Annotated in this window: 50 protein-coding genes and 6 tRNA genes (1 of these 56 running past the window's edge); 41 read left to right on the forward strand and 15 right to left on the reverse strand. The window is 61.7% G+C overall.

Going from position 1 to position 55,697, the window contains the following annotated elements; translation table 11 throughout:
- The first annotated feature begins 121 nt into the window (after positions 1–121).
- The 3 genes from AB5Y48_RS13445 to AB5Y48_RS13455 all read left to right on the forward strand — a co-directional run bounded on the left by AB5Y48_RS13445 (position 122) and on the right by AB5Y48_RS13455 (position 733).
- Positions 122–198: transfer RNA gene (locus AB5Y48_RS13445), tRNA-Arg, on the forward strand.
- Positions 199–241: 43 nt separating this feature from the next.
- Positions 242–334: transfer RNA gene (locus tag AB5Y48_RS13450), tRNA-Ser, on the forward strand.
- Positions 335–385: 51 nt separating this feature from the next.
- Positions 386–733 (forward strand): YcgJ family protein, encoded by a 348-nt coding sequence (locus AB5Y48_RS13455; protein WP_050664784.1) that lies wholly within the window; start codon positions 386–388, stop codon positions 731–733.
- A 47-nt stretch (positions 734–780) separates the two neighbouring features.
- On the opposite strand, the gene AB5Y48_RS13460 is transcribed toward AB5Y48_RS13455, so the two are convergent.
- A complete protein-coding gene (locus tag AB5Y48_RS13460) occupies positions 781–1,704 on the reverse strand; it encodes a L,D-transpeptidase family protein (protein WP_058628321.1) in 924 nt (307 codons plus the stop codon).
- 342 nt (positions 1,705–2,046) lie between these two features.
- Here AB5Y48_RS13460 and AB5Y48_RS13465 point away from each other — a divergent pair, with 342 nt between their 5' ends.
- The gene (locus AB5Y48_RS13465) at positions 2,047–2,967 is read left to right on the forward strand and encodes a L,D-transpeptidase family protein (protein WP_058628320.1); all 921 of its coding nucleotides are present in this window, start codon (positions 2,047–2,049) and stop codon (positions 2,965–2,967) included.
- 53 nt (positions 2,968–3,020) lie between these two features.
- On the opposite strand, the gene AB5Y48_RS13470 is transcribed toward AB5Y48_RS13465, so the two are convergent.
- The 4 genes from AB5Y48_RS13470 to fldB all read right to left on the reverse strand — a co-directional run bounded on the left by AB5Y48_RS13470 (position 3,021) and on the right by fldB (position 6,920).
- The gene (locus tag AB5Y48_RS13470; RefSeq protein WP_136612805.1) at positions 3,021–3,395 is read right to left on the reverse strand and encodes a VOC family protein; all 375 of its coding nucleotides are present in this window, start codon (positions 3,393–3,395) and stop codon (positions 3,021–3,023) included.
- 115 nt (positions 3,396–3,510) lie between these two features.
- The gene (locus AB5Y48_RS13475; RefSeq protein ID WP_368164805.1) at positions 3,511–4,845 is read right to left on the reverse strand and encodes a TldD/PmbA family protein; all 1,335 of its coding nucleotides are present in this window, start codon (positions 4,843–4,845) and stop codon (positions 3,511–3,513) included.
- The gene (locus AB5Y48_RS13480; protein ID WP_368164806.1) at positions 4,845–6,245 is read right to left on the reverse strand and encodes a TldD/PmbA family protein; all 1,401 of its coding nucleotides are present in this window, start codon (positions 6,243–6,245) and stop codon (positions 4,845–4,847) included. The genes AB5Y48_RS13475 and AB5Y48_RS13480 overlap by 1 nt, the downstream gene beginning before the upstream one ends.
- 156 nt (positions 6,246–6,401) lie before the next feature.
- Positions 6,402–6,920 carry a flavodoxin FldB gene (gene fldB, locus AB5Y48_RS13485; protein ID WP_136612808.1) on the reverse strand — a complete coding sequence of 173 codons (519 nt, stop codon included), beginning with the start codon at positions 6,918–6,920 and terminating at the stop codon, positions 6,402–6,404.
- Positions 6,921–7,014: 94 nt separating this feature from the next.
- Between fldB and xerD the strand changes: the two genes are divergently transcribed.
- Positions 7,015–7,902, forward strand: a complete 888-nt coding sequence (xerD, locus tag AB5Y48_RS13490; RefSeq protein WP_050667288.1) for a site-specific tyrosine recombinase XerD — start codon at positions 7,015–7,017, stop codon at positions 7,900–7,902.
- Positions 7,903–7,906: 4 nt separating this feature from the next.
- Here xerD and AB5Y48_RS13495 read toward each other — a convergent pair whose 3' ends face one another.
- On the reverse strand, positions 7,907–9,439 hold the full coding sequence (locus AB5Y48_RS13495; protein WP_224160333.1) for a diguanylate cyclase: 1,533 nt from the start codon (positions 9,437–9,439) through the stop codon (positions 7,907–7,909).
- A gap of 146 nt (positions 9,440–9,585) precedes the next feature.
- Positions 9,586–9,996 (reverse strand): large-conductance mechanosensitive channel protein MscL, encoded by a 411-nt coding sequence (gene mscL / locus AB5Y48_RS13500; RefSeq protein WP_368164809.1) that lies wholly within the window; start codon positions 9,994–9,996, stop codon positions 9,586–9,588.
- Positions 9,997–10,180: 184 nt separating this feature from the next.
- Here mscL and AB5Y48_RS13505 point away from each other — a divergent pair, with 184 nt between their 5' ends.
- Positions 10,181–10,855, forward strand: a complete 675-nt coding sequence (locus tag AB5Y48_RS13505) for a DsbC family protein (protein ID WP_082634751.1) — start codon at positions 10,181–10,183, stop codon at positions 10,853–10,855.
- A 7-nt stretch (positions 10,856–10,862) separates the two neighbouring features.
- Positions 10,863–12,587, forward strand: coding sequence for a single-stranded-DNA-specific exonuclease RecJ (recJ, locus tag AB5Y48_RS13510; protein ID WP_368164810.1), 1,725 nt, complete (start codon positions 10,863–10,865; stop codon positions 12,585–12,587).
- 271 nt (positions 12,588–12,858) lie between these two features.
- Here the strand turns inward: recJ and AB5Y48_RS13515 are convergent, their stop codons facing one another.
- Positions 12,859–14,730, reverse strand: a complete 1,872-nt coding sequence (locus AB5Y48_RS13515; protein ID WP_060583975.1) for a methyl-accepting chemotaxis protein — start codon at positions 14,728–14,730, stop codon at positions 12,859–12,861.
- Between the two features lie 259 nt (positions 14,731–14,989).
- Between AB5Y48_RS13515 and prfB the strand changes: the two genes are divergently transcribed.
- The 3 genes from prfB (at position 14,990) to oxyR (ending at position 18,669) form a co-directional block, all read left to right on the forward strand.
- Positions 14,990–16,088 (forward strand): peptide chain release factor 2 gene (gene prfB / locus AB5Y48_RS13520; protein WP_224162339.1). Its coding sequence is split into 2 segments (ribosomal slippage): positions 14,990–15,064 and positions 15,066–16,088, totalling 1,098 coding nucleotides; the frame shifts between segments, so codons are not numbered across the junction.
- A gap of 22 nt (positions 16,089–16,110) precedes the next feature.
- Positions 16,111–17,646 carry a lysine--tRNA ligase gene (lysS, locus tag AB5Y48_RS13525; RefSeq protein WP_050667296.1) on the forward strand — a complete coding sequence of 512 codons (1,536 nt, stop codon included), beginning with the start codon at positions 16,111–16,113 and terminating at the stop codon, positions 17,644–17,646.
- 126 nt (positions 17,647–17,772) lie between these two features.
- Entirely contained in the window at positions 17,773–18,669 is an 897-nt protein-coding gene (gene oxyR, locus AB5Y48_RS13530) for a DNA-binding transcriptional regulator OxyR (protein ID WP_060583980.1), read from the forward strand.
- Positions 18,670–18,692: 23 nt separating this feature from the next.
- On the opposite strand, the gene AB5Y48_RS13535 is transcribed toward oxyR, so the two are convergent.
- Entirely contained in the window at positions 18,693–21,152 is a 2,460-nt protein-coding gene (locus tag AB5Y48_RS13535) for a penicillin-binding protein 1A (protein WP_050667298.1), read from the reverse strand.
- Positions 21,153–21,379: 227 nt separating this feature from the next.
- Between AB5Y48_RS13535 and pilM the strand changes: the two genes are divergently transcribed.
- The 19 genes from pilM to AB5Y48_RS13630 all read left to right on the forward strand — a co-directional run bounded on the left by pilM (position 21,380) and on the right by AB5Y48_RS13630 (position 39,323).
- Complete coding sequence (gene pilM / locus AB5Y48_RS13540; protein WP_060583983.1) at positions 21,380–22,441, forward strand: type IV pilus assembly protein PilM; 1,062 nt, start codon at positions 21,380–21,382, stop codon at positions 22,439–22,441.
- Positions 22,429–22,995 (forward strand): PilN domain-containing protein, encoded by a 567-nt coding sequence (locus tag AB5Y48_RS13545; RefSeq protein ID WP_050667300.1) that lies wholly within the window; start codon positions 22,429–22,431, stop codon positions 22,993–22,995. The genes pilM and AB5Y48_RS13545 overlap by 13 nt, the downstream gene beginning before the upstream one ends.
- Positions 22,992–23,588, forward strand: a complete 597-nt coding sequence (gene tapO, locus AB5Y48_RS13550) for a PilO family type IV pilus biogenesis protein TapO (protein ID WP_050667301.1) — start codon at positions 22,992–22,994, stop codon at positions 23,586–23,588. The genes AB5Y48_RS13545 and tapO overlap by 4 nt, the downstream gene beginning before the upstream one ends.
- Positions 23,585–24,109 carry a pilus assembly protein PilP gene (locus AB5Y48_RS13555; protein WP_050667302.1) on the forward strand — a complete coding sequence of 175 codons (525 nt, stop codon included), beginning with the start codon at positions 23,585–23,587 and terminating at the stop codon, positions 24,107–24,109. The genes tapO and AB5Y48_RS13555 overlap by 4 nt, the downstream gene beginning before the upstream one ends.
- A 20-nt stretch (positions 24,110–24,129) precedes the next feature.
- Entirely contained in the window at positions 24,130–26,256 is a 2,127-nt protein-coding gene (locus tag AB5Y48_RS13560) for a type IV pilus secretin PilQ (protein WP_060583988.1), read from the forward strand.
- Between the two features lie 191 nt (positions 26,257–26,447).
- A complete protein-coding gene (aroK, locus tag AB5Y48_RS13565; RefSeq protein ID WP_050667304.1) occupies positions 26,448–26,966 on the forward strand; it encodes a shikimate kinase AroK in 519 nt (172 codons plus the stop codon).
- 13 nt (positions 26,967–26,979) lie between these two features.
- Positions 26,980–28,059, forward strand: coding sequence for a 3-dehydroquinate synthase (gene aroB, locus AB5Y48_RS13570; protein ID WP_050667305.1), 1,080 nt, complete (start codon positions 26,980–26,982; stop codon positions 28,057–28,059).
- Positions 28,060–28,105: 46 nt separating this feature from the next.
- Positions 28,106–29,551 (forward strand): SPOR domain-containing protein, encoded by a 1,446-nt coding sequence (locus AB5Y48_RS13575; protein WP_224162381.1) that lies wholly within the window; start codon positions 28,106–28,108, stop codon positions 29,549–29,551.
- 59 nt (positions 29,552–29,610) lie between these two features.
- Entirely contained in the window at positions 29,611–30,489 is an 879-nt protein-coding gene (locus tag AB5Y48_RS13580) for a Dam family site-specific DNA-(adenine-N6)-methyltransferase (protein WP_136612817.1), read from the forward strand.
- 75 nt (positions 30,490–30,564) lie between these two features.
- Positions 30,565–31,239: a ribulose-phosphate 3-epimerase gene (gene rpe / locus AB5Y48_RS13585; protein WP_050667308.1), complete on the forward strand. Its 675-nt coding sequence runs from the start codon at positions 30,565–30,567 to the stop codon at positions 31,237–31,239.
- Positions 31,226–31,897 (forward strand): phosphoglycolate phosphatase, encoded by a 672-nt coding sequence (locus AB5Y48_RS13590; protein WP_050667309.1) that lies wholly within the window; start codon positions 31,226–31,228, stop codon positions 31,895–31,897. The genes rpe and AB5Y48_RS13590 overlap by 14 nt, the downstream gene beginning before the upstream one ends.
- Positions 31,898–31,915: 18 nt before the next feature.
- Positions 31,916–32,920, forward strand: coding sequence for a tryptophan--tRNA ligase (gene trpS / locus AB5Y48_RS13595; protein WP_050667310.1), 1,005 nt, complete (start codon positions 31,916–31,918; stop codon positions 32,918–32,920).
- A gap of 130 nt (positions 32,921–33,050) precedes the next feature.
- Positions 33,051–33,266, forward strand: coding sequence for a hypothetical protein (locus AB5Y48_RS13600; protein WP_050667311.1), 216 nt, complete (start codon positions 33,051–33,053; stop codon positions 33,264–33,266).
- A 154-nt stretch (positions 33,267–33,420) separates the two neighbouring features.
- On the forward strand, positions 33,421–34,005 hold the full coding sequence (locus AB5Y48_RS13605; RefSeq protein WP_136612820.1) for an aminodeoxychorismate/anthranilate synthase component II: 585 nt from the start codon (positions 33,421–33,423) through the stop codon (positions 34,003–34,005).
- 276 nt (positions 34,006–34,281) lie between these two features.
- Positions 34,282–35,493 (forward strand): aspartate aminotransferase family protein, encoded by a 1,212-nt coding sequence (locus tag AB5Y48_RS13610; RefSeq protein WP_050667313.1) that lies wholly within the window; start codon positions 34,282–34,284, stop codon positions 35,491–35,493.
- A 77-nt stretch (positions 35,494–35,570) separates the two neighbouring features.
- Positions 35,571–36,590 carry an arginine N-succinyltransferase gene (gene astA / locus AB5Y48_RS13615; RefSeq protein WP_050667314.1) on the forward strand — a complete coding sequence of 340 codons (1,020 nt, stop codon included), beginning with the start codon at positions 35,571–35,573 and terminating at the stop codon, positions 36,588–36,590.
- Between the two features lie 55 nt (positions 36,591–36,645).
- Positions 36,646–38,109 (forward strand): succinylglutamate-semialdehyde dehydrogenase, encoded by a 1,464-nt coding sequence (gene astD, locus AB5Y48_RS13620; protein ID WP_050667315.1) that lies wholly within the window; start codon positions 36,646–36,648, stop codon positions 38,107–38,109.
- Between the two features lie 60 nt (positions 38,110–38,169).
- Positions 38,170–38,967 (forward strand): DUF1338 domain-containing protein, encoded by a 798-nt coding sequence (locus AB5Y48_RS13625; protein ID WP_368164814.1) that lies wholly within the window; start codon positions 38,170–38,172, stop codon positions 38,965–38,967.
- Positions 38,968–39,068: 101 nt separating this feature from the next.
- Complete coding sequence (locus AB5Y48_RS13630; RefSeq protein WP_050667317.1) at positions 39,069–39,323, forward strand: hypothetical protein; 255 nt, start codon at positions 39,069–39,071, stop codon at positions 39,321–39,323.
- On the opposite strand, the gene AB5Y48_RS13635 is transcribed toward AB5Y48_RS13630, so the two are convergent.
- Entirely contained in the window at positions 39,310–39,903 is a 594-nt protein-coding gene (locus AB5Y48_RS13635) for an HAD family hydrolase (protein ID WP_368164816.1), read from the reverse strand. The two genes, AB5Y48_RS13630 and AB5Y48_RS13635, sit on opposite strands and share 14 nt — an antisense overlap.
- Positions 39,904–40,079: 176 nt before the next feature.
- Here AB5Y48_RS13635 and AB5Y48_RS13640 point away from each other — a divergent pair, with 176 nt between their 5' ends.
- The 4 genes from AB5Y48_RS13640 to AB5Y48_RS13655 all read left to right on the forward strand — a co-directional run bounded on the left by AB5Y48_RS13640 (position 40,080) and on the right by AB5Y48_RS13655 (position 45,981).
- Positions 40,080–41,843, forward strand: coding sequence for an assimilatory sulfite reductase (NADPH) flavoprotein subunit (locus AB5Y48_RS13640; RefSeq protein WP_368164818.1), 1,764 nt, complete (start codon positions 40,080–40,082; stop codon positions 41,841–41,843).
- Positions 41,843–43,555, forward strand: a complete 1,713-nt coding sequence (gene cysI, locus AB5Y48_RS13645) for an assimilatory sulfite reductase (NADPH) hemoprotein subunit (RefSeq protein ID WP_368164819.1) — start codon at positions 41,843–41,845, stop codon at positions 43,553–43,555. The genes AB5Y48_RS13640 and cysI overlap by 1 nt, the downstream gene beginning before the upstream one ends.
- A 10-nt stretch (positions 43,556–43,565) precedes the next feature.
- On the forward strand, positions 43,566–44,324 hold the full coding sequence (locus AB5Y48_RS13650; RefSeq protein ID WP_197273680.1) for a phosphoadenylyl-sulfate reductase: 759 nt from the start codon (positions 43,566–43,568) through the stop codon (positions 44,322–44,324).
- A gap of 163 nt (positions 44,325–44,487) precedes the next feature.
- Positions 44,488–45,981 carry a diguanylate cyclase gene (locus AB5Y48_RS13655; protein ID WP_368164821.1) on the forward strand — a complete coding sequence of 498 codons (1,494 nt, stop codon included), beginning with the start codon at positions 44,488–44,490 and terminating at the stop codon, positions 45,979–45,981.
- Positions 45,982–46,003: 22 nt separating this feature from the next.
- Here the strand turns inward: AB5Y48_RS13655 and AB5Y48_RS13660 are convergent, their stop codons facing one another.
- Together AB5Y48_RS13660 and AB5Y48_RS13665 are read right to left on the reverse strand one after the other, a co-directional pair.
- Entirely contained in the window at positions 46,004–46,987 is a 984-nt protein-coding gene (locus AB5Y48_RS13660) for an LLM class flavin-dependent oxidoreductase (RefSeq protein ID WP_368164823.1), read from the reverse strand.
- Positions 46,988–47,247: 260 nt separating this feature from the next.
- Positions 47,248–47,586 (reverse strand): DUF1622 domain-containing protein, encoded by a 339-nt coding sequence (locus AB5Y48_RS13665; RefSeq protein ID WP_368164829.1) that lies wholly within the window; start codon positions 47,584–47,586, stop codon positions 47,248–47,250.
- Between the two features lie 232 nt (positions 47,587–47,818).
- On the opposite strand from AB5Y48_RS13665, the gene AB5Y48_RS13670 reads away from it, so the two are divergent.
- The 3 genes from AB5Y48_RS13670 to mdtD are packed head-to-tail and all read left to right on the forward strand — an operon-like array spanning position 47,819 to position 51,722.
- Positions 47,819–49,222 (forward strand): D-arabinono-1,4-lactone oxidase, encoded by a 1,404-nt coding sequence (locus AB5Y48_RS13670; protein ID WP_050667326.1) that lies wholly within the window; start codon positions 47,819–47,821, stop codon positions 49,220–49,222.
- Positions 49,219–50,346, forward strand: coding sequence for a GTP-binding protein (locus tag AB5Y48_RS13675; RefSeq protein WP_368164830.1), 1,128 nt, complete (start codon positions 49,219–49,221; stop codon positions 50,344–50,346). Before AB5Y48_RS13670 ends, AB5Y48_RS13675 begins: the two co-directional genes overlap by 4 nt.
- A gap of 14 nt (positions 50,347–50,360) precedes the next feature.
- Positions 50,361–51,722, forward strand: coding sequence for a multidrug transporter subunit MdtD (mdtD, locus tag AB5Y48_RS13680; RefSeq protein WP_224162349.1), 1,362 nt, complete (start codon positions 50,361–50,363; stop codon positions 51,720–51,722).
- Here mdtD and AB5Y48_RS13685 read toward each other — a convergent pair.
- From AB5Y48_RS13685 to folB, 3 genes are all read right to left on the reverse strand, one after another.
- Positions 51,707–53,542: a methyl-accepting chemotaxis protein gene (locus AB5Y48_RS13685; RefSeq protein ID WP_368164825.1), complete on the reverse strand. Its 1,836-nt coding sequence runs from the start codon at positions 53,540–53,542 to the stop codon at positions 51,707–51,709. The two genes, mdtD and AB5Y48_RS13685, sit on opposite strands and share 16 nt — an antisense overlap.
- Positions 53,543–53,615: 73 nt before the next feature.
- Positions 53,616–54,143, reverse strand: coding sequence for a 2-amino-4-hydroxy-6-hydroxymethyldihydropteridine diphosphokinase (gene folK / locus AB5Y48_RS13690; RefSeq protein ID WP_368164826.1), 528 nt, complete (start codon positions 54,141–54,143; stop codon positions 53,616–53,618).
- The gene (gene folB, locus AB5Y48_RS13695; protein ID WP_050667330.1) at positions 54,143–54,514 is read right to left on the reverse strand and encodes a dihydroneopterin aldolase; all 372 of its coding nucleotides are present in this window, start codon (positions 54,512–54,514) and stop codon (positions 54,143–54,145) included. Before folB ends, folK begins: the two co-directional genes overlap by 1 nt.
- 151 nt (positions 54,515–54,665) lie before the next feature.
- Between folB and plsY the strand changes: the two genes are divergently transcribed.
- From plsY to AB5Y48_RS13720, 5 genes are all read left to right on the forward strand, one after another.
- The gene (plsY, locus tag AB5Y48_RS13700) at positions 54,666–55,280 is read left to right on the forward strand and encodes a glycerol-3-phosphate 1-O-acyltransferase PlsY (RefSeq protein WP_136614582.1); all 615 of its coding nucleotides are present in this window, start codon (positions 54,666–54,668) and stop codon (positions 55,278–55,280) included.
- A gap of 93 nt (positions 55,281–55,373) precedes the next feature.
- Positions 55,374–55,449 (forward strand) — tRNA-Phe (locus tag AB5Y48_RS13705).
- 51 nt (positions 55,450–55,500) lie between these two features.
- A tRNA-Thr gene (locus AB5Y48_RS13710) sits at positions 55,501–55,576 on the forward strand.
- 3 nt (positions 55,577–55,579) lie between these two features.
- Positions 55,580–55,655 (forward strand) — tRNA-Phe (locus AB5Y48_RS13715).
- Positions 55,656–55,685: 30 nt separating this feature from the next.
- A tRNA-Asn gene (locus tag AB5Y48_RS13720) sits at positions 55,686–55,697 on the forward strand; it runs 64 nt beyond the window's last position.

The following is a 55,697-nucleotide window of genomic DNA, read 5'->3' on the forward strand; positions in this document are numbered from 1 at the left end:
AGCTGGATAGAGTACCTGGCTACGAACCAGGCGGTCAGAGGTTCGAATCCTCTCGAGCGCGCCATTATTACCAGGGTTTGCGAACCTCGTTCGTGAGCCGACAATGTGAAAAGTTTTCTGCGCGCTCGTAGCTCAGCTGGATAGAGTACCTGGCTACGAACCAGGCGGTCAGAGGTTCGAATCCTCTCGAGCGCGCCATTCTTCAAGAGGCCCTGCATCAGCGGGGCCTTCTGTTGTCTGCGGTGAGGTGGCCGAGAGGCTGAAGGCGCTCCCCTGCTAAGGGAGTATGCGGCTTATACCCGCATCGAGGGTTCGAATCCCTCCTTCACCGCCATTCTTCTTCTCTCTGATATACTCCTGGCGAACCCAAGGCCGGAGCCATGTCATGAAACCGAATCTTCTGCTCGTCCCCCTGCTCTCCTTCTGCGCCCTCTCAGCCATTGCCTCACCGGCCCAGTTACGCTCCCCCGAGCCGGGTGTATTGTGCGACCGCTATGTGTGTGCCGATGCCAAGGGGCTCTCCGAGGCCCTGACTCGCCGCCATATGGGGGACAAGGCCGCCGACAAGATTTTCAGTCAGGGGGAGTTCGACCTGACCGAGTTCACCTTCTCCAACGGCATCTTCTGCGATGTAAAGGAGCGTCTCTGCCGCGAGGATCGTTACTTCGGGGAGGATGGCAAACGCAGTGGCGCCGTCTCGGAGCGTTATACCGAGCAGCTGTTTGGCAAGTAGGGTGTGGCTGTGATGAAGAGGGGCGCGATGCGCCCCTCGTTCGTTTATCAGGCAGGATTGATCTGCAGGGGCATGCCAGAGCGCTGCTCCAGAGCCTGTTTGACCAGCCGGGAGTCGGTCTCTTTGTGGGCGATGAAACGGGTGACGGCCGGGGTCATGGGCAGGGGGGCCGGAATGTCGGAGTTGAATTCGGCCTCCGAGCGGGAGAGGGGCTGGTGCACCTCCATGTAGCGCAGACCTCCCGGCTCTACCGTGGTCTTGACCGGCTGGTTCACAAACTGAACGCGGGTTCCTACCGGCACCTTCTTGAAGAGATACTCGATATCCTCGTTGCGCAGGCGAACGCAGCCGTGGCTGACCCGCAGGCCGATACCAAACTTGGCATTGGTGCCGTGGATGGCATACATGCGGCCGACGTAGAGGGCGTAGAGCCCCATGGGGTTGTCCGGACCGGCCGGCCAGACGGCGGGCAGGCTCTCGCCACGGGCGGCGTATTCGGCGTGCATCTTGGCGGTCGGGGTCCAGGTCGGGCCAGCCTTCTTGCGCTCAATCTTGGTCACCCAGTTCTCCGGCGTGTCGGTGCCGAGTTGGCCGATACCGATGGGGAGTACCTCCACCACCTTCTTGCCTTTCGGGTAGTAGTAGAGGCGCATCTCGGCCACGTTGATGACGATGCCTTCGTGGGGGGCATCGGGCAGGATCAGCTGTTGGGGAATGATCAGGGTGGAGCCCGCCTTGGGCAAGTAGGGATCGACCCCGGGGTTGGCTTCCATCAGGTTGGTGAGACCGAGTTGGAAGCGGGCGGCTACCGCCTCCAGAGGGCTGCCATCACTGGGCATGACATATTCCTGATTCTGACCGACCAGTCGGCTCCCGGCAGCAGGAAGAGGGTATTCGATGGCGTGCGCGCAGAGCGTGATGAACGCAAGGCTGCCCAGCAGGGTGCGAGCAGCGAGGCGAAGGATTTGCATAGGTTAACCTGTTGGCTGGTTGAAAATAGATGGATTCGGTCCAGGCCCACTGCCGAAGAGGGGTGATGAGGTCATGACCGGGTGCGGCATTCTTTATCGGCTCGGGTAAAAATTCAACGGTCATTGCAGAACATTCCGTCATATCTACCCCTGTAGGGGGGAGAATGGCTGTTCTTGCCCCTCTCTGTTCATGAAATGTGCAGTCGTTACGAGAAAAAATGGCGTGCCTTATGCTTTAGGCCGTTGAATTTCCGCTCGACTCACGGAAGAATGCGCAACTCGAACACCTATTCGACCCGTGCTGGATATGGGCCGACCCCCTAGAGTAATGGAGTAAACGTGATGAACCCCCTTCGTGCCATCGCCGCGACCCTGTTGTGTGGTCTCGCATTCAGCAGCCTGCCTGCGCTGGCAGTGGAATACGCCTTGCCGCCGGCCGGTAGCCGCCTCATTGGTGAGAATCTGGAGTATGTGGTCCCCAACGACGGTCGGGCGCTGGAGGCGATTGCCGCCGAATTCCAGCTGGGCCTCACCAACCTGATGGAAGCCAACCCCGGAGTGGATCCCTTCCTGCCGAAGGCGGGCTCCAAACTGGTTATTCCGCACCAACTGCTGCTGCCGGATACGGTACGCGAAGGCATCGTCATCAACGTGGCCGAGATGCGCCTCTATTACTTCCCCAAGGGGAAGAAGGTCGTGCACGTGTTGCCCATCGGTATCGGTCAGCTCGGGGCGGATACCCCGGAAAACTGGGTCACCTCGGTACAGCGCAAGCGTGCCAACCCGACCTGGACGCCGACCGAGAATATCCGTCGTCGCTACGCCGCCCAGGGCAAGACACTGCCCGCCGTCTGGCCGGCCGGTCCGGACAACCCCATGGGCCTGTTCGCCCTCTATATCGGCAAGCTCTACGCGATTCACGGCACCAATGCCACCTTCGGCATCGGTCTGCGAGTGAGCAGCGGTTGCGTGCGCCTGCGCAACGAAGATATCGAGTACCTGTTTAACACAGTGCCGGTGGGTACCCGGGTCGAGTTCGTCAATCGCCCGGTCAAGTTCAGTGTCGAACCCGATGGCAGCCGCTATCTCGAGGTACACCAGCCCCTGTCGCGTACCGAAGCCGAGTTCAACTCAGATGTGGTGGTGCCGCTGCCCATGACTCAGGCTCTGACCCGCTTCATCGCGAACGGTGAGAACGACTCCAAGCTGGTCAAACAAACCCTGGAGCAGCGTTCCGGCATGCCGACCCAGCTCAATCCCTGATGATTGGGCGGTAAGTGGTGAAGAAACGGCGACCCTGGGGTCGCCGTTTTGCATCATGCCGCGGGGGGCGCGTAGAGGGCGAGCCGGTTGCCCTCGGTATCTTCGATGATGACCCGGGATCCGTGGATGCCCATGGTGTGCAGAGGCTCGAGCACCTTGCCACCCAGGGTCGGTACCCGTGCCTCGGCCTCCTTGAGTCGATCGTTGAGTCCCAGATAGATGAGGGGCCCGCCACCTCCCGGCTGGTGATACTGATCCATGGGGCCGAGGCAGGCGGCCGCATTGCTGCCGTCGTGGCGCAGCATGGCAAAATCCATCCCCTCTTCGTGCTGGGCGTGAACGGGTACGTCCAGCAGGCCGGCATAGAAGGCCATGGCTCGCTCGAGATCCCGTACCGGAATGTCGGCCCAGACCAGAGTATTGTCCATCACCGTATTATCCTGTATGACCGGCCGATGCGACCGGCGGCCTTTTCAGGGTAGGAAGGGGTGGGGGAGGGCGCCATCGGCCCCAAAAGGGGCGGCGCCTGAAGGCGCCGCTAAGTCATTTGCCGGCGACGGCGAGGCCACCAAAGCGGATGAGGGGCGCGTAGAGTCCCTTTCCATCGTCGTGATGCAGCCGGTTACCCACCGCTTCCACCTCCTTGAGCAGGCGATAGAAGTTGCCGGCTACCGTGATGCCGCGCACCGGCTGGATGCGCTCGCCGTCCTGACACAGGAAGCCCGAGGCGCCGAACGAGAAGTCGCCGCTTACCGCATCGGCACCGGAGTGCAGGCCGTCGAGCTTGACCAGTTCCAGATAGCGGCCGCTGGCGACCTGCGGCTCGTCGTGGGGACCGAGGCCGAAGACCAGGTGGTGCGGGGCCACGTCCAGGCTAGAGCGAGGACCACGGGCGGCGCAGCCGTTAGGGGTCACGCCGAAGTGGCGGGCGGTGGTGCTGTTGTGCAGCAGGGTCTTGAGCTCTCCCTCGCCGATCAGCAGCAGATCGGAGGTGGCGGCCCCCTCGCCGTCGAAGGCGCGGATCTTCATGCCCCCCGCCATATGGGCGCGGCTCTCCAGGGTGAGCAGGGGGCTGGCGACCGACTGGCCCAGCTTGTCGCGCCAGGGGTTGATCCCCTGCATGGCCCACTTGCCGGAGAGGGCGGCGCCAAAGCAGCCCAGCAGTTCGCTGAAGGCGTTGGTGCTAAACACCACGCTATAGTGACCGGTCGGCACCGCCTCACCCTCGAGCAGGCCAAGGGCGGTGCCGTAGATGGTCTCGATCAGGCCGTCGACGGCCAGATCCGCGAAACGGCGCTCGCTTTGTCCCCGGTAGTACATGGACTGACGCCCACCCAGCTCGATCAGGGCCGTGGTGTAGCAGCCGACGCTCGCCTCCCTGTGATGGCACAGGGTGCCGAGGCTATTGGCCAGCCACAGCTCGCTGCTTCCCTCGTAATAGGCGTTGTAGGGGGCACCCTTGACCCCTTCCCGGCGCAGCATCTCCCCCTCGAGGCGCAGGGCCAGGGCAATCTTGTCATCGACCGGAGTCTCGTCCGGCTGCAAGATGGTCGGATCCCGGGTTTCCAGCCGGCTGCCGGCGACCGTGATGCGCTGATCCGGGTCCGCCTTGGCGAAGCGGCTGGCATCCAGTGCATCCTGCACCATGGCGTCCAGCGCCGGCTCGTCGAGGGCCTCCGAGTAGGCGATGCCGACCCGGCCATCCTTGATGAGACGGATGCCAATCTGCTGGCTGCCGGTCACCTTGTACTCCGACAGCTCCCCCTTGTCGGCCTTGAGGGAGAAGCTGCGATCCTGGCTGGCGATAAGGTCCGCCTCTGCCCCCAGATCCGCCACCTTGCCGAGCAGGCGCTCGAGCCGTTGCTTCATCTCGCTCATCAGCCGTTCCCCCCTACCAGAATGTTATCGACCTTGAGGGCCGGCTGGCCCACCGTGGTCGGGACCGAGCCCGACACCGAGCCGCACATGCCGGCGGCCAGGGCCAGGTTGTTGCCGACCATGGAGATCTCCTTGAGCACTTGCGGGCCTGTCCCGATCAGGGTGGCCGACTTGAGGGGCCGGGTCACCTTGCCTTTCTCGATGAGGTAGGCCTCCTGCACGTTGAAGTTGAACTCGCCGGTGCCCGGTTGTACCGAGCCGCCACCCATCTTCCTGGCGTAGATGCCGTAGTCGACCGTGGCCAGCATGTCCTCCAGGCTGTGGGGACCGGCCTGGATGTAGGTGTTGCGCATGCGCGAGGTGGGGGCGAACTTGTAGGACTCACGCCGACCCGAGCCGGTGCGGGCATAGCCGGTCTTGAGGGCCCCCATGCGATCGACCAGGAATCCGGTCAGCACACCGTCCCGGATGAGCTGGGTGTTCTGGGTCGCCATCCCCTCGTCGTCGATGTTGATAGAGCCCCAGGCGTTGGGGCTGAGTCCCTCGTCGATGGCGTTGACCGCGGGGTTGGCGATGAGCTCACCCATCTTGTCGTGAAACACCGAGGCCTTCTTGGCCACCGAGGTGGTCTCGAGCAGGTGGCCGCACGCCTCGTGGAAGATCACGCCGCCAAAGCCGTTGTCCATGATGACCGGCAGGGTGCCGGAGGGGCAGGGTGCTGCACCTAGCTTGATCAGGGCCTGGCGGGCCGCGGTCTGGGCCAGCTCGAGCGGATCGATGAGGGCGCTGTGCTCCCATCCCATCAGGGCGCCTGGCGCCTCGTAGCCGACGCTCTGCTCACCGTCCTTCATGGCGATGGCGCGAGCCATCAGGCGGTTGTAGTGGCGGCGGTCACTCACCTCCAGCCCCTCGGAGTTGAACAGGGTCACCTCCTGCTCCCAGCCCAGGGCGTCGCCGCTGAACTGGCTGATGAGGGGGCTCTCGGCGCGGGCGACCCGATCCAGGGTCTGCAGGTAGGCGATCTTGGCCTCCAGCATGCGGTCGCGCGCCAGGGGCTCGCGCACCGGGTGACGGTCGGTCAGGGCGGTGAAGTCGAAGGCGGTGCGGGTGACTCGGGGATCGCGGCGATCCTTGGCCGCCAGCAGGGTGACGATGCGCAGCAGCTCCTCGCGATCGCTGCTGTTGGTGTAGCCGTAGAGCACCTTGTGGCCGTAGCACAGGCGCACGCCGATGCCGAAGTCGAGGCCGCCGCTGATGCTCTCGATCTGGCTCGAGAGCAGGCTGACCTGGCTGCGCCGGCGCCGCTCCACGAACAGTTCGGCAAAGTCGGCACCGAGGGCCAGGGCGTGATCGAGCACGGTCCCGGCCACCTCACTGCCAAGCAGTATGGGGTGGGTCATGAAAAACTCCTTTTTCTGAAATCTCGTCCGTTTGCTTCCGGCCCCTTGTCACCCGGGGCCTACGCAAAGAGTGACAGAGTTATGGAAACCTGTCACGGACGAGCATCATCTGATGATGCCAATGGGGTCTCATGGCGCCAGATTTTGCGACCAGGGTCAGAGCAGGCTTTCGATCTCGCCGAGAATTTGTTCAACCCATTGACCGATGCGTTGATCGGTCCTGTCATACTGGTTTGCCTCATCCAGGGCCAGCCCCACGAAGTGGCGACCGTCGTCGATGAGGGCCCTGGAGGCGTCGAACTCGTAGCCCTCATTAGGCCAGTAGCCGACCAGGGTGACCGGCTTGGTGATGAGGGCGTCGTGCAGCATGCCGAGGGCATCCTGAAACCATTCGCCGTAACCGAGCTGATCGCCGAGGCCAAACAGGGCGATGATCTGGCCGTCGAGGGGCAGGGTATGGATCTCGTCCCAGTGGGACTCCCAGTCCTCCTGCAGCTCACCGAAGTCCCAGGTGGAGATGCCGAGGATCAGCACCTCGTAGTCGCGCATCCGGGTCAGCGGCACGTCCTTGATGTTGTGGATATCGACCAGCTCGGGGCCGATCAGATCACGGATCTTCTCGGCGACCATCTCGGTGTAGCAAGTGGTGGAGCCGTAAAACAGACCTATCTTCATCTTGGTGTCAGGCTTGGTGGAGGTGGCTTCATCTTAACAAAAGCGACCGTCCCCTGCAGGCTCGGTTACAATGGCCCAAAAGAGTGGAGTCATCATGAGCCAGCCCCTGATCCAGCAATTCCTCGACGCGCTCTGGCTGGAGCGCGGCCTCTCCGATAACACCATCGCCTCCTATCGCACCGACCTCGAGAAGTTTTCCCTCTGGCTCGATGGTCAGGGCAGCTCGGTGTTGCTGGTCGATCTCGATACCCTGCAGCACTACCTCGCCTGGCGCATCGATCAGGGTTTCGCCGCCACCTCAACCGCCCGGTTCCTGAGCGCCCTGCGCCGCTTCTATCAATATCTCAACCGGGAGAAGCTGCGTGCCGACGATCCGACCGTGCTGCTGGAGGGACCCAGGTTGCCCAAACATCTGCCGGGTGATCTCTCGGAGGCCGAGGTGGAGGCTCTGTTGGCCGCCCCGCGACACGATGATCCGGTAGAACTGCGTGACAAGGCGATGCTGGAGCTGCTCTACGCCACCGGCCTGCGGGTCTCAGAGCTGGTTGGCTTGTGCGCCGAGCACCTGAGCCTGCGTCAGGGAGTGGTGAGAGTCGTGGGCAAGGGGAGCAAGGAGCGGCTGGTACCCATGGGGGAGGAGGCGATGCACTGGCTCGAACGTTACTACCGGGAGGCGCGGGGGCTGCTCATTCCCGAGGGGAGCAGCGACGTGGTGTTTCCCTCGAAGCGCGGGCGCATGATGACCCGTCAGACCTTCTGGCATCGCATCAAGGTGTACGCGATCCGGGCCGGTATCCCGGGGGAGCTCTCTCCCCACACCCTGCGCCACGCGTTTGCCACCCACCTGCTCAACCACGGAGCAGACTTGCGGGTGGTGCAGATGCTGCTTGGTCACTCGGATCTCTCTACCACCCAGATCTACACCCATGTGGCGGGAGAGCGGCTCAAGGCGCTCCACGGGGAGCATCATCCCAGAGCCTGACGGGTCAACCTCGCAAGATGCGGTTCTTGCCCGCCTGCTTGGCCCGGTAGAGGGCCTCATCGGCCCGCTCCAGCAGTTGGGCCGGGGCCGCCCCCTGTGCCTCGGCGATGCCGCCGCTGAAGGTGACACTCAGCCCGGGCTCACGCCACTCCAGCCTGGAGAGGGCGAGGCGCCAGCGCTCCATCGCCTGCTCCGCCTTGGCAAACTCACTCTGCTCGAAGATGGCGACCATCTCTTCGCCGCCGAAGCGGCACAGGGTGGCCATCCCCGCCAACAGCTCCTCGCCCAGGGTGGCGGTGCGCCTGAGCACGGCATCCCCCGCGGGGTGGCCATGGGTATCATTGATCTGCTTGAAATTATCGATATCGATGATGGCCAGCACATAGGGGGTATTGTCCTGATGCAGGCGGATCATCAGCTCATCCAGATAGCGGCGATTGTAAAGGCCGGTGAGGCCATCGCGCTGTGCCTTCTCCGTCTCGGCCTGCATCTGATCGGAGATCATGGTGATCTCCTCTCCCAGCTCCTCTATGCCTGGAATGTGGGGAATGACGATCTGCTCACCCGGCGGGGTGACCCGCAGTAGTCTCACCACCTGGACCAGGGCCGTGATGGTGTGCTCCAGGCGTTGACGGAAGATGGTGGCCACCAGAATGAAGATGGCCAGGGACATGCCGAGCCAGATCAGGGTTGTGGGAAGCAGTTGTTGATAGAGGTAGCTCTGCCGGAGGGGGTAGTAGCTGACCACGGCCCAGTCGCTGTTGTTACTCAGAATATGAAAGGCCACCAGATCACCACTCGCCTGATCGATAAACTCCCCTTCCTGTGAGGGGCCCAGTCGAGAAAGCCAGCCGGGGGAGAAAGAGGTGCCGTTTTCGATCTCCTTGGCGCTGATCACTATGCCGGGATGACTCAGGTCGATGATCTGGTGCACGGCGCCGCTGGCGCGCTCCAGCACCTTGCCGATGCGCATGGACCAGGCCGGCAGATCGAGGTCGACACCGATGACTCCGAGCAGGGATCCATCATCGTTGAGCACGGCCTGGGAGAGGGTTACCGTGGTGTCGTGGGTGACCAGGTCCTCATAGGGTTCACCCCATACCTGCTTGCCCGGCAGGGCGAGCGCATCCCGATACCACTGCCGCTCGCTGGCGGTGAAGGGGGTGGCGATGGGGTCGGGGGGATAGACCCTGAATTGACCGTCTACCGAGGCGAAGAAGAGTGAGCGTACCGGCCCTATCTTGGCCAGTTGAGGCCAGCGCTTGAGGTAATGGGCATGTTGCTCGGCGTCAAACACGCCCTTGCTGGCGCGTATTTCGTCCCCAAAGAGCGTCAACTCCTGGCGTGAGAGTCGCAGGGTGTTATCCCACTGCAGGGCCAGGGTGCTGTTGAGCAGGCTCAGGGTGCGCAACTGGGCATTTTGCTGGTTGATGACGAACAGATAGAAGAGTCCGAAGCTGATGATAAGCAGAGGCGCTGCCAGCAACACCAGATAACGGAGGATAAAGGCATGGGAGCGGGGTTTGCTGCTGGTCACTGCGCGGGTCCCGGGTTGAACGTTGCTGAAATATGAGACAAAGCTAAACACACGCTCCCGGTTTGTCGACCCGAATTGGTGGGGGTTAGTTTTTTATTATGTGAAGGGCGTTGCGGCAGGGAGGCGNGCCTCCCCGCCGCAGTGACTTACTGACCGCGCTCTTTCTTGAGCAGGTCGCGGATCTCGGTGAGCAGCGCCTGATCCAGAGTCGGTGCCGGGGGGGTCGCCGGCGCCTCTTCCTCGGCACGCTTGAGGGTATTGATTGCCTTGAGCCCCATGAAGATGGCGAAGGCGATGATAAGGAAGTCGATCACAGTCTGAATAAACTTGCCATAGGCGATCACCACGGCCGGAGCACTCCCTTCGGCGGCTTTCAGGGTGACGGCCAGATCGCTGAAGTCGACCCCGCCCAGAATGAGGCCAATGGGGGGCATGATGACGTCACCCACGAAGGAGGAGACGATCTTGCCGAAGGCGGCGCCAATGATGATACCCACGGCCATATCGATGACGTTGCCACGGGCGGCGAAGGCCTTGAACTCTTGTAACAGGCTCATGTTGGAATCCTTTCGTTGTGATGGTTATAGAGCCTGCCCAGTCTCACACGAAAGGGGCGAAATGCCCAGTACCCCACCCCTTGGATGATAACCTGTCACTATTGACAGTTTTCAAGATATCGCGTTGTCGTCGTGGCTGATATTGGTTAGATTGTTGCAAAATCTCATTCATTATCAGAATTAAATGATAAAGCACCTCTTTCTGATAGGGATGTTGTTATGCGTCAGCATGATGGCCAGGGCGGCTGAACAGCAACTGGGCGAGCGGATCCATCAACGGCTCGGGATTCGGGTACTCGCCGTTTCCGAGAGCCCCATCCCCGGGCTTTACCGTCTGGAGACGCCGGACGGAATCGTCTACAGCGACCGGGCCGGCGACTTCGTCCTGCAGGGGGCTCTGCTCGATATTCGCTCCGGCGTCGTCAATCTGACCCTGCGCGATCAGCAGCGACTGCGCCAACAGCGCCTGGCAAAAGAGCAGCAATCGGGTCCGCTTCTTCAGGCCACTCCCGAACGCTATCGTCTTCAGCTCTTTACCGATCTGGATTGCGATGAGTGCCTCTCCATGGGGCAAGAGCTCAGTGCGCTCCGGCAGGCCGGGGTCAGTGTCAGCCTGTTACCCATAGCGCACCCTCGTCAGGGGTGGTCCCAGTTTCGGCAGCAGTGGTGCAGCAAGATCCCCGCTCTGGCCCCATTCGATTTGCCAGAAGAGGGCTGTGATGCGATCCTCGAGCGACAGACTAGCCTTGCCAGTCAGTTGGGTATTCGCCGTTCGCCGACCTGGGTGCTTCCCAGCGGTGAGCGGGTGAGCGGCTATCGCAGCCCCAGCCAACTGCTGCAACTCCTGGAAAACAGCTGACAGATCCATGACCCTCTTGATTCGCCGCCGTCCCCGGGTAGATGACACTCATCTGCCCGCTACCCTCCATCCCTTGTTGCGCCAGATCCTTGCCAGCCGGGGAGTCGATGATCCCCGCCTGCTGGAACGCAGTGCCACCTCCCTGCTTTCTCCCCATGGTCTGATGGGGATGGCGGGGGCGGTCGATCTGCTGGTGGAGGTGCTTCATGGCCAGCAACGGATCCTCATCGTCGGGGACTTTGACTGCGACGGGGCGACCAGCTCGGCTCTCTGCGTGTTGGCCCTGCGAGCCATGGGGGCACCGCAGGTGGACTTCCTGGTGCCGAATCGCTTCGAATACGGTTATGGCTTGACCCCCGAGATCGTCGAGCTGGCGGTGGCGCGCGGCGCCGAGCTGCTGATCACGGTCGATAACGGCATCTCGAGCATCGCCGGGGTGGCCGCGGCCAAGGCGGCGGGAATGCGGGTGCTGGTCACCGACCATCACCTGCCGGGCCATGAGTTGCCCCAGGCCGACGCCATCGTCAATCCCAACCAGCACGGCTGTGACTTCGACTCCAAGTCCCTGGCCGGGGTAGGGGTGGCCTTCTATCTGATGGCGGCACTCAATACCCGCCTAAAGCAGACGGGCTGGTTTGAGGCGCGTGGACTCACGGCCCCCAATGTGGCCGATTATCTGGATCTGGTGGCGCTCGGCACTGTGGCCGACGTGGTGGCTCTCGACGGCAACAATCGCATCCTGGTGCATCAGGGATTGCAGCGTATTCGTGCCGGTCGCTGCCGGCCCGGGATCCAGGCGCTGATCGAGGTGTCGCGTCGGGAGGGGCGCCGCCTCACCGCCTCCGACCTCGGCTTCGCCCTCGGTCCTCGCCTCAATGCGGTGGGCCGCCTCGATGACATGTCCCTCGGGGTGGCTTGTCTCCTGTGTGAGGACATTCATCTGGCACGTCAACTGGCGACCGAGATGGACTCGCTCAATCAGGAGCGCAAGGAGATAGAGCAAGGGATGCAGCAGGAGGCTCTGGCCACACTTGAGCAGGTCCGTTTTCGCGATGGTGAGGTGCCCTGCGGCATAGTGCTGCACCGCAACGACTGGCATCAGGGGGTGGTCGGTCTGGTCGCCTCCAAGGTCAAGGAGAAGTACTACCGCCCGGTGATCGCCTTCGCCGAGAGCAGCGAAACGGAGCTCAAGGGATCCGGCCGCTCTATCCCGGGGGTGCACCTGCGCGATGCACTCGAACTGCTCGACACCCGCCACCCCGGCATCATCAGCAAGTTCGGTGGCCACGCCATGGCCGCCGGCTTGTCATTGCCCAAGGATCGCATCGAGGCGTTTCGCAGTGCCTTCGAGGCGGTCATCGCCGAGCTGGTGACCCCGGAGATCCTGACCGGGGAACTGCTCACCGACGGGGCTCTGCTGGATGAAGAGCTGAGTCTGGAGATGGCCGAGCTGATCCGCGCCGCCGGCCCCTGGGGTCAGGCCTTCCCGGAACCCCTGTTCGATGGAGAGTTCGTGCTGGTGCAGCAACGTCTGGTGGGGGAGAAACACCTCAAGATGATGCTCACCACAGAGAGCGGACTCGCCATCGATGCCATCGCCTTCGGGGTGGATGTGCGCCGCTGGCCCGATGCCTCGGTGCGCCGGGTGCGCCTTGTCTATCGCCTCGATATCAATGAGTGGCGCGGCAACCGCAGCCTGCAACTGCTGGTGGAGCACCTTGAGGCGCTATGAGTGACGAATAGACAAAGCCCGGCATTTGCCGCAATGCCATTCAGATACGCATTTTTTTGTCTAAATATTCATGGTGCTGCTTGAGTTGGGAGAGAAGGGCTGTTTTAAGTCCATCTTCCTCCAGCCCTTGTACCGCGTGGCTGGCAAAGCAAGAGGGAGGCATCATGCCTCCCTCGTTTTTTAGCCCAGATACGACGTGGGCTGGCACTCAACGTCTCTTAAGTGATCAAATAGCGGCATCTGCCGGCCTCTCTGTTAGCTGACCCTGAGGTCACAAGATAAAGGTGGCGACCTGACGGTTCAGGTCGTTGGCCCGTCCCTTGAGGCCGTGGGCCTGATCCAGATCGCGCATGGCGGCGGCGGTGATCTCGTCGGTCACATCCTTGATGGCGGTGGTGTTCTGGGTGATCTCGCCGGTAACCTGGGTCTGCTCCTCGGCGGCGGTCGCTATCTGGCCCGCCATGTCGGAGATGAGGGCGATGGCCTGGGTGATCTCCTCCAGGGCGCGAGCCGCCGCATCTGCATCCTGCACGCTGTTGTCGGCCAACGATTGGCTGGTCTGCATCAGGCTGACCGCCCGGTTGGTGGTCTGCTGCAGGGTCTCGATGGTGGCGTGGATCTCCTGGGTCGAATCCTGGGTGCGCTTGGAGAGCACCCGAACCTCGTCGGCCACGACGGCGAAGCCGCGTCCCTGCTCGCCGGCGCGGGCGGCCTCGATGGCGGCGTTGAGCGCCAGCAGGTTGGTCTGCTCGGCGATCCCCTGAATGGTGGAGAGGATGCCCGAGATGGCCTGGGCGTGGCGGCTCAGCTCGCCGATCACTTCGGTGGCTTGCCCGACCTCCTCGGCCAGGTTGTTGATGGAGGCACGGGTCTGGTTCACCAGTTGCTTGCCCTGCTCGCTGCTCTGGGCCGACTGTTGGGCGGCGGCGGCGGTGCTCTCGGCGTTGTTGGCGATCTCCTGGGTGGCGCTCGCCATCTCGGTCACTGCGGTGGCGACCATGGTCACCTCCTGCTGCTGGCGTTGCAGCTCATTCACGGCCTCCTGGTTGGTGATGAGACTGCGCTCGGCATCTCCGTCCAGTTCGCTCGCCAGGGTACGAATGTGGCCGATTAGCTGGTGTTGACTGCCTACGAAGCGGTTGAAGCTCTCGGCCAGTTGGCCCACCTCGTCACGGGTATCGATCTTGATACGCTGGGTCAGATCGCCATTGCCGTCGGCGATGCGGGCCAGGGCCTGGGAGACCTTGGCCAGCGGGCCGAGCAGCATGCCGATGAGCCAGGAGATGGCGGCGATGCTGGCGACCAGGACCAGCAGAGCGAGTCCGAGTTGGGTCATCAACAGGGCAGAGAGGGGGGCTTCCAGGGTCTCTTTGTCCAGTACCAGTACCAGCTCCCAGTCGGTGCCCGGCACGTCGGTGGCCCACATCAGCTTGTCGCGCCCTTCACTGTCGAAGAAGACGGGGGTCAGGGTCTGACTGCGTTTGCTCTGCTCGATGATGGTGTTGGTCAGATCGTTATCGATCTCGGTAGCCGGCTTCATCGCCTTGGCCGGATCCTTGTAGGCGATAATGGTGCCGTCCTTGTGCATCAGGATGGCGTAACCGTCGGCCGGCAGGGTCATCTTGTTGACGTCTTCCACCAGGGAGGCGATGGAGAGATCCCCCCCCACGACTCCGCCGGGCACGGGTTGGGCCAGGGTGACGACCAGGGTGTTGTAGGCCACATCCAGATAGGGCTGGGTAACGACCAGCATTCCCTTGTTCATCGCCTCCTGATACCAGCCGCGAGAGCGCGGATCGTAACCGGTACGGTCGATGGAAGGATCCGAGTCGTGCATCTTGCCGTTGGCCTCACCGAAATAGGTGAGCTGGAAGCGACCGGAGATCTGGGCCTGCTGCAGGGCGTTGAGGGGCTCGCTACTGGCCTTGCCGGCCAGGGCTTTGACCACGTCCTGACGGGCGGAGAGCCAGTCGGCGATACGTTCTGCCTGTTGGGTGCCGAGGCGGCTCGCCTGCTCCTGGCCATCTTGTAACAGCATCTCTTTCTGGCCACTGTAACTGCGCCAGGAGAGCAGGGTGATGACCAGGGTCAGGGCCAGCACCACGGACAACAGTATCTTCTGCTTGAGTGATAGGTTGTTCATTTTGTGTTCTTCTTATGTTCCGTCAGAGAGGAGTGTGAAATTCCGCTTTTCTCGCGGCAGCGCATCACTAATAGCGGCCATTCCCGGAAAAACTGAATACTCAGTAGTCGATGGCGCTCAATTATCTGCCGCTTGTCGTGGCAAGCACAGAAAAATGTAAATTTGCATCCCCCCGACAGGGTGCTTGCCCTGTTTATTCCTTCCGCAATTGGCTAGAATGTTCCGCTTTACATGCACATCGATCCCGAGAGTTTTCACGATGTTTGAAGTCAATCCCGTATTGAACAAGCTTAAGGAGCTGTCTGAGCGGACAGAGCTCCTTAGGGGGTACCTTTGACTATGACGCCAAGAAAGAGCGTCTAGAAGAGGTTAACGCCGAGCTGGAACAGCCGGACGTATGGAATGAGCCCGAGCGCGCACAGGCGCTGGGCAAGGAGCGCGTCAACCTGGAGGCCGTGGTCGGTACCATCGATGCCCTGACCCAGGGGGGAGACGACGTGGCCATGCTGGTTGAACTCGCCGTCGAGGGCGAGGACGAAGAGACCTTCAACGAAGCCGTGGCCGAGGCCGAACAGCTTGAGACCAAGCTGGCCGAGCTGGAGTTCCGTCGCATGTTCTCCGGTCCCCACGATGCTGCCGACTGCTATCTGGACATCCAGTCCGGCTCAGGTGGTACCGAGGCCCAGGATTGGGCCAACATGGTGCTGCGCATGTACCTGCGCTGGGGTGAGGCCCACGGCTTCAAGCCCGAGCTGATCGAATGCTCCGAAGGGGAAGTGGCCGGCATCAAGTCTGCCACCATCAAGTTCACCGGCGAGTATGGTTATGGCTGGCTGCGCACCGAGACCGGCGTGCACCGTCTGGTGCGAAAGTCACCGTTTGACTCTGGTGGTCGCCGTCACACCTCCTTCTGCTCTGTGTTTGTCTATCCCGAAATCGATGATGACATCGAGATCGAGATCAACCCGGCCGATCTGCGTATCGACGTCTACCGCGCCTCTGGTGCCGGTGGTCAGCACGTCAACCGGACCGAGTCTGCGGTGCGGATCACCCACATCCCTACCAACATAGTGGTACAGTGTCAGAACGACCGCTCCCAGCACAAGAACAAGGATCAGTGCATGAAGCAGCTGAAGGCCAAACTCTACGAGTTTGAGCTGCAGAAGCAGAATGCCGAGAAGCAAGCCCTGGAGGACTCCAAGTCCGACATCGGTTGGGGTAGCCAGATCCGCTCTTATGTGCTCGACGATGCCCGTATCAAGGATCTGCGTACCGGCGTCGAAACCCGCAACACTCAATCGGTGCTCGACGGGGATCTGGACAAGTTTATCGAAGCCAGCCTGAAATCAGGCCTGTAAAACGAAGTAAGCAGGAATCACCATGTCTGAACAAACCATGACTCCGGAAGTAGAACTCGGCCAGGAACTCAACAATGAGATGGCAGAGCGTCGCTCCAAGCTGGCCGCCCTGCGCGCGCAAGGCAATCCCTTCCCCAACGACTTCCGTCGTGACAGCCTCTCCGGCGAACTGCACGCCGAGTTCGGCGATAAATCGGAGGAGGAGCTGGCTGCCCTGGGTAAACGGGTGAGCATCGCCGGTCGTATCATGACCCGTCGCATCATGGGCAAGGCGGCATTTGCCACCCTGCAAGACATGGCTGGCAAGATCCAGGTCTATGTGACCCGTGACGACCTGCCGGAAGGTTTCTACAACGAGCAGTTCAAAAAGTGGGATCTGGGCGACATCGTCGGTGTCGAGGGGACCGTCTTCAAGACCAAGACCGGTGAGCTCTCCGTTCACGTCTCCACCATCCGCCTGCTGACCAAGGCACTGCGTCCGCTGCCCGAGAAGCACAAGGGTCTGACCGACCAGGAGGCTCGCTGCCGTCAGCGTTACCTGGATCTGATCGCCAACGAAGAGTCCCGCAAGACCTTCGTGACCCGCACCAAGGTAGTACAGGGGATCCGCAGCTTCCTCAACAGCAAGCAGTTCATGGAAGTGGAAACCCCCATGATGCAGGTGATCCCGGGTGGTGCCTCTGCACGTCCCTTCGTGACTCACCACAATGCGCTGGACATCGACATGTACCTGCGTATCGCCCCCGAGCTCTATCTGAAGCGTCTGGTGGTCGGTGGTTTTGAGCGTGTCTACGAGATCAACCGTAACTTCCGTAACGAGGGTATCTCTGTTCGCCATAACCCCGAGTTCACCATGCTCGAGTTCTATATGGCCTACGCCGACTACATCGACCTGATGGATCTGACCGAAGAGATGCTGCGCACCCTGGCGCAGGACATCCTGGGCGATACCAAGATCCGCTACGCCAAAGAGGGCGAAGAGGGTCTGGAGATCGATTTCGGTCAGCCGTTCCAGCGTCTCTCCATGGTTGACTCCATCCTGAAGTACAACCCGGAGGTGACCCGCGATGACCTCTCCACCCTGGAGAAGGCCACCGCCGTCGCCAAGCGCCTGAAGATCGAGCTGATGAAGAGCTGGGAGCTGGGCCACGTGATCACCGCCATCTTCGAAGAGACGGTCGAGCACATGCTGCTGCAGCCCACCTTTATCACCGAGTACCCGGCAGCCGTCTCCCCGCTGGCTCGTCGTAATGACGTGAACCCGGACGTGACCGACCGCTTCGAGTTCTTCATCGGTGGCCGCGAGCTGGCCAACGGCTTCTCCGAGCTGAACGATGCCGAGGACCAGGCCGAGCGTTTCCGCGCCCAGGTGGCTCAGAAGGAGGCCGGCGATGATGAGGCCATGTTCTACGATGCCGACTTCGTGACCGCGCTGGAGCACGGCCTGCCGCCGACCGCCGGCCAGGGGATCGGTATCGATCGCCTGGTGATGCTGTTCACCAACAGCCACACCATTCGCGATGTGATCCTCTTCCCGGCACTGCGTCCGCAGAAGTAAGTGACCTGCTCACGATGAATTCCAAGCCCCGGTTTCTCCGGGGCTTTTTTGTTTCTGGTGCGCCTTGAGGGCCAGACCGGATTGGGGCATGCTGTCCCCTTCTCATGGCAGAAGGAGCCATCACCCATGAACCTGCGCGATCTCGAATATCTGGTGGCCCTGGAAGAGGAGCGGCACTTTCGCAAGGCGGCCGAGCGCTGCTTTGTCAGCCAGCCGACCCTGAGTGGCCAGATCCAGAAGCTGGAGAACGAGCTGGGAGTGATCCTCATCGAGCGCACCTCGCGCAAGGTGCTCTTCACTCCGGCCGGTGAGGCGATTACACGCCAGGCACGCCAGGCCCTCAGGGAGATAGGGGAGATGAAGGCGTTGGCACAAGGCTTTGCCGAGCCCATGTCCGGCGAAATCCATATCGGCCTCATTCCGACGGTAGGACCCTATCTGCTGCCCCATGTGATCCAGGATCTGCGCGAACAGTTTCCCAGACTGGAGTTCTTCCTCTACGAAGATCAGACTCAGGTGCTGCTTAAGCGCCTCGAGGCCGGTGAGCTGGATTGCTTGATCCTGGCCGAGCTGGAGGGGATGGAGGGATTTGGCACTATCCCCCTCTATCAGGAGTCCATGTGGCTGGCGCTCCCGGCCGGCCACCCGGATGCCGGGCAGGAGCGGGTGCCGTTTCAGGTGCTCAAGGGGAAGAAGCTGCTGATGCTGGCCGATGGCCACTGCCTGCGGGAGCAGGCGCTCGGCTTCTGTTTCGCCGCCGGAGTGGGGGAGGATCCGCGTTTCAAGGGAACCAGTCTCGAGACCCTGCGCAACATGGTGGCGGCCGGCAGTGGCATGACGCTGGTGCCTGAGCTGGCGGTACCGGGCAGGGATGAGGGGGGAGTCAGCTATCGCCCCGTAGTGGATCCGGTACCGGGGCGGACCATCTCACTCCTCTACCGTCACTATTCGGTACGCCGCCCCTGTTTTAATGAGTTGGCAGCGCGTATCGCTCAGCTGATGGCAAACAAAATGGCGGGATGACCCGCCATTTTGTTTCTTCCTTATCAGAAGATGTCATCCGTGGAGATACTCTCTCCACCGTCGAAGGGATCGCTGCCCCCCGCCGGCTCGGCATAGCGGGTGGGCTCTGTGCCCTGTTTGAAGTACTCGTTATGGCTACCGGCGCCACCGTGGCCGAGCAGTCCAGTCTCGTTGTCTATCGAGAGAGAGACGATATCGGCCGGCTTGATGTACTCCTGCTCCGGCATGCCCTTCAGCGCGACCTTCATAAAGTCGATCCAGATGGGTTGGGCCGTGTTGCCACCGAAGGCTCCGGCACCCAGCGAGCGCTGGTGGTTGTCAAAGCCGATCCAGGCCGTGGCCACCATGCCGGGGGTAAAGCCGGAGAACCAGAGGTCGCGCGCCTCGTTGGTGGTGCCGGTCTTGCCTGCAATGTCGTGGCGCTTGAGCTCGACGGCGGCACGCCAGCCGGTGCCACGCCAGCCGTTGCCACCCCAGATGGCAGTCTTGAGGGTATCGGCAATGAGGAAGGCGCTCTGTGGGCTGATGGCCTGGGGAGCACAGGGCTGATCGCCCTGGACGCATTGGGCCGGTTGACCCACAACCTGGGGTGCCTGGTCGCCTTCAACGGGGACGGGGCTGCTCGCGGCCATGGGGCAGTCGGCACAGGCGACGGTGGGCTTGGCCTCGAACAGAGAGTTGCCATTGTTGTCGACCACCTTCTGGATGAAGTAGGGGGTCACCAGATGACCGCCATTGGCAAAGGCGGCGTAACCCCGAACCACTTCCAGCGGCGTGAATTCGGCTGCGCCCAGTGCCAGCGGCTCATAGGGGGCGAGCTGATCCCGCGGGAAACCGAAACGGGAGAGGCCATCGACGAAGGTGTTGATGCCGATGGCGCGCAGCAGACGTACCGACATGACGTTCTTCGACTTGGCCAGGCCCATGCGCAGCGGCAGCGGTCCCTCATAGACGGGCGGCGAGTTTTTCGGCTGCCATGCCTTGCCGGAAGAGGGATCCCACTGGTTGATGGGGGCATCGTTGATGAGTGAGGCCAGGGTATAACCCTGCTCCAGCGCCGTCGCGTAGAGGAAGGGCTTGATGTTGGAGCCAATCTGGCGACGAGCCTGCTCAACCCGGTTGAACTTGGAGAGCTCGAAGCTGAAGCCGCCAACCAGTCCTTCGACCGCCCCGTCGTGGGGATTCAGTGCCACCAGGGCGGCGTTGGCGTCGGGGATCTGGCCGAGAATGAGGCGTTCGCCCTGCTCTCTGACCCAAATCTGGGCACCGACCTTGAGAATATCGCGGGCTGTGCGCGGAGCAGGCCCCATGCGCGAGTCGTTGATGAAGGGGCGGGCCCACTTCATGGCGTTCCAGTCCAGTTCGCCCTGCTTGCCAAACTTGAGGATCACCTGAACATTGCGCTCGCCGACCTCGGTCACCACGGCCGGAATAAGCGGGGTATAGCTGGGCTGTTTGGCCAGGTAGTCGGTGATCTGCTGATATTCCCAAGCGGTCTCACCATGTTGCCAGAGCTGCTTCTCGGCACCCCGATAACCGTGGCGCATGTCATAGTCAAACAGACCGGTGAGCAGGGCATCCCTGGCCGCTTGCTGACGCTTGGCGTCGACCGTGGTGTAGATATGCAGGCCCATGGTGTAGGCGTCTTCACCAAATTGCTCCACCATCTTCTGGCGTACCATCTCCCCCAGATAGGGGGCGTAGAGGGTCAGCTCTGCCCCGTGATAGCGGGCTACCACGGGTTTCTGGGAGTACTCGTCAAACTGGGCCTGGGTGATCTTGCCGGTATCGAGCATACGACCAAGCACCACGTTGCGGCGGTCGAAGGCGCGCTGGGGCGAGCGGATCGGGTTGAGCAGGGAGGGAGCCTTGGGCAGGCCCGCTATGATGGCGATCTGGTCCAGGCTTAATTCGGAGACCTGCTTGCCAAAATAGACCTGGGCGGCCGCACCGACCCCGAAGGCGCGATAACCGAGAGGAATCTTGTTGAGGTAGAGCTCGAGGATCTCATCTTTGGTGAGGCTCTGCTCGATGCGCCAGGCCAGGAAGATCTCCTTGACCTTGCGAATGATGGTCTTCTCATTGGAGAGGAAGAAGTTACGGGCCACCTGCTGGGTGATGGTACTGGCCCCCTGGCTGGCATGGCCTGAGGCAGCGACAGCCAAGGCCGCCCGCAGTATCCCGATGGGGTCGATCCCAGGGTGCTCATAGAAGCGGGCATCCTCGGTTGCCAGCACGGCATCGATCATCGGTTGGGGGATCTCGCTCAGTTTGAGCGGGATACGGCGCACTTCACCATACTGGGAGATAAGCTCGCCATCGCGGCTATAGACCCGCATCGGGGTGGCCAGCTGGACATCCTTGAGCGAGCTGACATCGGGCAGCTGGGGTTTGATGTAGAAGTAGATGCCGAGCAAGGAGGCTGCCCCGAGAGCAGCGCATAACATTCCGGCAAAGAGCAGGCGCACAAGCCATTTCAACATGGAGTTACTACCGATCGTCTTAAATTTGGCCAACGGGCGCAGAGTATAGCCGTTTTGGGGGGGCGAAATCGACGTTTTTCCCCTGTGGCGGCAGTGGTGTTTGATGGTTTCGCCTGTGCTTTTGTGAGGCTCATTGGGGTTTGATACGGCTTAATCTTGTTCAGTCTGTCCAATCCGGGAATCATGGAATAGACTGAAAAATCAATAGACATGGATGTGGCAGCCTTATGATTGCACTCTTCAGGGAAGGATCCTTGGTGCCCATGCTGGGGGTCGATTTCGGAACACACACCGTCAAAGGGGTCATGCTGACGGGGCGTTCCGGCAAGTTCGTCATAGAGGGAGCGGCCGATGGCGCCATGCCCAAAGGCGTGCTGGTCGACTATCAGTTGCAGGATATCGAGAAGGTCGGGCATGTCCTCAAGGGGCTGAGAAGGAGCCTGCCTACGGCGGGACAGTTTGCCGCCACTGCGGTTACCGGCTCCAATGTGATCAGCAAGGTGCTGCTGCTCGATGCAGGCCTGAGCGATGCAGAGTTTAACGCCCAGGTAATGCAGGAGGCCGAACAACTCATCCCCTTCCCCCTCGATGAAATCAGCCTCGACTACGAGGTGCTCGGGTTGAGCAGCAATGATCCCGAGCGCCAGGAGGTCTTGCTCAGTGCCGCCCGCACCGAGAGTATCAGCGGCCGGGTCAGCGCCCTGGCCGAGGCCGGTTTTGTTACCAAGGTAATGGATGTGGGGGCCCATGCCCTGGGGCGCGCCGTGGTCGCCTGTTATCCCCAACTGATCGAGAGCAACAAGGCGACAGCAATTGTCGACATAGGGGCCAGCGCACTCACGTTCGCGACCATGGTGAGAGGAGAGGTCATCTATTCACGTCTGCAAAACTTCGGCGGTGACCAATATACCCAGGCCCTCTCCTCCTTCTATGGGATGACCCTCGAGGAAGCGGAGCAGGCAAAACTGACCCGTAATCTGCCGGCTGGCCATGATCAGGATGTGACAGAACCCCATCTGGCGACCCTGTTGCAACATATCAAGCGTAACACCCAGCTCTTTTGCAGCTCCTCCGGATTTCGCGATATTTCGGATCTGGTCCTCACCGGTGGGGCCAGTCTGGTCGCCGGGCTACCTGCCTATCTTGCCCGAGAACTAGAAATTGAGGTCCTTCACCCCGATCCCTTTGCCGAGTTTGGCAGCCAGCAGATCAAGGAACTCGGTCATGGGGCTCGTTACATGACCGCATTCGGCCTGGCTCTGCGGAGTTTTACCCCATGTCAAATATAAACCTGTTGCCCTGGCGAGAGGCTCTCAGCCAGCGAAAGAAGAAACAATTTGGCCTGGTTCTGGCGATTTGCCTGGGGGTGACCGCATCACTGGGGTTGCTGGCCAATTGGCTGGTGATGAAGCAAGTCGAGATTCAACAGGCCCGCAACCAACGGATCCAGACCGAGATCGGGCTACTCGACATCCAGCTGGCCGAGATCGCCAAACTCAAGGAGGAGCGTCAGGCCTTGATTGCTCGTATGAAGCTGATTGAGGGGCTACAGGAGCGACGCAATCTGCCGGTACGGGTGTTTGACCAGTTGCCAGAAATGGTGCCAAATGGAGTCTATCTTGCCTCTCTGCAACTTCAGGGGGCCAAGATTGATGTCACCGGCAAGACCGAGGCCTATGGACGGGTGGCCAACATGATGCGGCGCATCGATGGCTCTGGATGGCTTGGGCAGTCACAGATGAACTCCATTTTTGCCACCGATAGTGGTCCGGTGGCCCTCAGCCAGTTCTCCCTGCTGTTTATGGTGCAGGGCGGGCAGGCGATGACGGGAGCGCCACAATGAATCTGCAGCAGCTCAATGAACTCGACTTTAACGATATCGGTAACTGGCCCCGGTTGGCCAAAGGGGTCTTGATCCTCTTCTTCTGTGGCCTGCTGGGGGGGGCGCTCTACTACTACGTCATCTCGCTCTCGATAGACTCACTCAAACAGGTGCAGGCTCAGGAGGTGGATCTCAAGAGCCAGTTTGAAGGCAAGGCTCAGTTGGCCGCCAGCCTGCCCGCCTACAAGCAGCAAATGGCCGAGCTGGTGAAGATGATCGATACCCAACTCAAGCAATTGCCCAACACCAATGAGGTCGCCGGTCTGCTCGATGACATCAGTTTTATTGCGACCGACAACGGGTTGAAGCTTAATCGCATCAACTGGGAACCCGAGGTGGTGAGAGAGTTCTCCACGGAATTGCCCATGCGCATCGAGGTGGAGGGTGACTACCATCAACTGGGTCGCTTTACGGCGGGATTGGCTGCGCTGCCCCGCATCGTCATTCTCGACACCTTCACCCTGACCGGCAGCAAGGAGGGGGATGGTATTGCCATGAGCATGTTGGCCAAGACATATCGCTATAACGGCAAGGTAGAGGAGAAGAAACCATGAACAGTGGCCGGGGGGTCAGTTTGTTTCTTCTTGGTGCTCTCCTGACGGGGTGTGACGGGGTCAGCGATGTCGAGGGTTATATCGCCGAGGTTCGAGCCAGGCCACCTGCACCTATTGAACCTCTTCCTGAGGTCAAGCCGTTTGTTCCCATGACCTATCAGGCGGGTGATGAACGAAGCCCCTTTATCCAGCCCCAGCCGGAGCAGGGGAGTGCTGTGGCTGAAGTCAAACCCGAGTGTCGCCGTGAGGAGCAGGAGAGAGCCAAGGAGATGCTCGAACAGTATGGTTTGGAGAACCTTGCCATGACAGGGTCCGTAGGCCTCAAGGGTCAGTTGTGGGCCCTGATTACCACGCCGGATGGACAGGTGGTCAGGGTCGGGCTGGATCAGCATATGGGATTGAACAATGGGCGCGTGATACGGATCAGCCGGCGCGCAGTGGATCTGATTGAAACGGTACCGGATGGCAAGGGGTGCTGGGTGACGAGGGATACCCGGCTGGCAATGGCAGGCACCAATTAGAATCATAAGCAGGGACAGTTATGAAAGGGACAGTGAGGTTTGTCAGGACAGGTGTGGCGCTGTTGGCTCTGGTATGCCAAGGGGCATGGGCGGTGGCCACCCTGCAGGAGGTAAGGGTTAATCCCCTGATGTCTGGACGGCTGGTGCTCGAACTCAAGTTCAGTGAACCCGTCTCCGGTTTCACCGATCGCTTGGCCTATCAACCCGATCAGCTCTGGATGCACATTCCAGGCGCGGTCGGAGCCCTGCAGACCAACCCCTTGCCCATTCGTCAGCAGGGGGTGGGTGAGGTAAAAGTCGAGTCCAAGGGGTCCGGGCTCGATGTGCGGGTCGGCCTCGATGAGCTGATGCCCTACCAAATCAACCAGCAAGGCAGTTCCCTGTTGATTGCCTTGGGTAATGAGGCCAATGCCCCGTTGCGGACCAGTCCGGCCATGACCCCCACTGCCGCTTCGGGTCTGAGTTCCGCCACTTCGGGATTGACTACGACGCCGCCTCGTCCTGTGATGAGCAAGAGTGCTGGACAGGCCACCGGGGATTATTTCAATGCGGTACGCAACCTCGATTTCCGCCGTGGCAAGGATGGGCGAGGCGAGTTTTTGGTGCGGCTGGACAACAGCTCGGCGGCTATCGATATCAGTGCCCAGGGGCAGAAGGTCAAGGCCAAATTTTTCGGCACCCGGCTGCCGGATGAGTGGCTCAACATCATGAATGTTCGAGACTTTGCGACTCCGGTTACCCAGGTTGAGGCCTTTCGTCAGGGGCGGGATACCCTGTTTGAGCTGACCGTCAACGGCAGTTACGACTACCGCTACGATCAGGCCGAGAATCTGTTCATCATCCAGGTGAACAAGAAGGCAGGGGGTGCGACCAGGCAGTATGCAGGCAAGCCCATCTCATTGAACTTTCAAAACATTCCAGTCCGGACTGTGCTGCAAATCATTGCCGACTTCAATCACTTCAACCTGGTGACCACGGATTCGGTGGCAGGCAATATCACTCTGCGCCTGGACGGGGTCCCCTGGGAGCAGGCGCTGGATGTGATCCTCAAGGTGAAGGGGCTCGACAAGCGACTGGACAACAACATACTGCTGGTGGCTCCGGCCGACGAGATTGCGGCCCGGGAGAAACAGCAGATGGAGAGCCGTAATCAGGTGGCCGAGTTGGCTCCGCTAGAGACTGAATTCTTGCAGATCAACTACGCCAAGGCGGCCGAGGTGGCGAGCCTGCTCTCGTCAGAGAGCACCAAGCTGCTCTCCAGCCGGGGGGCGGTGAGTGTCGATGAGCGCACCAACCTGCTGGTCATCAAGGATACCGCTGCGGTGATCGACAACGTCAAGCGGATGCTGGAGATGCTCGACATTCCGGTGCGTCAGGTGGTGATCGAGGCGCGCATGGTGACCATCGATGATGGTTTCGACGAAGCGCTGGGGGTGCGTTGGGGGGTCACCAAGACGGATGGTCATGGTAATGGCACCTCTGGTCACATTCAGGGGATCGACGGTGCAGGCAACGATAACGGCTCCAGTCTGATCACCCGGCCTGGCATTGAAGACAGGCTCAACGTCAATCTGCCGGTGGCCAATGCGGCGGGGACCATTGCCTTCCAGGTGGCACGTCTGGCCGATGGAACCCTGCTTGATCTGGAGCTGTCGGCCCTCGAGAAAGAGAGCAAGGCCGAGATCATCGCCAGTCCGCGTGTCACCACGGCCAACCAGAAGCCGGCGTTGATCGAGCAGGGGACCGAGATCCCCTATGTGGAGTCCTCCTCCAGCGGCGCCACCTCGGTGACCTTCAAGAAGGCGGTGTTAAGCCTCAAGGTCACGCCACAGATCACGCCGGATAACCGGGTGATCCTGGATCTGACCGTGACCCAGGATACCAAGGGGGAGACGGTGCCCACCGGGACGGGGGATGCTGTTTCCATCAATGCCCAGTCCATCACCACCCAGGTGCTGGTGGATAATGGCGAGACGCTGGTGCTGGGTGGCATCTATCAGCAAACCATCAAGAACGATGTGAGCAAGGTGCCACTGCTGGGGGATATCCCGGGTCTGGGGATACTCTTCAAGAAGACCATCAGTGAAAACAAGAAGCGTGAATTGCTCATCTTTGTGACCCCGAGAATCGTCACCGACGACCTCTAAGCGCTTTACAGCGACTGACAAAACACATATAACCTAACGCCCCAAAGCGGTCGGGGCGTTGGGTTGGCCGGTTGCCAGCCCCCCTTTCAATTGAGATAATTCCCCGTCTGATCCATCGCAAGATGAGGTTCACCGGCATCCCGGAGTCTCTTTTCCGGGATCTAACACAGTGAAAGAACAAACGAAAAAACATGGCTGAGAAACGCAATATTTTCCTGGTAGGGCCCATGGGTGCGGGCAAGAGCACCATTGGCAGACATCTGGCTGAGCAGCTGCATATGGAGTTTTTCGACTCCGATCAGGAAATCGAGCGCCGCAGTGGTGCCGACATCAGCTGGGTCTTTGATGTCGAAGGGGAAGAGGGTTTCCGGGTGCGTGAAGAACGCGTCATCGGCGAACTCTCCGAGATGCAGGGTATCGTGCTGGCGACCGGTGGTGGTGCCATCAAGAGCCGCGAGACTCGCAATCGCCTCTCCGCCCGCGGTATCGTTGTCTATCTGGAGACCACCATCGAGAAGCAGCTTGCACGCACCCAGCGTGACAAGCGTCGCCCCCTGCTGCAGACCGCAGAGCCGCCCCGTGAGGTGCTCGAGCGTCTGGCCGGGGAGCGTAACCCCCTCTACGAAGAGGTGGCCGATTTTGTCGTGCACACCGATGAGCAGAGTGCCAAGGTGGTCGCCAACCAAATCGTCAAGCTGATTGGCATGTAACACGGAGAGGACCATGGAAAGGTTGGTCGTAGAATTGGGTGAGCGCTCCTATCCCATCGAGATTGGAGCAGGTCTGTTGCGTCAACCCGAGCGTTATCGCCAGGTGATCAAGGGCCAGCGCGTCATGGTGGTCACCAACGAGACGGTGGCTCCCCTCTACCTCGAGACCCTGTTGGCCCAACTTGGTGACTACCGGGTCGATACCCTGGTCCTTCCTGATGGCGAGGCTCATAAGAGCCTTTCTACCTTTGAGACGGTGATGAGCGCCCTGCTCGAGGGCAATCACGGCCGGGATACGACCCTCATTGCCCTCGGTGGTGGTGTGATAGGTGATCTGGTCGGGTTTGCCGCCGCCTGTTATCAGCGGGGAGTGCCCTTCATCCAGATTCCGACCACTCTGCTCTCTCAGGTCGACTCCTCGGTGGGCGGCAAGACGGCCGTCAATCACCCCCTCGGCAAGAACATGATCGGTGCCTTCTACCAGCCCAAGTCGGTGATCATCGATATCGACTGTCTGGCCACCTTGCCCGAGCGTGAGTTTGCCGCCGGCATGGCCGAGGTGATCAAGTACGGGATCATTTGGGACAGCGATTTCTTCGTCTGGCTCGAGCAAAATATGGCGCGTCTGCAGCAGCTCGATGAAGAGGCGCTGACTCAGGCCATTCTGCGTTGCTGTGCCATCAAGGCAGAGGTGGTGGCCGAGGACGAGACAGAGTCCGGCGTGCGTGCCCTGCTCAACCTGGGTCACACCTTCGGCCATGCCATCGAGGCCGAGATGGGGTATGGCAACTGGTTGCACGGTGAGGCCGTGGCTGCCGGTACCATGCTGGCGGCCGACACCGCTGTTCTGTGTGGCATGATGAGCGACGCCGAGCGTGAGCGGATCCGTCGCCTGCTGCTGGCGGCACGCCTGCCGGTTCACGCCCCCGCAGAGATGGACTTCTCCGCCTTCATCGCCCACATGCGGCGAGACAAGAAGGTGCTCAATGGCACGCTGCGCCTGGTGCTGCCCCGTGGCATTGGCAAGGCCGAAGTGGTCGCCCATGTCACCGAAGCACAGCTGGCTCAGGTCATAGAGCAAGCGCGTGGCTGACATCAAACAGCTGCAACTGCCGAGCCAGCGTCAGCTGGTTGACCGCATGTTGCACCTCATCGAGTTTGACACTCCCTTTGTCCTGCTCTCCGGGCGGCCTGGTTCGGGCCGCTCGACCCTCTTCGAGCAACTCCTCGGGCAGTTACCCGATACCCTGCGTCCGGTGACCCTGATCCCGACCAAGACCATGAAGATGGAGCAGGTGCGAGAGGCCTTGTTGCGTCAGATGGTTCCCTCTCCCCTGTTTAATCCCGCGGATGCCCTTGCCGACAGTTTCTTGCGCATGGCGCAGGGACTAAGGCAGCAACTGGTGATCCTGATCGACGGGGTGGACAGGTTGCCACGGGAGCTGTTGGCCGAATTGTGGGCACTGATGCTGGCCAACGATGCCTTGCCACGGCCTCACCGTCTTGCCATCCTGCTCACCGCCGATGAGCAGTGGGCTCGTCAGCACCGTCCTCTGCTCAAGGGGCGGGCGCTGCCAGCTCTGGAGGTTGAGCTGGCACCACTGACGGCTCCCGAGCAAAAGATTTTTCTCTACGAGAAGGGCAACCAACTCAAGGTGCCCTCTCTGCTGTTGACCAAAGAGAAGGTGGTCGAGATCCTGGCCGCGGCCAAGGGTCATCCCGCCACCATCATGATGTCTCTGGAGGATTTGATGAGTGATCGTCGTCCACGCAAGCGTCCCGAGCCCTTTCCGATCCGCAAGGCGGCCATCGGGCTGGCCGCTACCGCCCTCGTCTTGTTGGGCCTGACCTATCTGGTCCCTGCCTTCATGGGGGGCGCTGCCGACGCCCCCAAGGTCGAGAGCGTCTCCGGTACCCTGCCGCCACCGGTACCGACCGGGCCTGTCTCTACGGATCCGAGTCAGCCTGACACTCCGGCGACCCCCACGGGATCGGCTCCCGTCGTCCAGGAGTGGAAGTCGGAAAAGGCTGCCCTGCCCGAGCAGGTCAAGGGCGATACCCTGACCACAGAGAGTCAGAATTACGAAGGGCGCCGTGTGGTCATCGCCGATGAGGTGGTGCAACAGCTGATGAAGGACAAGCCGGTCAGCGGCGCGCTGCCCACCGAGGTACAGCAAGCCGTGGTGCCGGGCAAGCAGGTGATTGGCGAGCCCCAGGCTCCCGCCAAACCCGCCGCCGTGGTCAAGCCGGCCCCCGAGGTCAAACCCGTTCCCGAGCGGCAGACTGTCAGCCTGACCCCGGCCAAGACTCTCAACCAGAAACGCAGCAACCACTTCAGCGTCCAGCTGATGGGGGCCAGCAACATGAAGGCGGTCGAAGAGTTTGTGGGCACCCACAAGTTGGCCGGTCAGGTTTGGGTCTACCAGACCCAGTTCCGTGGTAACCCCTGGTACGTGGTGCTGAAAGGGGATTATGCCACTCTGGAACAGGCCCGTGCCGCCATTCGCCAGTTGCCGCCTCCTCTGCTCAAGGAGCAGCCCTGGCCCAAGTCATTTGCCCAGGTGAAGAAAGAATTGAAGAAATAGCGCGGAAAAGGGGGTAAACTTCGCCCCCTTTCGGGCCTCACTCCACTCACCGGAACTTCATGAAAAAAACACGCGCCTTCCTGAAATGGGCCGGGGGCAAGTTCTCCCTGATCGAAGAGATTGCCGAGCGGCTGCCCGAGGGGCGTGTGTTGCTGGAGCCCTTTGTTGGCGCCGGCTCCGTGTTTCTGAACACAGACTTCGAAGAGTATGTGCTCAACGACATCAATCCTGACCTCATCGACTTCTACAACCACCTCAAGCACTCTCCTGACCGCTTGATCGCTGAGGCGCGGCGCTGGTTTGACCCCGAGTTCAACAACAAGGCAGCCTACTACCGTCTTCGCACCCAGTTTAACCAGGCGAGCGACAGTCTGGAGCGGGCCCAACTGTTTCTCTACCTGAACCGGCATGGCTTCAACGGCCTCTGCCGCTACAACAAGAAGGGGGGGTTCAACGTTCCCTTCGGATCCTACAAGAAGCCCTACTTTCCGGAAAAAGAGCTCTGGCTGTTTGCCGAAAAGGCCCAGCGTGCCACCTTCATCTGCGAGAGTTATGTGGATGCCATGGCCCGTGCCGAGTCGGACTGGGTCATCTACTGTGATCCTCCCTATGCGCCCCTCTCTACCACCGCCAGCTTCACCAGCTATGCGGCCAGCGGCTTTACCCTGGACGATCAGGCCGTGCTGGCCCGGGTGGCCAGGCACACGGCGGCCGAGAAGGGGGTCCCCGTGCTTATCAGCAACCACGACATCGAGCTGACCCGAGAGCTCTACCGTGGTGCTCGCCTCGACGAGGTGCAGGTCAAGCGCACCATCAGCCGTAACGGCGGGGGACGCAACAAGGTGGCCGAACTGCTGGCCCTCTATCTGCCCGGCATCTCTCCCGAGCAGGGATGGTATCCCGAAGAGCCCCACATCGAGCCCGCCACTCGGGTGTGATTCGGCCTCGTCTCTGTCCTGGCTTTGCGGTAAAATTGCGCCGCTTTTTTGCCCCGCAGCCAATGGATGATGCCGATGAAAGACTTTCTGATTGCACCCTCGATCCTCTCTGCCGACTTTGCCCGTCTGGGTGAGGACGTGGCCAAGGTGCTGGCCGCCGGTGCCGATGTGGTTCACTTCGATGTAATGGACAACCACTATGTGCCCAACCTGACCATTGGTCCCATGGTGTGTGAGGCCCTGCGTGGCTACGGTATCGAGGCGCCCATCGACGTGCATCTGATGGTCAAGCCGGTCGATCGCATCATTCCCGACTTCGCCAAGGCCGGTGCCTCTCTCATCACCTTCCACCCGGAAGCCTCCGAGCATCTGGATCGCTCCCTCGGCCTCATCAAGGAGCTGGGTTGCCAGGCTGGCCTGGTTCTCAACCCCGCGACCTCTCTCTCCTGCCTCGAATACGTGATGGACAAGCTGGACGTGATCCTGCTGATGTCGGTCAATCCGGGCTTCGGTGGTCAGAGTTTCATCCCCGGCACGCTCGACAAGCTGCGCCAGGTGCGCCGCCTGATCGACGAGAGCGGGCGCGACATCCGCCTCGAGATCGACGGCGGGGTCAAGGTCGAGAACATTCGCGAGATCGCCGAGGCCGGTGCAGACATGTTCGTGGCGGGCTCCGCCATCTTCGGCAAACCCGACTACAAGGCGGTGATCGATCAGATGCGCGCGGAGCTGGCTCATGTCCGTCGTTGAGCATCCCTTCGACCTGGTGCTGTTTGATCTCGATGGCACCCTGATCGACAGCGTTCCCCAGTTGGCGTTGGCGGTGAACCAGATGCTGCGAGAGTGCGGTTTTGACGAGGTGCCCGAGGCGGTAGTACGCACCTGGGTCGGTAATGGTGCCGATACGCTGGTGCAGCGCGCCCTGGCCCATGCCGGAGCCGGGGAGGCGCTGTTTGCGACCGCTCGTCCGGCCTTTGGTCGCTACTATCAGGCCTGCCTGCTGGAGGGGCTCGAGATGTATGAGGGGGTGGCCGCCACCCTGGCACGATTGGCGACGGCGGGGTATCGTCTGGCTGTGGTGACCAACAAGCCAACCGCCTTCGTGCAGCCGATCCTCGAGGCACTGGGGATAGCAGGCTATTTCTCTCTCTGGCTCGGTGGTAACTGTCTGCCCGAGAAGAAGCCCCATCCCGCCCCCCTGCTGCACGCCTGCCACGAGTTGCAACTCTCTCCGGCGCGCACCCTGATGGTAGGCGACTCCGAGAACGATGTGCTGGCTGCCAAGGCGGCCGGTATGCGGGTTGTGGGGCTCACTTATGGCTATAACTACGGGCGTCCCATCGCCGACTCACAACCCGATTGGGTCTTTGAACACTTTTCCGGGCTGGACACGATCCTGCCCGGTTAATAAAGGAACTCACACTCTATGGCTAAACCAATCGTACTGAGTGGCGCCCAGCCCTCCGGCCAACTGACTATCGGCAACTACATGGGAGCCTTGCGTCAGTGGGTCAACATGCAGGATGACTACGACTGCCTCTACTGCATCGTCGATATGCATGCGGTCACCGTACGCCAGGATCCCCTGGCCCTGCGCAAGGCGTGTCTGGATGCGGCAGCCCTCTATCTGGCGGTGGGCATCGATCCCAAGAAGAGCACCGTCTTTATCCAGTCCCATGTTCCCCAACATGCTGAGCTGGGCTGGGTCCTCAACTGCTATACCCAGATGGGCGAGCTGTCGCGGATGACCCAGTTCAAGGACAAGTCGGCCCGTTTCGAAAACAATGTCAACGTCGGGCTGTTCGGTTATCCGGTGCTGATGGCCGCCGACATCCTGCTCTACCAGGCCAACCAGGTGCCGGTCGGCAACGATCAGAAGCAGCATCTGGAGTTGACCCGCGACATCGCCTATCGCTTCAACAATCTCTATGGCGAGGTCTTCACCATGCCGGATCCCTTTATCCCGACCGAAGGTGCCCGGGTGATGAGCCTGCAGGACCCCACCAAGAAGATGTCCAAGTCCGACGACAACGAGGCCAACTTCATCGGTCTGCTGGAGGACCCCAAGCAGATCGCCAAGAAGATCAAGCGCGCGGTCACCGACTCCGACAATCCGCCCGTGGTGCGTTTCGATGTGGAGAACAAGCCTGGTGTCTCCAACCTGCTGACCCTGATGTCGGGTGCCACCGGTCGCTCCATCCCCGAGCTGGTCGAGCATTTCGACGGCAAGATGTACGGCCACCTCAAGGGTGAGTGTGCCGATGCCGTGGTGGCCATGCTCGAGCCGATGCAGGCCCGTTTCAACGAGTTGCGCCAGGATGAGGCGCTGCTGCTCTCCATTTTGGCGGAAGGTGCACAAAAGGCACGCGAAAGGGCTGAAAAAACCCTCGCCAGGGTATATGATGTAATCGGCTTCGTTCCTCGAGCCTGACATACTGGGAAGGTGTAGTAGAAGAGAGCCGGGTATCGACCTGGCTTTCTTTGTTTTCATCGATAACAATTGTCCTCAGTGGCTCGTATTCCGGGCCTTCCTCTATACCTCAGAAACTCGTTGAGAAAGCATGACCGCCCACGCCGAAATACCCATGACCGAACTGGAAGACAAGGGGCACTGGCTCCGCAAGTTCCGCAAGGCAAAGAATCTCAATACCCTGCAGCTGATGGTTTCCAACGCCATCGACAGACATCACACCATGCCTTCGGTAGCGGCGGCCATCTACCTGGCCGAGTGCCAGCGGGAGCGGGAGCTGGAGCAGGGACGCCTGCTGGATCGCTAATCTCTTTCACCGACCGCGTATCGTCTTCTTTCCGTGTTGAGCCGCTCGGGTGATGGCACATCCCGGCGGCGCCATTTATTACGTCGGTGAACCATGCCAGAATGTGCCCCCGCCTGACCGGCCCCGTTTCTGATCTGACTGTTTGCGGTTTTCTATGTTGCTGCTGATCGATAATTACGACTCCTTTACCTGGAACCTGGTGCAATATTTCGGGGCGCTGGGCAGTGAGGTCGTGGTGCGTCGCAACGATGAGATCACGTTGGAAGGGATTGCCGCACTGGCACCGGATCAGCTGGTCATCTCCCCCGGTCCCTGTACCCCCAACGAGGCCGGGATCTCCCTCGAGGCCATTCGCCACTTTGCCGGTCAGTTACCGATCCTGGGAGTCTGCCTGGGTCATCAATCCCTGGCCCAGGTGTTTGGGGCCCGGGTGGTGCGTGCCCGCCGGGTGATGCACGGCAAGACGTCATCCATCCGGCACACGGGGGAGGGGGTGTTTCGCGGGCTCGCCGATCCGCTGACCGTGACCCGTTACCATTCGCTGGTGGTGGAGTGGGACTCCCTGCCCGATGCCCTGGCGGTCACTGCCTGGAGCCTGGATGAGGAGGGGCGACCCGACGAGATCATGGGCCTTCGGCATCAATCTCTTAACATTGAGGGGGTTCAGTTCCATCCGGAGAGCATCCTCAGCCAGCAGGGACTCGATCTGTTGGCCAATTTTGTCCGTCCATCCCGCTGATTTTGTGATTTTCTTCGCAAATCCGACAGCCGATTTGCTTTTTCACTCCTGATAATTTATTCACCCACAACTCCCGCCATATTGGGGCTTGCCAAGCATGGCTGCTCCGTTATGCAATAGGCCCGCCTATTTTCTCATGCCTTGTCGAACATTGTTTGCCCAAGTACGGCAGGTTGCAGACTTTTTTCTTTTTTTTTGTGATAATCCGGTCGTGTTTACACGGATTTAACTTTTCGGCGGTCAAATATTCTGAGCGCCGATCACAAGGAGCAAGCTATGTCAGTGCAAGTGACACGTGATCAGTTCGATGAAGTGATGGTACCCAACTATGCCCCGGCCAAGATCATCCCGGTGCGTGGTGTTGGCTCCCGTGTCTGGGATCAAGAGGGGCGTGAGTACATCGACTTCGCCGGCGGTATCGCGGTCAACGGTCTAGGCCACTGCCACCCCAAGCTGGTGGAGGCCCTCAGGCACCAGGGTGAGCAGCTCTGGCACCTCTCCAACGTCATGACCAACGAGCCGGCCCTGCGTCTGGCTCGCAAGCTGGTCGATGCCACCTTCGCCGAGAAGGTCTACTTCTGTAACTCGGGTGCCGAGGCCAACGAGGCCGCCCTCAAGCTGGCCCGTCGTTATGCCATCGAACAGTTTGGCGAGCACAAGACCCAGATCATCGCCTTCCATCAGGGTTTCCATGGTCGCACCTTCTTCACCGTGAGCGTCGGTGGCCAGGCGGCTTATTCCGACGGCTTCGGTCCGAAGCCCGGTGACATCACCCATGTGGCCTACAACGATCTGGCGGCGCTCGAGGCGGTCATCTCCGACAACACCTGCGCCGTGGTCATGGAGCCGCTGCAAGGGGAAGGTGGCATCATCAGCCCGACCGATGAGTTTGCCAAGGGCGTGCGTGCCCTGTGTGACAAACACAATGCCCTGCTGGTGTTTGACGAGGTGCAGTCTGGTGTGGGCCGTACCGGTCACCTCTACGCCTACATGGGCCTCGGTATCACCCCGGACATCCTGACCAGTGCCAAGGCGCTCGGTGGCGGCTTCCCGATCGGTGCCATGCTGACGACCTCCGCCATCGCCGCCCACCTCAAGGTCGGTACTCACGGCTCTACCTATGGTGGCAACCCGCTGGCCTGTGCCGTGGCCGAGGCGGTGATCGACGTGGTCAACACCCCCGAGGTACTAAACGGCGTGAAGCAGCGCGAGCAGTTGATCCGTGAGGGCCTGGAGGCGATCAACGCCAGGTACCACTGCTTCAGCGAAGTTCGCGGCCAGGGCCTGCTGCTCGGTGCCGTGTTGAACGAGGATTACAAGGGGCGCTCCCGCGACTTCCTGCTGGCCTCCATCGACCAGGGGCTGATGGCGCTGGTGGCCGGGACCAACGTGGTGCGTTTCACCCCCTCCCTGATCATCCCCGAAGCGGATATCAAAGAGGGTCTGGCCCGCTTCGAGAAGGCGGTCGCCCAGGTGGTCGGCGCCTAATCCTGTATTGAGGCGGGGAGCGTCTCCTGGCAGGAGCCGGGAACCCCGCCTGTCGTCAATCAAGGGAGTTGTCATTCATGTTGGTTATTCGCCCCATAGAGCAGAAAGATTTTGCGGGCCTCAAGACCTGTGCCATCGAATCCGGCACCGGCATGACCTCGCTGCCGGTCAACGATGAGCTGCTGCAACGCAAGATAGACGCGTCCATGCAGACCTTCTCCGACAAGCCGGCAGGCAAGGGAGATTGCCTCTACTTCTTCGTGGCCGAGGATCTCGAGACCGGCGAGATGGTGGGCACCTGCGCCATCGATGCCGCCGTCGGGCTCTCCCAGCCCTTCTACAACTACCACATCGGCAAGGTGGTCCACTCCTCGCCCAAGCTCGGCATCTACAACGTGGTCGAGACCCTGACCCTTTCCAATGATTACACCGGCAGCACCGAGCTCTGTACCCTGTTTCTGCGCGAGTGTGCCCGTGAGGGGCAAAACGGACGCCTGCTCTCCAAGCATCGCTTCCTCTTTATGGCGGAGCATCAGGAGCTGTTCGACAACACCGTCTTTGCCGAGATGCGCGGTGTCTCCGATGAAGAGGGGCACAGCCCCTTCTATGAGTGGTTGCAGACCCACTTCTTCTCCCTCGACTTCCCGACCGTGGACTACCTGACCGGTATCGGCAAGAAGCGCTTCATCGCCGAGCTGATGCCCAAGTACCCCATCTATGTGAACCTGCTCTCGGATGCGGCCCGAGCCGTCATCGGCAAGACCCATGACAAGACCCGTCCGGCCATCAAGATGCTGCACGACGAGGGTTTTGTGAACCGCGGTTATGTGGACATCTTCGACGCGGGCCCCGCCGTGGAGTGCGAGCTGCAGAACATTCGCAGCGTGCGGCGCAGCCGCCGCCTGGCGGTTCAGGTCGGCGATCCGGTGGGTGGGCAGAATTTCCTCATCTGCAACTCCCGCTTCAGCCAATATCGGGCCTGCTACGGCAACATCAGCATCAATCCCGACACTCATGAGGCCATCATCCCGCCCAAGATGGCGGCGGCCCTCAAGGTGCAGGACGGGGATCTGGTGCGGGTAGTCGAACTCGACTGATGATTTGCCGGGCCAAGGTCCGGCGTGACGGGCGCAGCCCGCTGGAGACAATGGAATGAATGTACAGCTGATTAATGGCCAGTGGCTGGCCGGTGAAGGAACAGAATTCGTCTCGGTCGATCCGGCCAAGAATCAGGTGGTCTGGCGTGGCCAGGCCGCCAGCCCCACCCAGGTGGATGCTGCCGTCAAGGCCGCTCGCGCCGCCTTCTACCAGTGGGGGGATAGCTCCCTCGAGGCGCGTCTGGCCATCGTGACCCGCTTTGCCGAGCTGCTCGGCGAGCATAAGGAGTCCCTGGCCCTGACCATAGCCCGGGAGACCGGCAAACCCCTGTGGGAGACCCGCACCGAGGTGGTCGCCATGCAGGGCAAGATTGCTATTTCGATCCGCGCCCATGAGGAGCGCACCGGCACCGTCGAGAACCCCATGCCGGGCGCCAAGGCGTTCGTGCGCCACAAGCCCCACGGTGTGGTGGCCGTGTTCGGTCCCTATAACTTCCCGGGGCACCTGCCCAACGGCCACATAGTACCGGCCCTCATCGCCGGTAATACGGTGGTCTTCAAGCCCTCCGAGCTGACCCCCCTGGTGGCCGAGGCAACCCTGAAGATCTGGCTGGAGGCCGGTCTGCCGGCCGGCGTCATCAATCTGGTGCAGGGGGAGGTCGAAACCGGCAAGGCCCTGGCGGGTCACGTCGATATCGATGGCCTCTTCTTCACCGGTTCGTCGCGCACCGGGCACCTGCTGCACCAGCAGTATGCCGGGCAACCGGGCAAGATCCTGGCCCTGGAGATGGGTGGCAACAACCCGCTCATCGTCAAGGACGTGAGCGATATGGACGGTGCCGTGCATGCCATCGTGCAGTCCGCCTTTGTCACCTCCGGCCAGCGCTGTACCTGCTCTCGCCGTCTCTTTATCCAGCGCGGTGCCGCGGGCGATGCCTTGCTGGCGCGTCTGCGCGATGTGGTGAGTCGTATCCGTGTCGGTCACTATGACGATGTTGAGCAACCCTTCATGGGCGCCATGATAAGCGAGAGGGCGGCACTGGGCATGGTTGCAGCCCAGAGCCACCTCAAGAGCCTGGGTGCCGAGCCCCTGCTCGAGCTCAAGCATCTGGAGCCGGGCACCGGCTTCGTCTCCCCCGGCATCATAGACGTCACCGGCGTCGCCGCGCTGCCGGACGAGGAGTACTTCGGCCCGCTGCTGCAGGTTATTCGTTATGACGATTTCGACGCCGCCATCGATCAAGGGAACGCCACCCGCTACGGCCTCTCGGCCGGTTTGCTGGGGGACAGTGAGGCGGACTGGCAGCACTTCTTCAAGCGTATCCGCGCCGGCATTGTCAACTGGAACAAGCCCATCACCGGCGCCTCCAGTGCCGCCCCTTTTGGTGGCATCGGCGCCTCGGGCAACCACCGTGCCAGCGCCTACTATGCGGCCGACTACTGCGCCTATCCGGTCGCCTCGGTTGAGGATGGCAAGGCGACCATGCCGGATCAGCTGTCACCAGGCCTTCGTTTCTAAAACAAGGGGCGTCCAGGCAGGCGCCCCGGTTTGTACCCCGCAAGCAAAGGAAAGAGAGAGATGCAAAAGGATATCGAGACCCTGTTCGGTCATCTGTGGGACAACTACATCAAGGTCACCCCGAGTGCCCACAAGGTGCACGAGCTGCTCGCCGGCGGCGAGTCTATCGTCAACGATCATGTCGCCTTCCGGACCTTCAACCTGCCCAAGGTGGGGCTCGAGAAACTGGCCGCCCACTTCCTGGCCCTGGGCTATGAGGAGAAGGGGCAGTACGAGTTCAAGGCCAAGAAGCTCAAGGCCAAGCACTTCGAGCACAGCGATCCGGATGCCCCCAAGGTATTTATCAGCGAGCTGAAGGTGGAGGAGCTCTCGGCCCCGGCCCAGGCGATCGTTCATGCTCTGGTGGAGCAGGTGCCCGAGCATCTGACCGATGCCCCTGCCTTCCTCTACGCCGGCTCCCCGTGGCGTGTCTCCCATGCCGACTACCAGACTCTGCTGGCCGAGAGCGAGTATGCCGCCTGGATGGCCGCTTGGGGCTATCGTGCCAACCATTTCACCGTCAGCATCAACCGCCTGCGTGACTTTGACACCATAGAGGCGGTCAACGCGGCCCTGAAGCGTGCGGGCTTCGTGCTCAACGCGGTCGGTGGCGAGGTGAAGGGCGATCCGCACGTGATGCTGGAGCAATCCTCCACCATGGCCGACAAGGCCGATGTGGCCTTTACCGACGGTGTGAAGACCATTCCAAGCTGCTTTTACGAGTTCGCCCTGCGTTACCCGCAGGCCGACGGCATCCTCTACCCGGGCTTCGTCGAAGCCTCGGCCGACAAGATCTTCGAGTCGACCAACGCCATGTAAGAGAGGGGCCGCTTGGCCCCTCTTCTTTTTCTGACGCGACCGTGGATCTCCTTTCCCGGTTTCGGCTAGAGTGAGAAATCATCCTCAACTGAGAACAGCTTATGCCGGCATACCTCTTTCTGCGCGAGGGCGAAACCCTCACTTGGCTGGAGATGGAAAGCGACGGTTATGGAGAGTCGCTCGTCCAACTGCTCGCTCAGGGGTTTGTCCCTCTGGGAGAGCCCCTGCTGGCCGAAGCGCCCGAGCAGGGCATCGCCCGGTTGCGGGAACGGGGTCACCTGCACGGTGAGCTCAAGGCATTTGGGAGCTACAGCATTCCCACCGAGGCCCTGGAGCCTCTGCTCACGCTGCGTTGATCGCCTCGAGGATAGCTCCGTCGGCGACCAGCAGGGTATCCATGCCGGCGGCACGCCCCGCCTGCACCCCAATCTCGGTATCTTCAAACACCAGGCAGCGGGTCGGCTCGACCCCCAGTTGCCCGGCGACCTTGAGAAAGGTGTCGGGATGGGGTTTGTGGTTCTCCACGTCATCGGCGCTCACTATGGTCTCGATATAGGCATCCAGGCCGGTTTGGCGCAGGATCTGCTCTACATGGCGGCGCGGTGAGCCGGTGCCTATGCCCATGGGTCGCTTGCCAAATTGGCTCCTGACCAGCTCCCACATGGGGGGATAGACCTGCACCTTGTCGATGTTGGCCAGATAGAGGGCGACCTTGCGCCGGGTGAAGGCCTCCACATCGATATGAAGTCCATGCTCGTTTGCCAGCAGGGCCACTATCTTGCGGGTCGGTATACCTCCCATGCCGTGGATGCGGGCGCGATCGAAGGGCAGGCCAAACTCGGCGGCGGTCTGTGCCCAGGCGTCCAGATGCAGGGACATGGAGTTCACCAGGGTGCCATCGAGATCGAAAATCAGGGCGTCGTATTGCTCAAACATGGGCCTACCTCGAAGAGTTGAAGGATGGCCAGACTAGCAGAGATCGCCCTCCGATGCCGAGGCGCGCGGCCATGAGAGATGTGGCTATTGGGAATAAAGAATACTTTTTTATTCTTTGTTGTTATTCACTCCCCCCGTTAGGCTCGATGCAAACCTCCTCATGGAAGATTCGAGCTATGTCATTGAAGGGCCTCTCTCCCCTGTCGGATGAGCAACAGCAGCAGCTCTCCCAGGTTCTATCCGGTCTCAACGTCCAGCAGCTGGCCTGGGTCAGCGGTTATCTCTACGGTCTCTCCCAGGGTGGCGTGGCGCCGGCCGCTTCCGTCAGCGTCGCCGCCTCCGGCTCCCTGACCATCCTCTACGGCTCCCAGACCGGCAATGCCAAGGGTGCCGCCGACGGCGTACGCAAGCTGGCCGAAGGGAAGGGGATCCCCGTGACCCTGGTCTCCATGGCCGATTACAAACCCAAACAGCTCAAGAAAGAGAGCCACCTGCTGGTGGTGGTGAGCACCTACGGTGAGGGCGAGCCGCCCGAGAGCGCGGTGGATCTGCATGAGCAGCTTAAGAAAGGCAAGCTTGGCAAGCTCGATGGCCTCAAGTTTGCCGTGCTGGGGCTGGGGGACAGCTCCTACGAGTTCTTCTGCCAAACCGGCAAGGATTTCGAGACCTTCCTCACCCAGGCCGGCGCCGAGCGCGTGGTCGAGAGCGCCCTGCTCGATGTGGATTACCAGGTGGCCGCCGCCAGCTGGGGTGAGCAGGCGATCACTGCCCTCGCCGCGACCCTGAGCACAGGCACCAGCGTCAGCTCGGCCGTCGCCCAGGCGGTCGGGCAGAGCCCCTACAGCAAGGAGCACCCCTTCCCGGCGCGGCTCTCGGTCAACCAGAAGATCACCGGTCGCGACTCCACCAAGGACATCCGCCATATCGAGATCAGCCTGGATGCATCCGGTATCCGCTACCAGCCGGGGGATGCCCTCGGGATCTGGTTCGACAACGCCCCCGAACTGGTTGGTGAAGTCTTGTCCCTGGCCGCTCTGACCGGCGATGAGGAGACCGCCCACGGTGACCTGCGCAGTACACTGACCCGTCATTTCGAACTGACCCGGCTGCACGGCGGCTTTATCACCGGCCTTGCCGAGATCTCGGACAACGCGGCCCTGCGCGATCTGGCCGGCGACAAGAGCCAGCTTAACGCTCTGGTCTCCTCTGCCCAGGTGGTGGATGTGCTCAAGCGCTTCCCGACCGCGCTCTCTGCCGAACAGCTGATCGGCCTGCTGCGCCCGCTCACCCCGCGTCTCTACTCCATCGCCTCCGCCCAGAGCGAGGTGGAGGAAGAGGTGCACCTGACCGTCGGGGTAGTGCGCTACCCGCAGGAAGACGGCGTGGTGCGCAGCGGCGCCGCCTCCTCCTACCTGGCCGACCGGTTGGAAGAGGGGGCCGAGGTGCGGGTGTTTGTTGAGCACAACGACAACTTCCGCCTGCCGACGAATCCGGATACCCCCGTCATCATGGTGGGCCCTGGCACCGGCATCGCCCCGTTCCGTGCCTTTATGCAGGAGCGGGAAGCGCAAGAGGCAGAGGGCAAGAACTGGCTCTTCTTCGGCAACCCGCATTTTACCCAGGACTTCCTCTATCAGGTGGAGTGGCAGCGCTATGTGAAATCCGGCCTGCTGTCGAAGATCTCCCTGGCCTTCAGCCGGGATCAGGGCGAGAAGATTTATGTGCAGGATCGCCTGCGCCAGGAAGGGCGCGAGCTCTATGCCTGGCTGGAGCAGGGGGCCCACCTCTACGTGTGCGGCGATGCCAATCGCATGGCGAAAGACGTGCAAGAGGCCCTGCTGGAGGTGATTGCCGAACACGGTCGCAAGAGCCGTGAGGAAGCAGAAGAGTATTTGAGCGAACTGCGTCGTGCCAAACGTTATCAAAGGGATGTCTACTGATGAGCAAGCAAATCGTTCCCGGTCCGGTGGAAGGACCGCTCTCCGACAACGAGCGCCTCAAGCGCGAGAGCCACTTTCTGCGCGGCACCATAGAGCAGGATCTGCAGGACCCGCTTACCGGTGGCTTCAACGGCGACAACTTCCAGCTGATCCGCTTTCACGGCATGTATCAGCAGGACGACCGTGACATCCGCCCCGAGCGCGCCGCCCAAAAACTCGAGCCGCTGCACAACGTCATGCTGCGCGCCCGCCTGCCGGGCGGCATCATCACCCCGGCCCAGTGGCTGGTGATCGACCAGTTCGCCGAAGAGCACAGCCTGTACGGCAGCATCCGCCTGACCACCCGCCAGACCTTCCAGTTCCACGGGGTGCTCAAGCGCGACATCAAACTGATGCACCAGACCCTCAATAGCACCGGCATCGACTCCATCGCCACCGCCGGCGACGTGAACCGCAACGTGCTCTGCACCAGCAACCCGGTGGAGTCCGAGCTGCACCGGGAGGCCTATGAGTGGGCCAAGAAAATTTCCGAGCACCTGCTGCCCAAGACCCGTGCCTACGTGGAGATCTGGCTGGACGGCGAGAAACTGGGGGGCGATGAGGAGCCGATCTTGGGCTCCAACTACCTGCCGCGCAAGTTCAAGACGACCGTGGTGATCCCGCCCCACAACGACGTGGACATCCACGCCAACGATCTCAACTTCGTGGCGATTGCCGAAGGTGGCAAGCTGGTGGGCTTCAACGTGCTGGTGGGCGGGGGGCTGGCCATGACCCATGGCGACACCAGCACCTACCCGCGCAAGGCGAGCGATTTTGGCTTCGTGCCGCTCTCCCATGTGCTGGAGGTGGCGGCCGCCGTGGTCAGCACCCAGCGTGACTGGGGCAACCGGGTCAACCGCAAGAACGCCAAGACCAAGTACACGCTTGAACGGGTGGGGGTCGAGGCCTTCAAGGCCGAGGTGGAGAGCCGTGCCGGCATCGCGTTTGGCGAGGTACGCCCCTATGCATTCACCAGTCGCGGCGATCGCTTCGGCTGGGTCGAGGGGATCGACGGCAAGCACCACCTGACCCTGTTCATCGAGAACGGCCGCCTGCTCGACTTTCCGGGCAAGCCCCTCAAGACCGGCATGCGCGAGATCGCCAAGGTACACCGGGGGGATTTTCGCCTCACCGCCAACCAGAATCTCATCATCGCGGGCGTGCCCGCCGGCGAGAAGGTGCGTATCGAGGCGCTGGCGCGCCAGTACGGCCTGCTCGATGACGGCGTGAGCGAGCAGCGCAAGCAGTCCATGGCGTGCGTCGCCCTGCCCACCTGCCCGCTGGCGATGGCCGAGGCCGAACGCATGCTGCCGGCCTTTGTCACCGACATCGAAGGGCTGCTGGCCAAACACGGTCTCGCCGATGACGCCATCATCTTCCGGGTCACCGGCTGCCCCAACGGCTGCGGCCGCGCCATGCTGGCGGAGGTGGGGCTGGTGGGCAAGGCGCCGGGGCGCTACAACCTGCATCTGGGGGGAAATCTCGAGGGGACGCGCATCCCGCGCCTGTACCGGGAGAACATCACAGAGGCGCAGATCCTGGCCGAGCTGGACGCCCTGATAGGCCGCTGGGCCACCGAGCGTAACGGAGGCGAGTGCTTCGGTGATTTCGTCATTCGCGCCGGGATCACTGCCCCCGTCGTCAACTCGGCCGTGGACTTCTACGCCGCCTGAGGAGAGCACAATGACACTCGATCTCGACCACCTGCTCACCCTGACCCGGGATCAGCAGATTGATGCCCTGGCGCCCCACAACCGGGAGCTGGAGCAGATGAGCGCCCCCGAGCGGGTGCGCTGGGCCCTGGCTCACCTGCCGGGTACCCATATCCTGTCGTCGAGCTTCGGCATCCAGGCGGCCCTGATGCTGCATCTGGTGAGCCGGGAGCGACCCGACATCCCTGTGGTGCTCACCGATACCGGTTATCTCTTCCCCGAGACCTACCGCTTCATCGACGAGCTGACCGAGCGGCTCGGGCTCAACCTGAAGGTCTACCAGGCGGCGCTCACCCCCGCCTGGCAGGAGGCGCGCTTTGGCAAGCTGTGGGAGCAGGGGGTGGAGGGAATCACCCGTTACAACCAGCTCAACAAGGTCGAGCCGATGGAGCGTGCCCAGCAGGAGCTCGGCGCCCGCACCTGGTTCTCGGGCCTGCGCCGGGAGCAGTCCGGCAGCCGCCAGGGGTTGCCGGTGCTGGCTATCCAGCGTGGCCGCTTCAAATTCCTGCCGGTCATCGACTGGAGCAACAAGGACGTGCACTACTACCTCAAGGAGTTTGACCTGCCCTACCACCCTCTGTGGGAGCAAGGTTATCTCTCGGTGGGCGACGTGCACACCACCGCCAGGTGGGAGCCGGGCATGAGCGAGGAGCAGACCCGCTTCTTCGGCCTCAAGCGCGAGTGTGGACTGCACGAAGAGGGCAAGGAGCAGGACGGCTCGGGGATCTGAGTCTTCACATCGATGAAGAAGGGGCCTGTCGGCCCCTTCTTTGTTGGGCTTCATATGTGGCTGGTTGAGATTGGCCCTGGATCGCATCCGAAATGATATGAATCAATAAGCGGATGGTGTTGACCCATTAGGATCTGAATTGGATCCTTTCAAGGAAGACTCCATGCACGATGTCGTCAAACGGCCCATCGACTACCTGCTGACCAAGCTCGCTCTGTTGCTGGGAGGCGTCATAGTGGTGATGAGCCTGGTGATGGCGGCGCTCAACTATCAGGATCTGGTGAACCTGCGGCTGGAGGGATACCGCCAGATGCTCCACACCCTGGAGACCAGCTACCTCAGGGAGCGGGTGATGCAGAGTCGGGCGCAGCTTGATGTGCTCGACGCCGCCCTGGACAGGGAGGCGATAGCAAGGGGAGAGTCGGCTTACTCCCCCATCTGGTCCATCGCCCACCGAATCAAGATGGCCGAGTCCCACTACATCTACTTCTATCACGTCCGCAGCGAGCGTATCGACAGCTACCCCTCCTTCTCACCCTCACCGGGTTCGAGTTTTACCCCCCATCTTCGCCCCTGGTTCGCCTTGATGGAGAGCGACCAGCCCCAATGGGTCGGTCCCTATCGGGAATATGGATCCGGTATCCGGGTATTGACTCTGGGGAAGAAGATCCACGCAGAGGATGGCTCCCTGCTTGGACTCATGATGGTGGATCTCAACCTTCACTTCCTGCAGGAAGCGCTGGAGAGAGTGCTGGGTCCCCTGGATGCGACACTCTTTCTGCGTCATCCACACAGTGGTGAGATGCTTGCCGAGGTAAACCCGCAGTTGTTGCGACAGGTGCCCGCCACAGAGGAAGAGGAGCAGGCGGCCCTGAAGGGGCTGCGGCAGGGGGCACTACTGCTGCACGATGTTCCCTATGTAGGTTGGGAGCTTGGCCTCTATGTGCCCGCGGTTCGCTTCTGGCGAGCCCTGACCCATGAGCTCTCCCTGCTGATGTTACCGCTGGGCGCCATGATGCTGGTGGTTTGGATGGGAATACGCTCCCTGCTGCGCATCTTCCACCGGGAGCTGGATCTGCTGCAGGGGCGTCTCAACACGCTGGTACGGGGAGAGCAGGAGGAGGAGGGGGCATCCCAGGCTCCCTGGTTTGTCGAGGCGAATCTGAAGGAGTTGGCGGTCATCGAGGATCACTACCGATCCCAGCAACGGGCCCTGCTAAGCGATCCTCTGACCGGGATCGGTAACCGTCGCTCCTTCGACGAAGCGATGGAGAGTGTGGGGACACAGGAGACTTATGCCCTGGTGTTGATCGATGTGGACAGGTTCAAGCGGATCAATGACCACTGTGGGCACAGTGTCGGGGACGGGGTGCTCTGCCGGGTGGCCGAGTGTCTGGTCAACGTGTTTGGGCCTGCGGGCTGCTATCGCATCGGCGGGGATGAGTTTGCCGTGCTCACTCCCTGGGGAGAGCAGGAGCTGGGAGAGGCGCTCGACAGGCTCGGGCGAAGGATCCATCGTCAGCGCTGGCGAGAGGGGATCCGGGTCACCCTCAGTATGGGGGTGGCGTCGGGAGGGGCACCGGACTGGTTTGAGCGGGCCGATGCGGCGCTTTATCGCAGCAAGGAGACGGGGCGAGATCGCTGGTGTCGGGAGTGAGGGGCCGAAGGCCCCTCTTGTGTTACAGGGCTTTCATCACCTCGGCGCCGATGGCGAAGGAGCGCTTGCGGGCGTCGTGATCCGTGATGGGGCCGTTGAACATCAGCTCATCGGCACCTGTCTCGGCCAGCAGGGCGCGCACGCCGTGGTAGATCTCGTCCGGATCGCCGACCAGGGAGCGGGCCAGGGTGCGCTCCATGGCGAGCAGCTCGTGGGGAGGCCAGCCATCGAGATCCGCCACCGGGTGGGGCAGCTCACCCGCATCTCCCCGGTGCAGTCGCAAGAACTGCTGCTGCACAGTGGTGAAGAGGCGCCGGGCCGTGGCCGAATCGTCGGCGGCGACCAGGTTTACGCACACCAGGGCATGGGGTTTCGGCCAACGAGCCGAGGGTCTGTACTGGCTGCGGTAGAGTTCGAGGGCCTGCAGCAGCATGGCCGGCGCGAAGTGGGAGGCGAAACCAAACGGCAGTCCCATGGCGGCGGCGAGCTGGGCACCGTAGAGGCTGGAGCCGAGCAACCAGACCGGCACCTCGAGGCCGCGTCCCGGCACAGCACGGACCGCCCCCGCCTCGTCGCCGAAGTAGGCCATCAACTCGGCCACCTCGGCCGGGAAGTCGTCGATGCTCTGCTCCTTGTGGCGACGCAGGGCCCGCATGGTGGTCTGGTCGGTGCCGGGGGCGCGACCGAGGCCGAGATCGATGCGATCCCCGAACAACGAGGCCAGGGTGCCAAACTGTTCGGCCACCATCAGGGGAGCGTGGTTGGGCAGCATGATGCCGCCGGCCCCGAGGCGAATGCGCGAGGTGCCATTGCCGAGGTGGCACAGCAGCACCGAGGTGGCGGCGCTGGCGATCCCCGGCATGTTGTGGTGCTCGGCCACCCAGTAGCGGGTGTAACCGAGCGCTTCGGCGTGGCGGGCGAGATCCAGCGAATGGCGGAATGATTCGGCCGGGCTCGAGCCTTCCGGTACGGGCACCAGGTCGAGCAGGGAGTAGGGAATGCGCATGTCATGCTCCATTGACGGATTCTATTGGCAACAAAGCGACCACTCTAGCACAGGTCTCCCGCCGTCAAACTGTTAACTCTGCGAGGTGACCTATCGGTCTAAGGCCTCATCGGGGGCCCAAGGCTCCTGGCGGGGAGGCTCTCTTCAGCCCCCCTGACCCTGTTATCCCGGGGCAACACCCGTCGCGCTCTTTCGATCGCCACCGAGCGTCGTCGCGGGGCCCCCCATCGAGTGCGATGGGCGGTTGCACCGCAAGTGCCTCATGGGCAGCGCTTGTCCGGGGGCTGCTGTTGCTCGCGCTGCTCCTTGAGCTCCTTGCCGAGGAAGTAGTTGAGGAAGGTGCGGATCACCGCGATCACCGCCAGACGGATCAGCTCCTCCTGGCTCGGGGCTATGGTGGTGGCCAGGATGTCGGCGGCGAGCTGGAACTCCAGCGCCAGAATGAGCCAGCTGCCAAAGCAGAGACGGATGCGCGGGAAGCCGGGTTCATGGTCCCGCTGGCGCAGGGCCAGCAGCAGGGTTTTGCCAAGGCCGATGACCACACAGGCCACCGAGATGAGTTCGAGGGCGAACTGGACCAGCTCCACGCCGTGCAGCATCGCCGATTTCCACTGTGCAAGTTCAAACCAGAGTGTCACCGGAATGGCTCCTCATGAACATGTGTCTAATGTGATTAACATATTGATTCAAAAAGGCCAAGTGAAAGTCATGGAATATGAAAACGCTCCTCTTGGTCAAGCCAACACCAAGTGTAGGGCGTTGTTTTCCATGCCTGTCTGCGCCATTTCCGGTAGAATCATCGCCGCTTTTTCAAACCGGTGAGGAGAGGGGATGACGGTTCAGTTCCAGGCGTTTCACACAGTCGGTGCACTCGACGAGGAGCAGGTGCTGCTCAACTGGTCCGGCACCAATCCACTGGCCCGGACCTGGCAGATTTACCGCCCCCGCAGCGAGACCGAGTTGCAGCAGCGCCTGCGCGATGAGCCGACTCGTGCCATCCGCCTGATCGGCTCCAGCCTATCCTATGAGCCTATCCACAGCGTCTTTCACGACCCCCATGCCCTGCTGGTGGATCTCTGCCACCTGCAGGGAAGGGTGGTGATGGATGAGGAGAGTGTCACCTATCGGGCCGGCACGCCGGTCGATACCCTCTACGCCGATCTCATCGCCATGGAGCGCATGTTGCCCGCCTCTCCCGGGGTGATCGGCATTCAGACCCTGGGCGGGGCGCTCAGCACAGGCACGCACGGCCAGGGGCTCGGGCAATCGTCCCTGTGCGAGGCGGTGCTCGCCCTGCGGGTGCTGCTGGCGAGCGGAGAGATAGTCCGCATTGAGCGGGATGACCCCCGCTTCGGTGCCTTCGTGATGGGGCTCGGTTGCCTCGGCATCCTGCTCGAGGTGCGCCTTCGCACCGTACCCAACCGCATCATGCGCTGCACCAAGTTCACCACCGATTACGACTGGTTGTTTGAACACAACGAGCGGGTCAATCGTGAGCACGGCTTCGTCAAGAGTTGGTGGTTTGCCTGGACCGGGGAGAGCCATCTCTGGCTGGTCGATCCGGCCTCGGAGGAGGAGGAGGCCCGCTACCGGGCCGGAGGTTGCGAGGTGCTGCCTCTCGGGGATACACCCGACTCGCGCATGAATGCCACCATAGAGCAGACCCTCGGCAAGATGGCCCGGGACACCAAGGATCTGCAGCAGGCCGGCGAGCACTTCGAGACGGTGCGCCGCTTCAAGGATGCCACCGACCTGGTGGGCAACGTCTATCAGATCCTCTGCAAGGGGATCCCGGCCCCCCAGATCAACTGCGAGATTGCCGTCCCTCTGTCCCGTATGCAGGAGGCCATGACCCTGCTCAGCCAGTGGCAGCAGGCCAACCCGGGGGTGCTCCATTACCCCTTCATCCTGCGCTGTTGCGGCGCCTCGGATGCCTGGCTCAGTCCCGCCTACGGGCGTGAGGTGTGCTGGATTGGTTTCCTGGTTTATCTGGCGGCAGACGGCACCTTCGTCGGGGGATCCCTGGATCAGATGCACGAGCTGCAGCGTCTGCTTGCTCCTCTGGGTGGCTTGCCCCATTTCGGCAAGCATCTGGTCCCCTCCCTCTATGATTTCCCGACCCGCCTGCCGCGCTGGCACGACTTCCAGGCCCTGCGCCGGGAGCTGGACCCGAGTGGCCGTCTGCTCAACCCCTGGCTGCGCAACCTGTTTGAACCGGAGACCTCTTCATGCTGACCGACGTCAACGATCCGCGGATCCCCGTCACTCTGCTCACCGGCTTCCTCGGCAGCGGCAAGACCACCTTGCTCAACCACTGGGTGAAGCAGCCTGAGCTCGGCGAGTGCGCCGTGCTTATCAACGAATTTGGCTCGGTCGGGCTCGACCACCATCTGGTGCAGCAGATTGACGAGCAGGTCGTACTGCTCGACTCCGGCTGTATCTGCTGCTCGGTGCAGGGCTCCCTGGTGGAGGCCTTGCAGGGGCTCTTCATGAAGGCGGTGCAAAAACAGATCAAGCCGTTCAAGCGCCTCATCATAGAGACGACCGGGTTGGCCGATCCGGCGCCGGTGCTCTTTACCCTGCGCGAAGAGGGCTTTATCGCCCAGCGCTATCGCTTCGACGGCACCGTCACCGTGGTCGATGCGGGCCATATCGGCCAGCAGTTGGTGAGCCAGTATGAGGCGGTCAAGCAGGTGGCCCTGGCCGATCTGCTGGTGGTGAGCAAGGGGGATCTGGCCGACGAGGCAACCCTGGACGAGGTCGAGGCGCGTCTGGGCGCCCTCAACCCGGCCGCCCCCATCGAGCGGATCAGTCACGGCGAGCTCTCCCCGGCTGTGCTGGAGAGGCTGGGGGCCTACAACGCCGAGGCCGGGCGCGATGTGCGTCAGTTGCTGGCCTGGCTGCGGACCGAGGCGCCGCGTCAGGGGCTGGCCTCTCCCATGCGCCCCCGACTCGCACCGCTGGTCGCTCAGGTGGGGGCCAGTGCCCCCTCCCACTTCGAACACACGGATGTGGAGAGCTTCTCCCTGCGTATCGGTGAGCCCCTCAAGGCGAGTCGCTTGCTGGCCGCCATCGATGCGGTTCAGGCCCGGTTTGGGGATGCTCTGCTAAGGCTGAAGGGGATCTTGCAACTGGAAGGGGAGAGCCAACCTGTGGTGATCCACGGGGTACACGGCCAGCTCTACCCCCTGCAGACGCTGGGTGATTGGCCGGAGGGCAAGGCCCAGTCCCGACTGGTGTTTATCGTGCGCAGCGCCGATCGGGCCGAGATCCAGGCCCTGTTCGAGCAGACCCTGAGTGCTCCCGAGCCGAGCCTGGAGGAGCGGCTGCGCGCCATGCTGGGTGGTGATATCGCATAAAGAGGAGGGCGTCCATGTCCGTCAGTGCGTTTGAACGCAAGGTATTGCCAGGATTGGCGGCCTTCGGTTTTTTCATGCAGGCACTGGACGCCACCATTCTCAACACGGCCCTGCCCACCATGGCCAGGGCGCTTGGCGAGAGCCCTCTGCAGATGCAGACTGTGGTGATCGCCTATGTGCTAACGGTCGCCCTCTTGATCCCGGCCTCCGGCTGGCTGGCCGACCGCTTCGGTACCCGTACCGTTTATCTCTGGGCCATCGCCCTCTTCACCCTGGGGTCGCTCGCCTGCGCCCTCTCTCCCACCTTGCCCGCCCTGGTGGCGGCGCGTGTGTTACAGGGGATCGGTGGCGCCCTGCTGGTGCCGGTGGGGCGCCTGGCGGTGCTGCGGGTCTTTCAGGGCAGTGAGCTGCTGCGGGCCATGTCGTTTGTCACCATTCCCGGCCTGGTGGGGCCCCTGATCGGACCGGCCCTCGGTGGCTGGCTGGTGGAGGTGGCGAGTTGGCACTGGGTGTTTTTCATTAATCTGCCGGTGGGGGTCCTGGGGCTGCTGGTGTGCTGGCGCTTCATGCCGGATCTGCGTCAGGAGACCCGTCGCTTCGACTGGCAGGGGTTTATCCTCTTCAGTCTGGGACTGGTGCTCGCCTCTCTCGGCCTGCAGGGGATGGGGGAGCGCAGCTTCTCCCTCGGGATCTCGCTGCTGATGCTGCTCGCTGGCCTGGCGGCCATGGCCGGTTACTGGCTCTATGCGGCCCGGGCCGAGCGCCCCCTGTTCGCCCTCTCCCTCTTTGCCACACCCACCTTCGCCATCGGCATCCTGGGCAACCTGTTTGCGCGCCTCGGCAGCGGCGCCATGCCGTTTCTCACCCCGCTGTTTCTGCAGCTGGGGCTGGGCTTTTCGCCGAGCAAGGCGGGGTTGACCATGATCCCGACCGTGCTCGGGGCCATGCTCACCAAGACGCTGGTCAATCGCCTCATTCCCCGGCTCGGCTATCGCCGCATCCTCATCGGCAATACCCTGCTGCTCGGGGTGATGATGGGGGCCTTCTCCCTCATCGACAACCGGTGGCCATACTGGGCCCTGGTGGGATGGATGGGGATCTTTGGCGCCCTCAACTCCCTGCAGTTTTCGGCCATGAACACCCTGACGCTCAAGGATCTCGGGCCCGAGCAGGCGAGCGGTGGCAACAGCCTGCTGTCGGTGGTGATGCAGCTGGCCATGAGCATGGGTATCGCGGTGGCCGCCAGCCTGCTCAACCTCTTCCACGGTGGGCAGACCGAGTGGCTGCCCACCTTCCATGTCACCTATCTCTGTGTCGGTGCCATGTCGATGTTGGCAGCCCTCATCTTCTACCAGCTGGATCACACCCGGAACTGATCGATGGCGCGGGCCAGCTTACCGGCCTGCTCTTCGACCTGCAGGGTCGCCGCCAGGGACTCCTCGGCCTGTCCGCGCACCTGGTTGGCGATGTCGCGGATCATCACCGCATTGCGGTTGATCTCGCTGGCCACCGAGCTCTGCTCCTCGACCGCGGTGGCGATCTGGGTGTTCATATCGAGTACCGCCTCCATCCGCTCGGTGATCAGGCCCAGCTGCTCGCCGGCCAGGTTGGCGGCGGTCACGCTCTGCTCACCATTCTCACGGCACTCGCCTATCTGGGCCACCATGCTGGCGGTACGTGATTGCAGGCTGCCTATGATGGTGGCGATCTCTGTGGTGCTCTGCTGGGTACGCATGGCGAGGCTGCGAACCTCGTCGGCGACCACCGCAAAGCCCCGTCCCTGATCCCCGGCGCGGGCGGCTTCGATGGCGGCGTTGAGGGCCAGCAGATTGGTCTGCTCGGCGATGGCGCGGATCACGTCCAGCACGCTGCTGATGGTCTGGCTCTCGCTGGCGAGGGCCTCTCCCTCCTGGCTGGTGCCGGCGAGCCGCTCCGAGAGTTGGCGTATGGTCTGGCGGGTCTGCTGGACGCTGTCACGCCCCTGCTCGGCGGCGCTGTGAGTGTCACGGGCGCTGGCGGCGGCGGTCTCTGTGTTGTCGGCGATGTTGGCGATGGTGGATTCCATCTCGGTGGCGGCACTGGCGACCAGATCGCTCTCCTCAAGCTGCTTGAGCAGGGCATGCTGAGCCTGCTCGGCTTGCTGGCTCAGCAGACGGGTCTGGGATTCCAGGTGACCCACTGTGCCCTTCACCTGTTCGATGAGGGCATGGAAGTGATCGAGCATGGTATCGAAGTCGTGACCCATGGCGGCCAGCTCATCCCGGCCGGTGAGACGGGCACGCAGGGTCAGATCGCTGCTCTGGGTCACCCGGCGCATCACGCCGGCCAGCTGATCTATGCCTCCCATGATGCTGCGGCCTATGCCCAGATTGAGCAACAGCGCCGTGAGAATGCCGGCGGCGCAGAGCAGGATCATCATCCAGAGTTGGCGATCGTGCTGGACCTCGGCATAGCGGGTGAGCTCCTCGAGCAGGGTGGCGCTGTAGCCCGCCATCTGGCGCTCTTTATCAGTCAGGCTGGCACGCAGCCCCTCCTTGCCGGTCAGCCCCAACTGCTGCTCGGCCACCACCAGGTCTCCAAAGTGCTGGCGATAGCGCTGGAGCAGGGCGGCCTGCTCGGGAGAGGCGGCCAGGGCCTCGGCCAGCGGGGCGGCATTCTCCTCCAGCTTGGCCAGATAGCGCATATCCCGGCGCAGCATGAAGTCTTTCTCATCCCGGCGCAGTTGCAGCAGCATCACCTGTAACCGGGGCTCGTCGCGCTCCTTGAGGGCGGCCTCCAGGCTATGGGTTGCGGCTCTGAGCTGGCCATAGAGGCCGCTCTCGGGGGTGAGCCCAATCTTCTCCTGCTGCTGCTGGAGCTTCTGGAACTCTCCCCGATATGCGTCGAGCCCCTGACCCAGAGTGGTCAGATGGTCTGCCAGCTCGGCTGGCAATGTCTCACCCAGCTGCTTCATGGTCTCGTGGGCCAGCTGGAGGTCGCGATTAAATTCCTGTACCAGAGCCGGATCTTTGCGCAGCAGGTAGAGCTTCTCATCGAGGGCCAGTTGGGTGCGCTGGGTATCCAGTTGCTGGGTCAGTCGCTGGGCGGTGGCGAGACGCTCACTGCGTTCGGAGAAGTAGGACAATCCACCCACCAGCAGAAGCTGGATCAGGGTGATGAGGAGGGCGGACCAAAGTAATTTCTGTTTGACGCTCATGACTGACTCACAGCAAGGGGGGTGTCTATCCCTATCGACCTGCTCAGAAATTACTTTAATAAAATCTTTATTATCAATATGTTAGTGATTCTTTTCTCACTTTTGGCGAGGGCGGGTTCCAGTCGAAGTGGACCGGCTGCAGACGCTGACTCTGTTTGTCATAGGCAGCCCAAAGATCGCCATAGCGAGCCTGGGTGAGCGGGTGACGACGCTCGGGGGCGAGCTCGGCAAGCGGCCAGAGCACGAAGGCATTGGTCACTATCTCGGCACGGGGCAGGCTGACCGGCTGGTCACAGATCAGATCGTCATAGAGCAGCAGGTCGAGGTCCAGGGTGCGCGGCGCAAACTTCTTGGCATCGGCAGGGCGACCGTGGGCAAACTCCAGCTCGCGCAGCTCCCGGGTGACCGAGGAGAGGGAGTGATCCGTATCGGCACCCACCACCAGGTTATAGAAGGGGCTGCCGGCAAAGCCGACCGCCTCGCTCTCGAAGACCCGGGAGACCTGCAGCGAGCCATAGAGTCGGTGCAGGGCATCGAGCCCGGCGCGGATGTGCTGCTCCCTCTCGATGTTGGAGCCTAGGCTGATATAGATGCGCGCCATTACTGTTCACTCGGTCCGGGTTGTTGATGGCGCAGGATCTCGACCCCGACACCGGCCGCGTTGGGGACGGCGCCGGGCTTGGTGAGGGTGACACGGACCCACTGCACCCGGTTATCGGTCAACACCAGGGTGGCGACCTGCTCGGCCATGGTTTCCACCAGTTCGACCACTGTGGTGCTCATGTGTCGGGTGATGCGCTCGCTCAGGTTGGCGTAGTCCAGCGCCTGGTGAATGTCGTCGCCGGCAGCAGCCGGCCGGTTGTTGAATCCCATCTCGAGATCCACGATCAGCTTGCGGCGGATCCCCTTCTCCCACTGGTAGACGCCAATGGTAGACAAAACCTCCAGACCGCGAATAAACACCTTGTCCATAGCACTACTTCTTCTTTACTCTTGAGCTGTTGTTGCAAGCATCAGGATGCTGGCAGCGGCAGACCTTCTGCCGCAAGGCACACAGGGATGAACCGTGCGCCACAGGGAGCCCGCATTCTACTCCATTCACCGCAAGGTAAGAACGACCAAGATGACGGCCCTGACGTTTTTGATGATTGTTCTGGCGTATCTGGGAGGCTCTCTCTCCAGCGCCGTGCTGATCTCCCGCTCCTGTGGCCTGCCCGATCCCCGCGACTATGGCTCGCACAATCCCGGCGCCACCAATGTGTTGCGTCTCGGCGGGCGCGGCGCCGCCGCCGCCGTGCTGGTGCTCGACATCCTCAAGGGGCTGATCCCCGTCTATCTGGCCTGGTTCCTCGATATCAAGCCCGTCTTTCTCGGCTTTATCGGCGTCGCCGCCTGCCTCGGCCACATGTACCCGGTGTTCTTTCGCTTTCGCGGCGGCAAGGGGGTGGCGACGGCGCTTGGGACCATGCTGCCCATCGGCTTCACCATGGGGGGGCTGGTGATCGGCACCTGGTTGCTGGTGCTGCTCGTCAGCGGCTACTCATCGCTGGCCTCGATTGTCACCGTGCTGCTCACCCCTGTGTTCACCTATTTGCTCAAGCCCGAGTACACCCTGCCCGTCTCTCTGCTCTCCTGCCTTATCCTGATCCGCCACCACGAGAACGTGGTGCGACTGATGCGGGGCGAGGAGCCCAGGGTGTGGCGACGCGGCTCGCCCGGCAAGGACACAACTGATTAAAATCGGGGCCAGTGGATAAAAAAGAGACGAACGAGACGAAAACTGAAATTTCCCGTTGACCCGCCGAACCAAAATCCGTTTAATAGCGGCCACGCCCAGATAGCTCAGTCGGTAGAGCAGGGGATTGAAAATCCCCGTGTCGGCGGTTCGATTCCGTCTCTGGGCACCAATTTTGGTGCCATGAAATAAAAATTTGTTCATGCACAATGGTTTAACGTGTGCCGGCTTAGCTCAGTAGGTAGAGCAACTGACTTGTAATCAGTAGGTCACCAGTTCGATTCCGGTAGCCGGCACCATTTGCCCAGATAGCTCAGTCGGTAGAGCAGGGGATTGAAAATCCCCGTGTCGGCGGTTCGATTCCGTCTCTGGGCACCACCTTCACAGCCTTGGCTGTAAAAAGTTTGTTCCTCCGTAGTT

This window comes from Aeromonas sp. R6-2 (assembly GCF_040908155.1).
GTDB lineage: Bacteria > Pseudomonadota > Gammaproteobacteria > Enterobacterales > Aeromonadaceae > Aeromonas > Aeromonas schubertii.

What these genes read in the sequence shown, in the direction of transcription:
- AB5Y48_RS13455 (WP_050664784.1), top strand. Translation starts at nt 386, where the DNA reads ATGAAACCGAATCTTCTGCTCGTCCCCCTGCTCTCCTTCTGCGCCCTC.
- AB5Y48_RS13460 (WP_058628321.1), bottom strand. Translation starts at nt 1,704, where the DNA reads ATGCAAATCCTTCGCCTCGCTGCTCGCACCCTGCTGGGCAGCCTTGCG.
- AB5Y48_RS13465 (WP_058628320.1), top strand. Translation starts at nt 2,047, where the DNA reads ATGAACCCCCTTCGTGCCATCGCCGCGACCCTGTTGTGTGGTCTCGCA.
- AB5Y48_RS13470 (WP_136612805.1), bottom strand. Translation starts at nt 3,395, where the DNA reads ATGGACAATACTCTGGTCTGGGCCGACATTCCGGTACGGGATCTCGAG.
- AB5Y48_RS13475 (WP_368164805.1), bottom strand. Translation starts at nt 4,845, where the DNA reads ATGAGCGAGATGAAGCAACGGCTCGAGCGCCTGCTCGGCAAGGTGGCG.
- AB5Y48_RS13480 (WP_368164806.1), bottom strand. Translation starts at nt 6,245, where the DNA reads ATGACCCACCCCATACTGCTTGGCAGTGAGGTGGCCGGGACCGTGCTC.
- fldB (WP_136612808.1), bottom strand. Translation starts at nt 6,920, where the DNA reads ATGAAGATAGGTCTGTTTTACGGCTCCACCACTTGCTACACCGAGATG.
- xerD (WP_050667288.1), top strand. Translation starts at nt 7,015, where the DNA reads ATGAGCCAGCCCCTGATCCAGCAATTCCTCGACGCGCTCTGGCTGGAG.
- mscL (WP_368164809.1), bottom strand. Translation starts at nt 9,996, where the DNA reads ATGAGCCTGTTACAAGAGTTCAAGGCCTTCGCCGCCCGTGGCAACGTC.
- AB5Y48_RS13505 (WP_082634751.1), top strand. Translation starts at nt 10,181, where the DNA reads ATGATAAAGCACCTCTTTCTGATAGGGATGTTGTTATGCGTCAGCATG.
- recJ (WP_368164810.1), top strand. Translation starts at nt 10,863, where the DNA reads ATGACCCTCTTGATTCGCCGCCGTCCCCGGGTAGATGACACTCATCTG.
- AB5Y48_RS13515 (WP_060583975.1), bottom strand. Translation starts at nt 14,730, where the DNA reads ATGAACAACCTATCACTCAAGCAGAAGATACTGTTGTCCGTGGTGCTG.
- lysS (WP_050667296.1), top strand. Translation starts at nt 16,111, where the DNA reads ATGTCTGAACAAACCATGACTCCGGAAGTAGAACTCGGCCAGGAACTC.
- oxyR (WP_060583980.1), top strand. Translation starts at nt 17,773, where the DNA reads ATGAACCTGCGCGATCTCGAATATCTGGTGGCCCTGGAAGAGGAGCGG.
- AB5Y48_RS13535 (WP_050667298.1), bottom strand. Translation starts at nt 21,152, where the DNA reads ATGTTGAAATGGCTTGTGCGCCTGCTCTTTGCCGGAATGTTATGCGCT.
- pilM (WP_060583983.1), top strand. Translation starts at nt 21,380, where the DNA reads ATGATTGCACTCTTCAGGGAAGGATCCTTGGTGCCCATGCTGGGGGTC.
- AB5Y48_RS13545 (WP_050667300.1), top strand. Translation starts at nt 22,429, where the DNA reads ATGTCAAATATAAACCTGTTGCCCTGGCGAGAGGCTCTCAGCCAGCGA.
- tapO (WP_050667301.1), top strand. Translation starts at nt 22,992, where the DNA reads ATGAATCTGCAGCAGCTCAATGAACTCGACTTTAACGATATCGGTAAC.
- AB5Y48_RS13555 (WP_050667302.1), top strand. Translation starts at nt 23,585, where the DNA reads ATGAACAGTGGCCGGGGGGTCAGTTTGTTTCTTCTTGGTGCTCTCCTG.
- AB5Y48_RS13560 (WP_060583988.1), top strand. Translation starts at nt 24,130, where the DNA reads ATGAAAGGGACAGTGAGGTTTGTCAGGACAGGTGTGGCGCTGTTGGCT.
- aroK (WP_050667304.1), top strand. Translation starts at nt 26,448, where the DNA reads ATGGCTGAGAAACGCAATATTTTCCTGGTAGGGCCCATGGGTGCGGGC.
- aroB (WP_050667305.1), top strand. Translation starts at nt 26,980, where the DNA reads ATGGAAAGGTTGGTCGTAGAATTGGGTGAGCGCTCCTATCCCATCGAG.
- AB5Y48_RS13575 (WP_224162381.1), top strand. Translation starts at nt 28,106, where the DNA reads ATGTTGCACCTCATCGAGTTTGACACTCCCTTTGTCCTGCTCTCCGGG.
- AB5Y48_RS13580 (WP_136612817.1), top strand. Translation starts at nt 29,611, where the DNA reads ATGAAAAAAACACGCGCCTTCCTGAAATGGGCCGGGGGCAAGTTCTCC.
- rpe (WP_050667308.1), top strand. Translation starts at nt 30,565, where the DNA reads ATGAAAGACTTTCTGATTGCACCCTCGATCCTCTCTGCCGACTTTGCC.
- AB5Y48_RS13590 (WP_050667309.1), top strand. Translation starts at nt 31,226, where the DNA reads ATGTCCGTCGTTGAGCATCCCTTCGACCTGGTGCTGTTTGATCTCGAT.
- trpS (WP_050667310.1), top strand. Translation starts at nt 31,916, where the DNA reads ATGGCTAAACCAATCGTACTGAGTGGCGCCCAGCCCTCCGGCCAACTG.
- AB5Y48_RS13600 (WP_050667311.1), top strand. Translation starts at nt 33,051, where the DNA reads ATGACCGCCCACGCCGAAATACCCATGACCGAACTGGAAGACAAGGGG.
- AB5Y48_RS13605 (WP_136612820.1), top strand. Translation starts at nt 33,421, where the DNA reads ATGTTGCTGCTGATCGATAATTACGACTCCTTTACCTGGAACCTGGTG.
- AB5Y48_RS13610 (WP_050667313.1), top strand. Translation starts at nt 34,282, where the DNA reads ATGTCAGTGCAAGTGACACGTGATCAGTTCGATGAAGTGATGGTACCC.
- astA (WP_050667314.1), top strand. Translation starts at nt 35,571, where the DNA reads ATGTTGGTTATTCGCCCCATAGAGCAGAAAGATTTTGCGGGCCTCAAG.
- astD (WP_050667315.1), top strand. Translation starts at nt 36,646, where the DNA reads ATGAATGTACAGCTGATTAATGGCCAGTGGCTGGCCGGTGAAGGAACA.
- AB5Y48_RS13625 (WP_368164814.1), top strand. Translation starts at nt 38,170, where the DNA reads ATGCAAAAGGATATCGAGACCCTGTTCGGTCATCTGTGGGACAACTAC.
- AB5Y48_RS13630 (WP_050667317.1), top strand. Translation starts at nt 39,069, where the DNA reads ATGCCGGCATACCTCTTTCTGCGCGAGGGCGAAACCCTCACTTGGCTG.
- AB5Y48_RS13635 (WP_368164816.1), bottom strand. Translation starts at nt 39,903, where the DNA reads ATGTTTGAGCAATACGACGCCCTGATTTTCGATCTCGATGGCACCCTG.
- AB5Y48_RS13640 (WP_368164818.1), top strand. Translation starts at nt 40,080, where the DNA reads ATGTCATTGAAGGGCCTCTCTCCCCTGTCGGATGAGCAACAGCAGCAG.
- cysI (WP_368164819.1), top strand. Translation starts at nt 41,843, where the DNA reads ATGAGCAAGCAAATCGTTCCCGGTCCGGTGGAAGGACCGCTCTCCGAC.
- AB5Y48_RS13650 (WP_197273680.1), top strand. Translation starts at nt 43,566, where the DNA reads ATGACACTCGATCTCGACCACCTGCTCACCCTGACCCGGGATCAGCAG.
- AB5Y48_RS13655 (WP_368164821.1), top strand. Translation starts at nt 44,488, where the DNA reads ATGCACGATGTCGTCAAACGGCCCATCGACTACCTGCTGACCAAGCTC.
- AB5Y48_RS13660 (WP_368164823.1), bottom strand. Translation starts at nt 46,987, where the DNA reads ATGCGCATTCCCTACTCCCTGCTCGACCTGGTGCCCGTACCGGAAGGC.
- AB5Y48_RS13665 (WP_368164829.1), bottom strand. Translation starts at nt 47,586, where the DNA reads ATGCTGCACGGCGTGGAGCTGGTCCAGTTCGCCCTCGAACTCATCTCG.
- AB5Y48_RS13670 (WP_050667326.1), top strand. Translation starts at nt 47,819, where the DNA reads ATGACGGTTCAGTTCCAGGCGTTTCACACAGTCGGTGCACTCGACGAG.
- mdtD (WP_224162349.1), top strand. Translation starts at nt 50,361, where the DNA reads ATGTCCGTCAGTGCGTTTGAACGCAAGGTATTGCCAGGATTGGCGGCC.
- AB5Y48_RS13685 (WP_368164825.1), bottom strand. Translation starts at nt 53,542, where the DNA reads ATGAGCGTCAAACAGAAATTACTTTGGTCCGCCCTCCTCATCACCCTG.
- folK (WP_368164826.1), bottom strand. Translation starts at nt 54,143, where the DNA reads ATGGCGCGCATCTATATCAGCCTAGGCTCCAACATCGAGAGGGAGCAG.
- folB (WP_050667330.1), bottom strand. Translation starts at nt 54,514, where the DNA reads ATGGACAAGGTGTTTATTCGCGGTCTGGAGGTTTTGTCTACCATTGGC.
- plsY (WP_136614582.1), top strand. Translation starts at nt 54,666, where the DNA reads ATGACGGCCCTGACGTTTTTGATGATTGTTCTGGCGTATCTGGGAGGC.